Source organism: Siccibacter turicensis LMG 23730 (assembly GCF_000463155.2).
In the GTDB taxonomy this organism is placed as follows: domain Bacteria; phylum Pseudomonadota; class Gammaproteobacteria; order Enterobacterales; family Enterobacteriaceae; genus Siccibacter; species Siccibacter turicensis.
In genome coordinates this window covers 1-57,671 of record NZ_AWFZ01000016.1, presented here as the reverse complement: position 1 = coordinate 57,671, position 57,671 = coordinate 1, and the positions used below count along the sequence as shown (strand labels likewise).

Here is a 57,671-nt window from a genome sequence, read left to right as displayed (position 1 = left end):
CTACCGTTATCTATGTGGCCACAGACGGGCACCTTGCAGGCCTGATAGCTATCTCGGATCCCGTGAAAGCAACCACGCCGGATGCGCTTAAAGCTTTGCGTCAGGCGGGGATCCGCATCGTTATGCTCACCGGGGATAACCAGCTTACCGCTGAAGCAGTCGCACGGAAACTGGGAATAGATGAGGTTGAAGCCGGGATTCTGCCGGATGGCAAAAAAGCAGTGATAACCCGACTGAAAGCGTCTGGCCATGTGGTTGCGATGGCCGGAGACGGTGTGAATGATGCCCCGGCGCTGGCAGCGGCTGACGTGGGTATAGCCATGGGAACGGGTACAGATGTGGCAATTGAAAGTGCCGGAGTCACCCTTCTCAAAGGCGACTTGATGATACTGAACAGGGCCCGTCATCTGTCAGAAATCACCATGAAAAATATCCGACAGAATCTGTTTTTTGCATTTATCTACAACGCACTTGGCGTGCCTGTGGCTGCAGGTCTGCTTTATCCTGTGTATGGAATACTGCTGTCGCCAGTTATTGCGGCGGCGGCCATGGCTCTTTCCTCCGTCAGCGTCATTGTGAATGCGTTGCGTCTGAAAAGTGTCAGGCTCGGGAAATAACACTGAGTGAAGGGGCTGTTACGAACAGAAGGAGTCCAGTATGAAAAGTACCACCTATGCGCTTATTGCTGTCGCCGCGATCGCGGCATTTGCCCTCCTGCGCGAACACTGGTCACATGTGGCAGGTTACTGGCCATATCTGTTATTGCTGGTCTGCCCGCTAATGCATCTTTTCCACGGCCACGGAGGGCATGGAGATCATCAACATCAAGGAAGTGAAAACGATAAAAAAAATTAATCCGGCAGACGGGGCCGCGTCGCGGCCCCGTTATCAGTCCAGGTATCGTTCGTAGTCTCTGGCATGCGCAAAGGCATGCTGTTCAAGTTTGTTATCAGCGGGTGCCGCTGCCCGGAACGCCAGTGAGTTAACAGGATTGTTATTGATGACCAGCTCGTAATGCAGATGAGGACCGGATGAACGTCCGCTGTTACCGGATAACGCAATAGCGTCTCCCCGGGTAACCCTGGCCCCTTTAGTAACGAGTATTTTATTGAGGTGGAGATAGCGAGTTTTAACACCGGCTTTTCCCGTTACTTCAACAAAATATCCCATGGTACTGTTGTATTCGGCCCGGGTGATTTTTCCGTCGATGACGCTGACTATTTTCGTTTCATGGGCATGGAATAATCAATGCCATTATGGGGACTCACTTTTCCCGATACCGGGTTAAGTCTTGCAGGATTGAAAGGCGAACTGAGTCTTGCTGTGGCCGGTAACGGATAATCGAGACTGCCTTTCCCGGAAGTATCGGAAAGGTTATAGAACTTTTTATCTGATATACGATACGCCGTGTAATTAAATGAACCGGACGTAAATTTATAGGCCACGACACGTGATTTTCCCGCTTTCTTTTGCAGTACGAGTTTTAATGATTCATTTTTTTCAAATGCCGCAGATTAAACCGGGAAGGCAAGGAGCGCTGAAGAGTAGCGATCTCGTTCGATTCCAGCCCCGAGCGGGTGGCTGAAAGGTAGGCATTTTCTTTTACGACATCGGTAGAATACATTTACTGGAATTCGCCGTTAGCATGAACACTGCGGCGTATGCTAGGGGTTTTCAGGAGGCGTGTCATCTGTCAGTTAATCGGGAGCACCGTTGATGGTCGTCATTTTTGTAACATATCTTGTTTCCCGTTTGCTCCTGAAGCTCTGGGAACTGTATGACCAGCCCGACGGTGATGATTAACGGGACTGAAACAGGTTACGGCAGAGCAATATGGGGCTCATGTCCTGCTACGTAACCCGTCAGTAAAGCCCTGCTGCGCACCTGACGCTAAGCACTAACCCGCCTGCAGTTACCTGGTCGAATACAGCCCGCGAAGCTTTCTTGCCTGCGTCTGATGTGCTTCCGCACCGGCATTATTGACCTGCTCATGCACGAGAGCGGCTTTTTCTCCGGCATTCAGTTCGTTAAAAGAAGAAGACGAGGTCTTTGAATTTGCATCACTGCCGGACAGCATTTTTTTATGTTCCTCAATCATTTTCTGATGCGCATAGGACGCGCTGTTGTTCATAAATGAATGAGCAACAATGGCCCTTTCATGTTCATTCATTTCAGAGAATGAGGGCGTGTTGTTTTTATTAACCCTGTCCGGTAAGTTTTCATGCGTCGAGGAGTTCACATGACTGACGGCTGAGGCATTATTAACAAATCGATGTGCTTCATGGGCAATATCACTGGACTGAGCAAAAGCTGCCCCACAAAATAAAGCTGTAAACGCAGTGGTCGTGATTAATATATTCATGTGTAATTACCTTCTGAGGTACATAAAAGATGTCCTTATGATCATATATAAAAATAATCAACCTGTGGGGAAGATGACGTAAATGTAATACAGCTATGTACATTACACGATTGTAATGAATTTGTTTCTTAAGGTGTGCTAGATTCATTTCATTGTAAGTGGATGAACCAGTAATTTAATTTAAATCGGTTCTCGAATTCTGTCAGTAACCATACTTTAAATAAGGGAATGCGCATGCTGTTGAAAACGTCTCGACGAACTTTCCTGAAGGGGTTAACCCTCTCTGGCGTAGCCGGAAGTCTTGGCGTATGGAGTTTCAATGCGCGTTCCAGTCTGAGCCTGCCAGTTGCCGCATCCCTGCAGGGTACTCAGTTTGACCTGACCATTGGTGAAACGGCCGTCAATATCACGGGCAGTGAGCGTCAGGCCAAAACAATCAATGGAGGCCTGCCGGGGCCCGTTCTTCGCTGGAAAGAAGGTGACACCATTACCCTGAAGGTCAAAAACCGTCTTAATGAACAGACGTCCATTCACTGGCACGGCATTATTCTTCCGGCCAATATGGATGGTGTTCCGGGGCTGAGTTTTATGGGCATAGAGCCTGATGATACCTACGTTTACACCTTTAAGGTTAAGCAGAACGGGACTTACTGGTACCACAGCCATTCCGGTCTGCAGGAACAGGAGGGGGTATACGGTGCCATTATCATCGATGCCAGGGAGCCAGAACCGTTTGCTTACGATCGTGAGCATGTGGTCATGTTGTCTGACTGGACCGATGAAAATCCTCACAGCCTGCTGAAAAAATTAAAAAAACAGTCGGATTACTACAATTTCAATAAACCAACCGTTGGCTCTTTTTTCCGCGACGTGAATACCAGGGGGCTGTCAGCCACCATTGCCGATCGGAAAATGTGGGCTGAAATGAAAATGAATCCGACTGACCTCGCGGATGTCAGTGGCTACACCTACACCTATCTCATGAACGGGCAGGCCCCGCTGAAAAACTGGACCGGACTGTTCCGTCCCGGTGAAAAGATACGCTTACGGTTTATCAACGGCTCGGCAATGACCTATTTCGATATCCGTATCCCCGGGCTGAAAATGACGGTCGTGGCTGCAGATGGCCAGTATGTAAACCCGGTTACCGTTGACGAATTCAGGATTGCCGTTGCCGAAACCTATGATGTCATTGTGGAGCCTCAGGGTGAGGCCTATACCATCTTCGCACAATCCATGGACAGGACCGGTTACGCTCGAGGGACACTGGCCACGAGAGAGGGGTTAAGTGCTGCAGTTCCCCCCCTCGATCCCCGTCCTCTGTTGACCATGGAAGATATGGGTATGGGGGGAATGGGACATGATATGGCAGGAATGGACCACAGCCAGATGGGAGGCATGGATAACAGCGGAGAGATGATGTCTATGGACGGTGCTGACCTTCCGGATAGCGGGACATCCTCCGCGCCCATGGATCACAGCAGCATGGCCGGTATGGATCATTCCCGGATGGCCGGAATGCCGGGTATGCAAAGTCATCCTGCGTCAGAAACGGATAACCCACTGGTTGATATGCAGGCGATGAGCGTCTCTCCGAAATTAAATGATCCGGGTATTGGTCTTCGAAATAACGGAAGAAAGGTTCTCACGTACGCGGATTTGAAAAGCCGCTTTGAGGATCCTGACGGACGTGAACCTGGCCGTACCATAGAACTGCATTTAACCGGCCACATGGAAAAGTTTGCCTGGTCATTTAACGGAATCAAGTTTTCAGATGCCGCACCGGTGCTGCTGAAATACGGTGAGCGGCTCAGGATCACGCTGATCAACGATACCATGATGACTCACCCCATTCACCTGCATGGTATGTGGAGCGATCTGGAAGATGAAAACGGTAATTTCATGGTTCGTAAACACACAATAGATGTTCCCCCTGGTACAAAACGCAGTTACAGAGTGACAGCAGATGCGCTTGGCCGCTGGGCGTATCACTGCCATTTGCTCTATCACATGGAAATGGGAATGTTTCGTGAAGTCCGGGTGGAGGAATGATGCGAATGAAGAGAAATTTGAAGGCCATACCTGTTCTGGTCGCCGGTTTGTTTACCTCACAGCTTTCTATTGCGGCGGGCTCCGTCTCTGCAGATCCCCACGCCGGGCACGACATGTCTGCCATGCAGATGCCAGCAGATGAGAATTTCACTGAGATGACGTCAATGGAGCCCATTGTAACTGAGAGCAGAACGCCAATTCCGCCTGTTACCGATGCCGACCGGAAGGCTGCATTCGGCAATTTACAGGGGCATGCGATTCACGACAGTGCGATTAATTATCTGGTTCTGCTGGATCAACTGGAATGGCAACGGTCGGATAACACCAACAATTTCAGCTGGAGTGTTAACAGCTGGATTGGAGGCGACACAGATCGGATTTGGCTAAAGAGTGAAGGTGAACGAAGCAATGGGGAAACGGAGGCGGCTGAAGCGCAGTTACTCTGGGGACATGCGGTTGGCCCATGGTGGGATTTGGTTGCGGGTGTCAGGCAGGATTTCAGACCTGCTTCTGCCCGGACCTGGGCTGCTGTCGGTTTTCAGGGGCTGGCACTCTATAATTTTGAGTCTGAAATTACGGGTTTTGTCAGTAATGGTGGAAAAGCAGCCCTTCGTCTGGGAGGAGAATACGACGTTTTACTGACTAACCGGCTCATACTCCAGCCATCCTATGAGGTGAATTTCTACAGTCAGGATGATGAATCGCGGGGTCGCGGCAGGGGACTGACTGACACAGAGCTGGGGCTCCGGCTGCGCTATGAAATACGCCGTGAGTTTGCACCCTATATAGGCGTTTCCTGGAATCAACTTTACGGGAAAACATCCGATATGGCGAAAAGAGAAGGTGAGAAAGACCATCAGGTAGTATTCCTGGCGGGAGCCAGAATCTGGTTTTAACGCACTGATATAAAACACTCAACTAAACAGGTAAATAAAATGTCGATTTTAAATAAAGCCATTCTTACAGGTGGCCTCGTTATGGGCGTTGCTTTCTCTGCTATGGCCCATCCGGAATTAAAAAGCTCTGTGCCACAGGCTGATTCAGCCGTAGCGGCCCCGGAAAAGATTCAGCTTAATTTCTCGGAAAATCTGACCGTGAAATTCTCAGGTGCAAAATTAACGATGACGGGTATGAAAGGCATGTCATCACATTCTCCGATGCCGGTCGCGGCAAAAGTGGCGCCAGGCGCTGACCCTAAATCGATGGTCATTATTCCGCGAGAGCCTTTACCCGCTGGCACTTATCGTGTTGACTGGCGCGCGGTTTCTTCAGATACGCACCCTATTACCGGTAATTACACCTTTACAGTGAAGTAATATTATGAATGACCTGATTATGATTGTTATTCGTTTTCTTCTTTATCTGGATTTGATGGTAATATTTGGATTGCCATTTTTTCAGATATATGGAATAAGCAGTGTCAGACATGAAACGTATAACCTGACTAATTTCAGGTCGTTTATAACCTTTGCTGTTGTTGCAGGTATCATTCTTACTGGCATTAATATGCTCCTGGTATCTAATGCCATGAGCGGAGTAACTGATTTCAGAGAATTATCCATCCATGTTATCGAGATGGTGATAGAAGAAACTGATGTGGGTATTAGCTGGATTGTCAGGCTCTGTGCCCTGTTTACCACACTCGGTGCTTTGTTCCTTTACACTAATAAGAGAGTATTGTCCTGCCTGCTGATGACGATGAGTGGGGGCGTGGCGCTGGCTACACTTGCCTGGGGAGGACACGCCGTTATGCATGACGGTCTGCATTACTATCTCCATTTACTGAGCGATCTGACCCATCTCGGCGCTGCAGGTGCCTGGACAGGTGCTCTGGTTGCATTTGCTATCCTGCTGATGCGCAGAAACGAGCATAATGCACAGAGCGTCATTGTGATATCTGACTCCCTGGCAAAATTTGCCACGGCAGGAACGGTGATTGTTGTAGCCCTGATCCTGAGTGCGCTGGTCAACTATCTGTATATTGCTGAGGGTAACTTAACTCCCTTATTCAACAGTTCCTGGGGGAGGATATTGCTTGCCAAGACGGCTCTGTTTGTTCTGATGCTTCTTCTGGCTGCAGCAAACCGGTTTCACCTGGGTCCCCGGCTTGAAGTTATGGTCAGGGAAGGGAATTATGATCGCAGCGTTGCCCTGATGCGAAACAGCATCCTGACAGAATTCGTTGTTGCGATTATCATTCTGGGCGCCGTAGCGTGGCTTGGAATGCTTGCTCCGTCTCAGATCAGCTAGGGGACAGCCAAAGCTCATGCGTGAGATTTTTACTTTCATATCAGCGAGTTGACCATGCAGCGTATTTTAATCGTTGAAGACGAACAAAAAACAGGTCGTTACCTGCAGCAGGGACTGGTTGAGGAAGGCTATCAGGCCGATCTCTTTAATAATGGCCGCGATGGTCTCGGGGCCGCGTCGAAGGGACAGTATGATTTGATAATACTGGACGTGATGCTGCCTTTCCTCGACGGGTGGCAAATCATCAGCGCACTGAGGGAGTCCGGGCACGAAGAACCGGTCCTGTTTTTAACCGCAAAGGACAACGTGCGGGACAAAGTGAAAGGACTGGAGCTTGGCGCAGATGACTACCTGATTAAGCCCTTTGATTTTACGGAGCTGGTTGCACGTGTAAGAACCCTACTGCGCCGGGCACGCTCGCAGGCCGCAACAGTCTGCACCATCGCCGATATGACCGTTGATATGGTGCGCCGGACCGTGATCCGTTCGGGGAAGAAGATCCATCTCACCGGTAAAGAATACGTTCTGCTTGAGTTGCTGCTGCAACGCACCGGAGAAGTGTTACCCAGGAGTCTTATCTCGTCCCTGGTCTGGAACATGAATTTTGACAGTGATACGAATGTGATTGATGTCGCCGTGAGACGTCTGAGAAGTAAAATTGATGATGACTTTGAGCCAAAACTGATCCATACCGTTCGCGGTGCCGGATATGTCCTGGAGATCAGAGAAGAGTGAGGTTCAAAATTTCCCTGACCACACGCCTGAGCCTGATTTTTTCTGCGGTGATGCTTACGGTATGGTGGTTATCAAGTTTTATCCTGATTAGCACCCTGAATGGCTATTTCGATAATCAGGACCGCGATTTTCTGACAGGTAAACTTCAGCTCACCGAAGAGTTTCTTAAAACAGAGACGTTCAGGAACAAAACGGATATTAAGTCATTATCAGAAAAAATAAACGATGCGATGGTGGGGCACAATGGCTTATTCATTTCTATAAAAAACATGGAAAATGAAAAAATTGTTGAACTCTATGCCAAAAATTCTGTTGTTCCAGCGGTCCTGCTTAATAAGTCGGGTGATATTCTCGACTATATGATCCAGACGGAAGAAAATAACACCGTGTACCGCAGTATCTCGCGGCGGGTTGCCGTGACGCCGGAACAGGGTAAAAGCAAACATGTCATCATTACGGTTGCCACGGATACTGGGTATCACACCCTGTTTATGGACAAACTCAGTACCTGGCTGTTCTGGTTCAATATCGGTCTGGTCTTTATTTCTGTTTTTCTGGGCTGGCTGACCACACGTATTGGTCTGAAACCGCTACGGGAAATGACCAGTCTGGCTTCCTCCATGACCGTACACAGCCTGGATCAGCGTCTAAATCCCGATCTGGCTCCGCCGGAAATCTCTGAGACCATGCAGGAGTTCAATAATATGTTTGATCGCCTGGAGGGGGCATTCCGGAAACTGTCAGATTTCTCGTCTGACATCGCGCATGAGCTGCGCACACCAGTCAGTAATCTGATGATGCAGACGCAGTTTGCACTGGCTAAGGAAAGGGATGTTTCGCATTACCGCGAAATTTTATTCGCTAACCTGGAAGAACTGAAAAGGTTGTCACGAATGACCAGTGACATGCTTTTTCTGGCACGTTCAGAGCATGGTCTGCTGCGGCTGGATAAACATGATGTGGATCTGGCAGCCGAACTGAATGAATTACGTGAGTTGTTCGAGCCCCTGGCAGACGAAACAGGAAAGACAATCACGGTTGAAGGAGAGGGCGTTGTTGCCGGAGACAGCGATATGCTCCGACGTGCTTTCAGTAACCTGCTTTCCAATGCAATCAAGTATTCTCCCGATAACACCTGTACAGCGATACACCTTGAGCGTGACAGTGACTGTGTGAACGTGATGATTACGAATACGATGTCCGGCCAGGTTCCCGCTAATCTGGAACGTTTGTTTGACCGGTTCTATCGCGCAGACTCATCAAGGTTCTACAACACGGAAGGCGCGGGGCTGGGATTATCAATTACAAGGTCGATCATTCATGCTCACGGCGGCGAGCTGTCAGCAGAACAGCAGGGGCGGGAAATTGTGTTCAGTGTGCGTCTGTTAATGGATTAATACCGTTATTCAGGAGAAACCCGGAAGGTGACAAAAATGTCATCGTTCAGTCACGCGATAAACAGAGGCGGTTTTTTATAATCAGCCATAAATCAGGACAGCGTGATAATTCAATCGCCCGGTTCCTGGCGTGATGATCAACCAGCCCTGAGATCAAATGCTTTCTCTGTTATAAGCATTGATTGTTCGGGTATGAAAACACCGGAGACCCAACCATGAAAAAGATCCTTGTATCCTTTATTGCCATGATGGCTGTCGCTTCATCTGCCTGGGCTGCAGAGACAATGAACATGCATGACCAGGTAAATAATGCCCAGGCGCCTGCCCATCAGATGCAATCATCCGCTGAAAAAAGTGCAGTTCAGGGGGAGAGCATGAAAATGATGGATATGAGCGGTCACGATCAGGCCGCAATGTCCCATGAAATGATGCAAAACGGCAATTCTGCCGCCCATCAGGACATGGCTGAAATGCATAAAAAAATGATGAAAGCCAAACCTGAGAACACCCAAGAAACTGCTAAGCCATTTTCCGAAATGAGCGAGCATGAGAAAGCCGCTGTTGTGCATGAGAAGGCGAATAATGGCCAGTCTTCCGTTATTCATCAGCAACAGGCGGAAAAGCATCGCAGCCAGATCACCCAGAATTAACCCGCAGCTCCACTTGTCAGACCCTCATTTGACGCCGAAGTCACTGGCTTACGCTCCCGTCCGGGAGCGTTTTTTTTATAAGCGAAATGAATAATAATGAAAGAGTCCATACACAATGTTTTTTTTGGTCATGTCGACCTCACAATTAACTTATATTGTTTGAGAATCCTGTTCCCCGGTCATCTCCAGGGTGCATGTCGCGCCGTATCCTGAGACTGGCTGAGAATACGAATGACCGTAACCATAGAATGTGATGATACAAAATAGATCGTATGCCGGTTCTACCGGCAGTGTGCAGATATCGTCTCCCAGCTCTGCACAATGCGTGCCGATATCATGCATGGCCAGCACATCAAATACTGCAGCTATACGACCGATCTATGCATCCGCCTGAACAACCCCGATCTGTCTGAAGCTGTAGTCCCAGATGGCCTCCAGATCCTCTTCTGCTTTGGGTGTCAGCTCAATCTCTTTCATTTGCCACCCTGGCCCTGACATTCCTCAGGAATGCATTCTTGTTCCATGGTTTCGCTCGCCGCTGCTGATCCCTTCGGCCAGCAGATCGCGCAGTTCCTGAAGTCTGGATTCAGCCTGCTTTTCATGCAGCTCATCACCCACGTCCACCGTCATCGTACGAGCCATAACTCCTCCATATCTTAATGTAAGATTTATTCTTACATCATTAAATCAGCTTACTACGCTGCTTCCATCTCCGGCATTTTTTCAAAACAACCCTGCTGCAGTCTGGAGATCCGACTTTGCCTTTTTTCGGATCTGCAGTGAGATAAAGAAAAATAATCACAAACAACGGTGTACAAAGCATGGTGTTTTACGTAATGTAACGTACACCACCGTACGCAATGGTAATGTGTACGGTAAACCCCTAACAAAGTGAGGCCATAGTGGACATCAAAGATCAGAGACTGGAAATCCGTATTACTCAGCAGGAAGTAAACGAACTGGATGACATCATTGCCTCCGTCGAGACGCCTTATAAACCGACCCGTTCCGATCTGGTGCGCTCATATATCGCTCAGGGCATTGACCGCCATTACGGCCGCAGTGAACAGGAGCGGGTGAAAGAAAGCATATCGCTAGGTCAGAGGCTGGGCCTCTATTTCCAGATTCATCAGACTTACCTGTATGAGAATGCTGGAAACCCACCGAACGTACTGGACAACGGCTCTTATAACCCACGAAGCACCATTACCGAATTAACGTTAGTACGCCAAGTCTACCTGCAGCGTATGCACTGGTTTTTTTCACTGGACCGTGCAGGCCTCACGTCGATTCATCGCAGCCTTCAGTCTCATAACGTGGTTTCTCTTATGGAAGCAGAACCCTGCGAAGAGGTCTGCAGCGATCTGGCCCGCGTGGTAGAGATCAGGGATCTGTTCAGCAAAATCAGCAGAGTGCTTGATAAGGCCCGCGCGGAGAGTCACTACGATGAAGTAAAGAAGCAGCTCGCAATCGTTGATTATCAGCAGAAACGTAAAGGCTTTACGCTACAGTTCAGTGGCTTTCCGGAAAGCCAGCAAAGGTTGACACAGATGGCGGCGCTGCTGCAGTGGATCGATGAGGGCGACGGCTCCAAGCCCATCTGGGAAAAAGACGGCGTCAGCAAACGGGATCTGAATGCCCACTACGATGCCATGCTTGAAGTGTATCAGGACATCACCCGTGACAGGCGCGGGCTCGATTTGAACAGCCTTATCACCATGCTGGAAGATCGCCGTCTGGATTTTCACACGGCCTGACATTAGCGTAGGCAGGAGAAGGAAAAATGATGCGGAAGGAAAGCAACACTGACAGGTGGCTGCGGACAGGATTTGTGCTGTTCCTCATCGTACTGCTGATGCTGATTATTTTTAACGGTACAGCCAAAACAAGCGACGTCAGCAACTGGATCATTGCCTTTGCCAATATCGCGATGGCCGCGGCGGCTGTAGTTGCCTGGCGCGGTGCGCGCAGGTTCCTGTCCGAGTTTTTTGCTCAGGAGGGGTACCGGCTGGCCATAGAATTCGTCAACGAAAACGTTATCCACCTCGGCATCAAAAATGAATTCATCTTGCGCGCCCAGAAAGCCCTGGCGGTCTGCTCTGAGGTCAACGGCAACAGGCACTATGAACATAACGAGAAACGATTTGCATATGCGGTCAGCCAGCTAGAAGCACTGCTGATAAGCCACAAGGACTGGCTTAATAATATGCAATCGCTATCGTTCAGGATGGAGACCTACGGAATATATGCCGCAGAGCATAAAAAAAAGGCCATGACGGAAATGGTGATTGCTCTGGACGATATGATCCGGCTGGGTGAGGGAGCGCTTGCTAATCTGAAAAACGACAGCAACTTGTATAACGAGTATGTCAGCGACAGTGTACAGCGCCTTCAACCCTTCCAGAGCAGCCATTTGTTTGAGACACGGGAACTCTTCATGGAAATTATCCAGAAGTGGAATCTGATGGTGATAGAGAGGGATAAATTCCTGTCAGGGGGGAAACACGCGAAGGAGTTGTTTACCGTACGAGAGGGGTAATGCCGACACTGGCAGCTTAACCGGTAAACATCAGATAAAAAGCCGCTTCAGCGGCTTTTTATCTTTTCCGGCATTGACAGTTAATGCCGAGTAGAAAGCTCGTAGTGGTATAAATTTTGTAAGTTTAAAATTAAGCTGGGGATACAAGTTTGTAGTAAGCTTCAGCAAACGCTCTGATTTTATTAAGACATTTTAGAATGAAGTCAAAAAGAGAGTAAGGGTGCCCATCAATCATAATGATATTATTCTCTTCTATGCTGACATTTGCAAAAATATCGCCATTTTCAGTTATGGTTAAAGCACCATCATTAATAAGAACATCATTTACTTTTTTTCCATAACTTGTCACATTTTTCATTGTTAAATTAGGACCGCCAAACCCATTCAGTTTGATGCCCGGAGTTGAAATATTGTAACTTTTTTTTGTATCTTCTCTGGTTTTAATGGGATTGTTATGTTTGGCTTCGTTGGTTAAATCACACATAATAACCAGCCAGTAATCATTGCACTTATGTGGCTGTAAGTCAGAAATCATGGCATAGACATTCGGTAAGAACTGAATTACACTTGGCATGTTTCTGACAATACTTTCGTTAAAGCTTTGCTCATCCTTACCGTATGGAAAATATATTTTTCTCTTGGGATTTGGTAACGCCTCGTTTATATCATGAGCAATATACTCAAGTGAACTACGAAGATGCTCAAACATGCTTTTAGCATCAGGTCTGGAACATTTATTCTCCGCTTTTGCCTTATTCAGCATCGCTTCTACTGTGGTAAGAAGCTCGTCTACACCGTCTTTTCTCATCTCATCTATCCATTTTTTATTGTTTGTACATATATAAAACATATCAGTAATGAGGGAACAATATAGTGTATTAAGTATCAAAAAGCACACTTTGTATGTATATGAATGAATTTTTATAGTACACAGTATCTCAATTATACGGAGGTAATATGAACACTAAAATCAACATCGTGAATGAAGGTCAGGCTATCAGGCAAACCAACTACTGGAATACTGAGCATGCAGCCGCCGGTCTGGTTTTTTTAAGCTGTAACGCCGGTGCAGCTCGTTTACTGGTGCCGGATGCTGCTAAAGGCATGCTGTCTGAGATGCGTGGCACTAAGTATGTCGTTATCAGTCGGGGATCCTATGAAGGCCGTGACGCTCTCGAACTACTTTTGAAGATGAAAGTGATGCCCCGTTTTGTATACATCTTATGATGGAACAATCAGACAGAATGTTGCCAGAAAACGAGCAGGGTGGAGGCTTCGTGGTAACGATCTGGACAAGAGGCGGACAGAAACACCGGTTTAACGGTAAGTATCGGGTTGTGACAACATTACCCTGCCTTGAACCGTGGTCAGAACAATAAAAAATAGCAGCCCTAAATAAACGGGCTGCGTGTGAATATCACTCATAACCTTTATTCTGGTTGCTTCTTTCCTGCCGCAAGGCAAAGGCCGCGAAACCTGACAAAACAAAACCCGGCACCAGGGCAAGCATGAATCCAAATGCCGCTGCTATATACCAGACCGGATCGGCTGCGTTCCAGATATCCTTGCTATGGTAAAAACCATAAGAAGCCAGTGCTCCGGTTATACATGTCAATGCAGCCACAACCCAAAGCACAGAATCTTTCTGAAGAAAGATAAAAACAAAATAGATGACGTATAGAACTAGACAAAAAATCGACTCAGCAAGCATCAATGATCACCAATTTCTTTGTATGAGCATTCTTTATTGTAGCAAGATGCATTATATGAGCAAAACAAAATTTAAATTTAAATTTAACAGTACTTTTACGAAATAATTTAAAAAACAGTTAAGTGAACAGTTTTTAAGCTAAATTATTTCATATTCATGCCGATAATAAATGTTATTATCGGGAGGGGTCATGAATAGTTTTCACAATTTAACCATTGCACTCAATAATAAAAATAAAATAGAAGCGATGCTGGTAATCCGGGATAAGCCAGAGTCAATTGTGAAGAAGATCCTTGCTAAGGCCGGAATAGGATTCCCGAGCTGTATCGGCCGCATTTTCTGGAAATGGGTGCAGGATTATATATTCACTGTCTGCGTCCCTGCTGAGGTAAGTAATGATGAACCATCTGTATCTGACACCCCGGCTGCGGTTAAGCATGACAGCCATCAGCCCGGCCGGCATCGATATGCTGAAAGTGCTGGCACTGATATCCATGATACTGGACCACGCAAATACTCTGTTTCTGACGAAACCTCTTCCGGAACTCTATGCACTGGGGAGAATGGCGTTTCCGCTGTTTGCGCTGGTATGGGCCATGAACGTGAACCGCAATCCCGATCGGTATCAACAACATGCCAGCCGGCTGTGGATCTGGGCGCTCCTTACCCAGCCGGTCTTCGCGTGGGCTTTTGCCGGACACTACCCCTGGTATGCACTGAACATCCTGTTTGTCTTCGCCGGCGTCACGCAGCTGCTGGCCCTGAGTCAGCGTTACGGAACCGCCGGCCTGTGCGCCGGCATAATACTGCTGATGCTGCTGGTATGGCCGTTAACTCCCGCCAGTTACGGTATCACCGGGCTCATTCTGGTGACCGGCCTGGCGCTCACGCAGCTGCAGCTGCCGGTAAGGATCAGGATTATGGCCATAATGGTAAGTACCGGCGCGCTGGTCTGCCTGAACGGCGCCAGCCATCTTCTGATCCAGCCAGCTACCGCGCTTGTGTTCGCCATTCTGCCAACCTTTATCCTGCCGGTAATGGCGCTTTATTCGGTAAGAACGCTCGTATCAGGCGCACGGTTTATACCACGTCACTTTTTTTATTATGCCTACGCCGGTCATCTTTTCCTTTTTGCCCTTATGACCCGGTTCATCTGAACCCCATACAAAGCCCCCCTCAGCCTGAACGAGAGCGGGGAGGTAAGCCTGCCCGGGAGTGATGCCCGAAGGGCATAAAGGCGACAGCTGCACGTCTGTATAACGCAACCGGTAAGGGTCGCCGTAGCGCGGCTCTGCCGCACTGGTATGAAAGGTTTCACAATTCCACCCCCCTTCCTGCTAAGCCAGACCCGTTTTCAGCGTCGTGTAAGCCGCTGTACGCCGTCGGAGTGGTCCCGACAAGGCGTAGCCGCCGACGGGGCGTATCTCCGCGTTATGCGGGCCGTCAGGGCCGCTTACGGGCGTGTTCCCCTGTACTAAAACGACATCTCCTGAAGCGACACCGTTCCTAGTTACAACATCCATTATAAAGCGGTGGTGTTCCCGGCCTTCGGCCGGGGGCGGCGCGGCTTTTTAGTGGGTAAGGGGGGCATGGAGTTATCCGGGTTTGCCGGGATTACGTGTTATTTCCGGACCAGGGCCCGTTGCGTAGCGACGGGAGCTATCCACATCCTGAGCGGCGCGGCAACGCCGCTGCAAGCGAAGTCCTTTTTAATCCCCGTTATCCACAGAATTCAGGAAGTGAACAGGTATGTATATATACAGAATATTTTGTTTTCCGAAGGAAAGATTATTTTGCGGGTAACGTTGCCTCTGTTGCAGACAACCGCCTTTGCCCGTTTGCGGATTAATGTTGATAACGCAGCAGGGAAGCGATAAATGCGCGGAACTGTCGCTGCCAGCGCGTCATACAGATGTGTTGGTGTGTGATTTTTGACCGGTGGTGGGCTGGAGACGTGAGGAAGCCTCCGCAGTCAAGCGGAGGCTGAAAAAGCAGCGTTAATGCGCTCTGTGAGGGACCGGGGGATCGAGGTACACCAGTTCCATCTGGTAAAGCTGCTTCCAGACGAGCTTTTCGAACTCTGCTGGGGTGTAATCGAGGATGTTATTCTTCAGCGTGCGGAACATGCGCTCTGAGACCTGACGCTTACGTTCATCGAAGGGCAGTTCCTGAAGTTTACGCTTCATCTTCTCTTCAACCGCCCGGGAGCGACGTTTAATAAGCGTCTGGACGCGCATGTTCTCATACCAGCGGCGGCGCAGAGACCTGTCACTGACGTCCTCTCCGGGGGGCAGAATGCCGGCAGCGACGGCCTGCTGACGCATTTCCTGTTGTATCCGGAGTTTGTCCATATCAATGCCGGTCAGCCGCCAGCTCATTTCCGTCAAGATGACATGCTTGGGAAAACGGCAGCCGTTCACCGCATCCCATTCGCTTTCGGGCGCTTCCAGGAAGCCCCACTCAATCAGATCCTTAACCAGGCGCGATATACGGTGCACCGTCATCGCCTTATCCCTGATGACGGTGCCCTCACTGTCGCGGGGGCTGAGTTCATTGGCCATCTGAGACAGGTTAGTGGTCACGATAGACGTGGCCAGATCGACCTTACTGATGAACAGGACGTACAGGGCATCCAGTAAATCCTGACGTACACGGGATAACTGTCTTTTGCGGCCATTAACGGCACGCAGGAAGGTGAATATCGGATCGGCCGATACGCGCCGGCGTAGCACCATTTTACCAGTTGTTTTATCCCGGTACTGAAGGTTGCGCAGCGCACGGCCATGCTCACCGGCAAGCTGTTTATGGTAGACCGGGCGGATATACTCCGGATATGGGCATTTGCAGACCGTGGAGTGGGTACCACGGTGACGTCGATCGACGCGAAGATTCAGACTGTCATTCACGCTGGCCTTGTCTTATGGCGGCCAGGTGTTGTGTTATATGGTGCATGCGTTATAATCCTTCACAGGCGACGCGCCTGCTTTATGACCCCTTGACTTCTGCTGATTCCGCCAAGTTTCTAGACAGATGTCAGGGGGTTTTTGCATTTTGGATACATGCAAATAGCTGTATCTCTTCCTAAGCGTTGTAGGCACGCTCAAACCTCAGACCTTACGTATGCTCGCATGGACAAGTGTAAGGTGATTTAACTACTTCATGTAACATGAACCCCCACCACAAGGCTTCATGTTAATGATACAATCCTGCTTTCTATGTAAACCCCACCACAGGGCTTACAAACAGAACAAATCATACCTAATACATACCAAAATTTCTATATGTATATGGTTATGATTAACTGATGTCTGAAGTTAAACGTTGATGTCAGCATACTTAACTTAAAGATTTTACTGTACGATAAGTAGGCATTGGAGCGATTTTTGGAGAGGCGGCAGACTCACTATGAACGAAGTGTTAAAAATTATTTTTACATTCTTTCTGACAGGCGTAGTGGGCTTGTTGTTATCACATAAATTCCAGAAAAAACAGATGAATAGCCAGTTATATTATAAACGTAGCGAGCTGGATGTTGCCGCCCTGGAAAAAATAATAGAGCTAATTATTCTTTTGTCGAGCGATAGGATTTATAAAACACGCCAGTTGATTATTGCTATACAGCGCAATTCAACTGATGAAAAATTACGTAGCGACTATAGAGCATGTGTTACTGACTGGAATAAAAGATTAAATTATATCTTTATTAGTTTAAATAACAATAATTTATACACCTTAGCCAATCGATTCGAAAATGAGGTGCATGCTAAATTTAGTCAAGCACACAGGATGATTGATTTGAATCTCAATAGCCTAATTAATATTGGCGCTTTTGATTATAGTGAAGCATTACGCTTGGTTGATCAAGCCTACAAAAACACTAATTATATAACTAATAAACTAACTGAAGTTAAAGTGAAAATGATGGAAGGTATTGTATATGCAGATAGCGAGCCACTGTCACTCAAAAATATTGATAAAGCCAGTACATATACTTTATTTTTAGCCATTTTTTACAAATCTCCTCACTTGTTGCGCGTAGATCGCTCGAGTATGAACCGCTAACTCCCATGTAGAGTCTGCATTTTTTGGGCGTGGTTTCAATAACATTGCCGCGATCCTCGCTTTTTCATATGATGATAGTGCCTCCATATCCTTGTTATAAACTTTCTTAACTGTATTCGTGATGCCGATCAAACCAGTACCAAAGAAAGCATTTTCAATGTAACACTTCATTATTTACTCTTTAGTAAATCTTCGATTAACCAAATATGCCAAGAGCATTTCATATAGTTTTCTCTTCAACGTCAACTCCCTATAGTTCGTAATTGTCCTCACCATTTGCATATCAATGGTGCTAGCCCCTCCGTGTTTTTTTCTACGTATCATCTTTAATACTTCTCTCAGAACAGAAATAATGTTTATTCCGTTATGTTTAATGAAGCGTCGATCTTCTAAGGCCATAATAAGATAATCCAACTCCGAAAAAGAATACTCTTCGTCTTGCATATAATTTTCTATGACGAACAAATCTCTGTTAATGCACAAAAGAAGATTACGTAACTTGCTATTTTTCTTTGTATTATATCTTTGAGCCATAATTTATCTGTTTTTATTAGCGGTGATCCTATCGTACAAGCATGAGCTAGCTTATGTCTATTGAAACACGCTCTGTATAGATATTCTTAGATGAGGTGGATTGAATAAATCTCTGCTTATTAAAATGTACCTTTGAAAAAGTAGAGATGAGTTGATAAGCTCCGGCAGGGGTCTGGTACGTCAGATTTCACGTAGCGCAACGCCTGGATGAGCACCGTTTTGCAGGCATGGGGGAGTTTTGAGCAGGATGGGCCGATGACAACTGACAGAGATAACGAACATACCGGCGCTGTGCTTTTACCGGAGATCACACCCGGACATGATGATATTTATGCCATGCGGGCCCTTACCGGTGACAACGTAACGGGAGTTAACCCCGCCCGGGCCTATCTGCTTTCCCTGAACTCGCCCCGCAGCCGGCAGACCATGGCCTCGTTTCTCAACATTGTGGCCCGCATTCTCGGTGCGTCAGATTTATCAGACTGTAGCTGGGGATCGATTCGCCGACATCATGTCATGGCGCTGGTCGATATGCTGCGGGATTCCGGCCTCGCAGTGGCCACGGTGAACACCTATCTTTCGGCCCTGAGGGGAGTAGCTGCCGAAGCATGGATGCTGAAACTGATGAGTGTGGAAGACTATCAGCATATCCGTGCCGTTCGCTCAGTCAGAGGAAACGTTCTACCGCGCGGGAGGGCTCTCAGAAAGGAAGAAATCTCTGCTTTATTTGCCGCATGTGATGCCGACCACACCAGTAAGGGATTACGTGATGCTGCGCTTATAGGGGTAATATTAGGCTGCGGTTTGCGCCGTACAGAAGCAGTCTCGCTCAGTTGGGACGATATTTCCTTTCAGGAAAAAGCGCTGAAAGTGCATGGTAAAGGGAACAAGATGAGAGTCTCGTATGTTCCTGCCGGAGCTTGGGAGCGATTGATGGTTTGGATTGAGCAGATCAGGGGCGAACACGCAGGGCCACTATTTGTTCGTATTCGCCGGCACGACACGCTGACCGAAGACAGGTTAACAGATCAGGCTGTGTACCACATTCTGCAAGTTCGGCAACAAATGGCCGGTATTGTTCGATGTGCTCCTCATGATCTGAGAAGAACATTTGCCACGGCTATGCTCGATAGCGGAGAGGATTTAATAACGGTGAAAGATGCATTGGGACATGCGAGCGTAAGCACCACGCAAAAATATGATCGGCGAGGCGATGCTCGTTTGAAGCTTGCTCGAGATAAAATTTTCATAGTTAATTAATAACATGTATTCGCTTATGCCATATATGAATCCTTAAATGCTTCATTAAAAAATTTTAACTGAAGGGTTTTTAACTAGTTTATTTTTTAGATTTTGATTCATTATTATATAGGTTTTCCAACTTTGCTAATGATTTACAACGTAAAACAAGCGCATTTCACAATCAGGACACCATCCCAATAAAAAAGTAAAAATTGAGTTAAATCAAGAGGTTATACGAATATCATTTACCTTATAAATGGATTGAAAAATTGATAGAAATTGTTAACATAACAAGAATAATCTCATTGTAAGGTGGGCATATGAAGTATCCTGAATTTTTATCTTCTGCAAAAAGACATAATCATACATGCCGGGTGCTAAAAGATAAAATCGATAGCTATCAAGATAATGAAATATCTAATGATGAGTATAAATTTTTAGTGCTAAGTTTATATTACCTTTCTGGCTATATAATCGAATGCTCTTTAAAATTCAAGATTTTCGAACTGATGCAATTTAATGTTGATTCTGAAGTCGATGAAGTTGAATGTAATAAAGTAGGGATTGATTACAAAAAACGAATTAAAACTCATAATTTTAAAAAACTACAAAACTTTTTGGATTCTTTAGTAAGTGACATGAATCACGAAAGTGAAAAAAGTACAATTAACAAACTATTGAACTCTTGGTCTCCGGAGATTAGATACACAGTTTTGGATGTTAATTATGCTGAAATTAAAGAGCTTTACACACATACAAACAATTTTTTAAAGAAAATGTAAGGGATTAACATGCTTAAATCTATTGATTTTATTAAAAGATTCGAAGACGATCTTAAAGAAAATATTTATCAAAAAAATATTATTGATTATTATATAGAGTTAAGGATTAATAATAACATTGAGATATATATTGTTAGCGAAAAAATCCAAAAGTTGGATGACCTTTATTTGAGCAAAACATCTTTAACCGAGTTGGGTAATAAAAATCTCGATTTTACATTCTTATCCGAAAAAAATGCAAATGATCAAGATTACGTTCATCTTTTCGAAAAAGAAAAAACGTCTTTAGGGTTGAGACGATCGCTTAGTGCATTACTTAATATGAAGAAAAAAAATAATAACAAAAGTAATGTTGTTACTTTTTTTAGCTATAAAGGGGGAGTTGGTAGAACTACAAGTCTCGCACTTACGGCCACTTATTTAGCGCGACAAGGTAAGAATGTTTTTGTTATAGATTGTGATTTTGAAGCGCCAGGGTTAATAAACTTTTTTAATAGCGCGCAAACTGATAATTGTAAAGGCGGTATTATAGAGTATTTAAATGATAAGTCATTTGATGAATCATCTAGTTTAAATGATTATATATATAATATCGAGAAAAGTTACGCTGGCAGTGGAACAATTAATTTAATGTCTGCTGGTAATCTAATGCACAATAGTGATGATTTACTTAGCTACCTAGAAGGATTAGCTAAACTGGACCTGCAAGGTGATAGATTAACTCATACATTTGAAAAACTTGTTAATGAAATAAACCATCAGTTTAAACCTGACGTGATTTTAATCGATTCAAGAACAGGATTTAACAACACCTTTGGTGCTCTCGCCCAAATCTCAAAAAATGTAGTCGTTTTAGCCGGTGATGATGCGCAAAATCAACCGGGAATAGAATATGTTACGAAAACTTTAAATGAGATGAATATTAATGCCTGTTTCATTCTTTCAATCATAAGCAGTAACTTTAGTCGCCGCTATAATAATTTTTTAAATCAGATACAAGGGCTTTCTTCTTTCGATGCTGAGGTTTTTTATTTTGATCGACAAAATACATTAGAATATATCGGTACATCTCTTGAAGATAAAGATGATCTTGACGATTTTATTAATGGAGAGAATGGTTCAACCCAGTATCAAAAATTTTTCAAGTATATCAACGAGGTAACATCTGAAAGCTATAAAATCCTTGAAGATGACTTGACGAAAAAAGTAATTGACGTTGAGCAAAGCATGCCTAAGCTAACTATTGAAAGTAGTGGGTTAGAATATGATTTTACACTTACTAAAGTTGTAAGCTCTGCTGCAGTCATAAACTCAGCTGGAAATGATAGCCTTCTCACAATTCAAGATAGAGTATTGGACGATTTAAGAGATAAGCTTCCTGATCTTTATGCTGAAAATATTGAATACTCTGATGAATATATAAAGAAGTTGTTCTATTTTCGTCCATGCATGGAAGATTTGTTCATTCCAGAAAAAAATATTCTTTTAGGTGATAAAGGGACTGGTAAAACAGCGTTTTATAAAGCACTTCAGATCGATAGTTTCTTTAAAATGCTTACCTCAAAAGCGCAAAAAACTCACCTTGATTATAACGTGCTGAATATTACTAATTTCGAAAGTGATAATTTCGAGTTTTTAGGATTTGATAATCACCGTAAAGATGAACTTTTCATTAAACGATTCTGGATGTTTTTTATATGGAATGCAATCTGTTCACGTAGTAGCTATGGGGGTAAATATCCTGAGTTAATGATAAGTTTAGACAATCTTGAAGCCCGTGACAAGATAATAAGCCTTATCACAGATGCTGAACTATACGCGAAGATTGAGGAGGAACTCAACGATATAAATGATAAGCTTAAAAGCGAAGATAAAAGACTCATGGTTACATTCGACCAGCTTGATAATATAGTTCAGCCTTTCATGTGGAACGATGTTATCTCTCCATTAGTAAAAATAGCCATGCGGTTTTCGTATGAAAACATTCACCCTAAATTATTTTTGCGTAGAGATCTCTACGAAAGATTAGGGAATTTAACTAATAAGAACTCATTTACTCCAAGAGTAATAGATTTAGAGTGGAGTCAAAATGAGATATTCTCTTATTTCTTAAAAATTGTTTTTAATTATTCAAAGGACAATTTTTTCGAATTTTTAAATATTTATTTGCCCAGTCCTATACTTGTTCAGCAAATCCACAAAAAACTTAAAACTAAAAATATAGTCCATAATCAACTTCCACTGGATAAGTATCTCATTCAACCTGTCATAAATGCTTTCTTCGGAGATCCTAAGCCCAAGAAAAACGGCAGGCTCAGCACCGCATACGAAGATCTGTTTAGGAATATTCAAAGTGCTGATAAAACTGTAAATCTACGACCATTTATTGATCTTTTGACTAATGCTATCATTGAACAAGACGAGCAAGACGACGAAAAAGGTTATCGTAAAAACTCTATCATCGGATTAGCATATTGTACGAGTAAGCAAGTCCGTAAAAATGCTGTTGTCAAATATCTTCAAGATCTTTGGAACGAAAAAGGTAATGAGTTTGTAAAATGTTTCTGTCAAGATTTATCGAATAATAAAGTCAGTCCATTTTACAAAAAAAATGTGCTAAATGAGAGTACTTTCGATAGGTTGCTCGAAGAGGTGAAAGGCAATCATGGAGATAATGATATAATTCAAAGTGGTACTCTGGCTGAGTTTAAACAAGTTTTGATTGCAAATAAAATAATAACTCCGTATATGGTCGGAAGTAAAACCCGATATGGATTTGCTTATTTATATACGAACTATCTTGGTATTTAATTAAATGTTGTAGATATAAATCATCTTTGATTTATATCTAGGCTCCCAGCAATATTATTGCTGGGAGCTATATCTATCTTTGAGAGTGACAGTAGGTAATTTAACATAAGATACATTTAACGCACCGTAGTTGTTGAGGCTCAATGCTAATGTCTGCGCTACATTGACTTTGTGGGGTTCTTATCATCATTTTTTTTCCGGGGGTAAAGTGAAAGGAACTCATCGAGGAAATGGTCATGAGTGCAGTTCCCCGGACCCCAGCTTAAGATTTAACGCCAGACGTAATCTCCACTCAGCTTGATATGTTCCCTACCCAGGGGGAAAAGATGAGATACCAGTTGCTCTCGATTCGGAATGCCTTTTCGTTTCAATGACTCAATGGCTCTTTCTATAGATGCATGGCTGACGATTCCAACGTAGAATCAACTCTAACTTGATAAAAGCAACAGATTGATCACCCTTAACTGACCTTAACACGTTCACTCGGAGCCTGCCATTCCGGTGCTTTCGTTATTTTTTGTTGCACTTCGAGTGGGAAATAGGCCTTTCAACCACAGCCTGAGAGACACACCATTATGTCATCATCTACCATGGTTCAGGAATACCCGGAACTCAATACTCTTAACCCCCTGCTGAACAGTATTGTTGATAAAACCGTTGATAATGTTGCACGAAAACTAATCGGCGGTTTTCGTAATAAACGAAATTCTCAACCGAATGCCAAGGCCCCGAACCTCAGTACAACAGTGGATGATACGCTTAACGCCACGTCGTCTTCGAGTGTGCTTGCCGTGGCGAATCGGGGTGTTCAGTGGAAGGAAATGATAAGCAAAAGTTTTACTCATGGCATTTCCTCTATTTCCACCATGAAGTTTGATGGCCAGTTCACGATCAAGAATGGTGTGCCGGAAGGCCTGAAAGATGTGCCAAATTCCCCGGGTGTCTATGTGGTTTATGACAGCGCCGGTGAGGTTCGGTATATCGGCGATGCGAAGGATTTACAGAAACGGTGGCATGCCGGGCATCTGAATGAAAATAAAAACGCCGAAAAGAATGGCACAAAATACAAAATGGCTGCGGAGTTTGAAGAGGGCTGCACCGTCAAATTTGTGGTCATGGATTCGGCTGAGACGGCAGCAGCGGTCGAGGCTAACATTTTAAAAAATGAGAAACCCCCGGTAAATAAGAAAGAAGAACTGTGCACAGAACAGGGTACACGTTCTAATATCGAAGCAAAAAAAATGAAAGATGCGGCAAACGAGGTGGGAGGTCTGGCCTTTGGCGCAGGTAAAGAGGCATTGAAAAATGTCGGGTGGGATGTGTTTGAAACGCTCAGTAACACGATGATTAAAGCATTGAAGGATGAAGTTGTTGACCTGTTTATCACCCAGAAAGCGCAGGTGAAAATCCGGCTAAAACGCTTTTTTGATAAAATATGGCAGGTTATCGTTAACCTGATAAAAGCCCCGTTAAATCTGCTTAGAGGTTTATTCGAGTTCGTGTTAAATGCACTGTCTCAGGCAATCGGGAAAATTTATCAGTTAGCAAAAAATATCTATGATCTGGGCATGGCGGCACTCTCGCTGATGAAGGGGAGCAAAACCATGACAAGGGAAGAAACCATCTATAAGGTTTCTGAGGTCATTATCACCAGCGGGACTCTGGTGTTCTGGGATGCGGTAGAACCGGTGATTGAATCCGGTATGGTGGCTCTTTTTGCTCCACTGGCTCCCTTTGCCCCTTATATTTCTGCCTCCCTGTGCGCGATGGGATTTGGGCTGAGCAGCTACCTTTTGGCCGATATCGTCCCTAAAGCCGTCAGCCTGATACTCTCAACGGAACCTGCCTATATCTCAGAAGGACGGGAGGCTTTCCAGCAGTTGATTGCTAACCATGAAACTAGTGTGGGTATGGTGGCTGAACTGCAAAAATATGCAGGTAGCACGGTGAATCTGATGAGTGAAACCCGGGAGCATACGGCAGAACTGAACAATGATGTAATCAGACTGACTCGCTTCTCTCTTGCCGAAGAGATTAAAAAGCTGGGAGCGCATTAATATGACGGTTGTCACGATTGTTGAGAATAACAAAGGCTCCAGCATCGCCAGTTTCAAAAAAAATCTTCACGAAATAGGCAAAAAGCTGAAAGAGGAACAAGAGAGAAGTAAAGGGATACAAAAAGCGGCAGATAACTTTAATAATCGGGGTTTTTTGGCGCGTTGGGGTGGCAGTCTCACCTCGAGAAATGACACTGACTTAGCTACGATGATTGCAAGCCTGGGTGGTAGTCTGAATATCACCCAAGAAGTGATCGAGTGTTTATTACAAATCCAGTCAGAAAAAAATGTCGTGCTGAAAGAGTTTCATCTGGCGTTAATGAATACGATTCGAGACTTGAAACACAACGACACGATGCTGGATCTCAGCAGCCGTGAAAACTCACTGGCTATTCTTGAACATCTGAAATCCCAGGTGGAAGATAAACTGGAACAGGCACAGCGTGTCGAGGAACATGAAAAGGAGATTAACCGGTTACAGTCATTGAGCTGGCAGCAGGAGGAGATGCTTCAACGTTTGCAGGCAAGTCAGGATGAGCACGCAACACAGCTTGCCCTCCTGGAGCAGATTGTCCCAAAATTCGAGCGACAGCAGCAGGAGCAAGGGCAACAGTCAGGGAAGCTGGCTCTGGCCCTTGAAGAGCAGGCGGATCAGTACCAGCAACAGTTGGCCTTACTGATGGACAAGCTGACCTTGCAGGAAAACGTCGCAACAGGCATCGCAGCGCGGGTCAGCGAATTAGAGAAGACGTCTCGGTTAAAACGTGCAGGACTGCGCGATTACTTGCTGTTTGCGACTAGCGCTCTTGCCATCGGACTGGTCGTTATCGAAGTTATGCGTTTTAACGGCGTTATTTAACGGCGAGGTTTACCCATCTATCTCCGCTGGAGATGGGAACACATCAACCCGCACGAGTTCTTCGGTCAGCAGTTCTATGCTGACGATGCTAATGCTGCCGCTCAGGTCAGAGACGGTCGGATGGCCGTCTTTTTCCAGCACGTGCAGCAGGGCCAGCGGCGCGGAAAGTCCGGCGGCGGCCCACGCCGCGAATGCATCAGGACAGAAATGCGCTCAGAACAGGACATATGTAAGCCTTGTCCTGCTTTATTCCCTGCCATTTAATGAACCATTATGTGCCTTGCAACGTCCGCTTCTGGCACAAAGCAGACATTTGAGTTTTGCCCTTCTCCGGAGGTCTGAGCTTAACTTTGACTATGGTAGTAACCGCAAAGTTATAGTAGCAACCTTTCTTTTTGTACCATTTGGACGTAAAATTATGACCAAATGGAGGTATTTATGAAAGTCTACTCCCCTACTCTGGCTTCTAAGCAACAACAACGTCTCTGGCAGTTCGCTGGCCTCAGCAGTGGTGACGGCCTCGGACTTCTAGCTCAGATTGAAGAAGGGCTTGAAGGTGATGTTGCTGAACGAATCACCAGATGGACCAACATTTCTAAAACAGAATTACGTCATATGACCGGTATACCTGGCACAACGTTCAATCGTAGTAGCAAAGCCCGTTTTACTGCTGAACAAAGTGAACGTCTTGTACGTCTGATACGGGTTATGGATCGGGCTGTAGAGATGTTTGAAGGTGACAAGGGTGCCGCGCTGAAATGGCTGAATGAGCCTGTTCGAGGACTTGGATGGGAAAAACCTGCTGATTTACTTTCTTCTGAAGCTGGTGCGTTCGAAGTGCTGAAACTTATAAACCGGCTCGAGCATGGCGTCTTTTCGTGAAGCTGTTTCGCTTAACAAAAACACGCTATGCCTCCGAGGCGTGGACCGGCAGTGGCGCTCGCGATTATGGCGGACGGTGGAATCATGAAGGTACTGCGATGGTATACGCTACTGGTAGCGCATCTCTGGCAGTTCTGGAAGTGCTGGTACATATGCATGAGGCGCCCGGATTAGGTAAATATACCTTACTAACGATTGACGTCCCGGACTCTCTTATTGAAGTATTAGATATTGAAGCCTTGCCACGAAACTGGGATGCACCAATCTCCCCTGATAACGTCCGAACAATAGGTGATATATGGATCAAGGAGGGTAATGCACTCGCGCTCGCGGTTCCCAGCGCTATATTACCTGTTGAACACAACTTCCTTATAAATCCTCATTATCCAGGTCTCAGAAAGGTAGTGAGTAACGCAGTCACAGTGCCCTTTGATTTTGATGGCCGGCTGTTTAAGTCCTGAACACATTCTCCTTTTATGCATATGCTCGCCGCAACCATGAGACCGAGCGACAGCGAGCGAACTGGCGAGGAAGCGTAATAAAGCTGGGGCCACATGCGAGTGCGGCCTCAGGAAAGGTGAAGAGAAGGATACTTTCTGGCGGATAAGTACGACTTTCTGTTACTTAATTGCTGGCTTTATCAATCGCAGACAGGATCTGTTCGGCCGTAGCAAGGCCAGGGAACACCGTAATTTTTTCCGGGGTGGCATTTTTTACCGGCATTACAATCAGACCTGGCGTACCGGTCAGGCCAAGAGCCTGAGCCAGCGCGTTCGTCTTATCCAGAGCAGAAGTCATCACCAGTTGCTTAACAGGGGTGTACCCGGCAGCTGCGCTGGCGGTTTTAATGTCCAGTTCTGTCAGCTCGCCTTCGCTATGTCCGGTGTGGTAGATGCCGCTGTGATATGTCAGGTAAGCCTCCGCGCCTTTTTCTTTCCAGATAGCCACACCGCGCTCGGCTGCTTTTTGTGAGTTTTCCCAGCGCTGCGCAAAAATGGGCCATTCCTTGAACACAAAACGTGTGTCGGGGCTGGCTTTCATCACGTCTTCCATCGCCGGTGCCAGTCGGCTGCAGAAGACACACTGGTAATCAAAGAATTCGATTACTGCCACCTTTGCCTCCTTCGGACCTGTTACCGGCGTGTCAGGGTCATTGAGCAATGCCTCCTGATGTTCCATGACGTTCAGGGCAAACCCCATCTGCTGCCGGGCGGTCTGCTGCGCCTGCAGCTTCTGGCTGACCTGCACCAGTATTTCCGGGTGTTCCAGCAGGTACGCTTCGGCCAGCTCACCAATCCGGGCTTCCTGCTCAGGCGTGAATACCGGCGCCGGTGTCGATGCGAGGGCAATGGAAGAAAACCCAATGTATGTTGTAACTACTGTGGCAATAACTGTTTTAATCAGCATGTTCAGGTTCCTGTGGTTAGCGTTCTTTCTGGATATGTTGTACGGGGGTGGGTTCATCGCGCTCGATGGCGCGCCCGCGTTCGCCGGTGTCCGGCAGGCGGATATTCTCCTGCTGTGTGGAAAGGTCTTGCTGCACCTGTCTAGCGCGTTGTAGCTCACTCTGGTTACGCGTGATCTCCGGGTCATCCGGAAGCCTGATGTTTTCCGGCGTCCGGTCAGCCATGCCACGGGATACCGTCTCAGCCGCGGCGTTAAGTCCCTCTTCGCGGCTTCTGGCTGCATCCGGCAGTGACAGGGCGTCACGAATAATCCGGCTGGCGTCGGTTTGTTCCCTCTCACGCTCCTGCTGCAGCGCCTCCTGAGCTTTTTGTGCCACCGCGTTCTCGGCATCCTTTTGCACGTCTGCCGGCAAGCGGATTTCTGGTACCTCCTGAATAATGCTCTGTGCCCGGCGCTGTTCTGCCAGCTGATCTGTACCCTTAGTAATTTTCATCAGCTGTCCGGAGACATCCTGCTCACTGGTCTGCCACACCACTCCGTCTCTGGGATGGTCACGTGCGACTCTCAGTGCTTCAGCCATGTCTTTCACGACATGTGTATGACCGGTCTGGCTGCGCTGCAGTACAGCTGCACGCGCGCCCTGTGTGGCCACCATACGCACATCCCCCTGCGTCAGCCGGCCTTCATTACTGGCCACGAGAGAAACCAGCGCCAGACCGGCACTTTTACCATTGTTGTCATACAACGGCAGCGCCAGTGATGGCTCCGGAAAACGACGGGTAGCCGGGATGATACGGGCAGTCAGGTTGCTGCTGCCCATGTCCTGATGACGGGACCATGCCCTGCCAATGGCGGTTTTACTCACCGGCTGGCCCATCGCCCAGATTGCCTTCGCCTGTTTACGTTCGGTTTCCGGCTTCAGAGCGTCATGCGCGGTCTTGTCTTCGTACTCCCCGCTTTTAACCCGCTGTATCCATTTTTCCCTGCCATCGGTATAGATTTGCACATGCTCTTTGGCACGCGATGTGGAGATATAAAACGCCCGCTGCGTGGCCAAATTGCGGCGGCCACCATCGGTACCTTCGAGTGAGATGACATAATCACTACTGGCCCCCTGCGCGCCGTAACCGGTCACGGCCCAGGCATAATCGATATGCTGCTCGGCCCGGACTTCATTCGGGTTGATGACCTTTGTGCCGGCAGCGCCCCGCAGCACCATTTCGCCGTTTTCCCTGATGGTATCTACGGTGTACCGCTGATTAGCGGTCTGCCCCTGCTCACGATCAGTGGCAGTGAAACGCAGCTCTGTCCCGGTACGCACCGGTATCTTCGCGCGGGTGAAAAGCTGCACATCGTTCGTCAGCAACTCTCGGGGGGAATACATCCCCAGATCGCCATTCTCATCCCGAACCGTGATGAGTGAGCCGTTCCGGTCAACGGCAATCACATCCTGATACCGCTCACCCCGTTTCACCACCATACCTTTCTGCCAGGGCGCGGTTTTGTTGAACTCGTGACGGGTGCGGCTGATTTTCTCCAGTACCGGCACCGTCACTTCCTCCCGTCCCAGCGAGCCCTCTTTTGCCAGGCTGTGATAAATACCCTGGTTAACCGCCTGCCGGTCCTTGTTAAGCTGGGTGATGATAATGGTCCGGGCGCGCGCCGCCGGTGTCCGGCCCGCCCAGTCCGCCACGATGTCGTTTACCGGATCGCCGGTTTCTGTCAGGCCGGAAGGGGGGACCGGAGCATCACTGATCCGGTCCACTTTGTCTGTCGGCTGGCTTTCAATGCGCCGCAAGGCGGCATCGATACGGTTATCGATAATGTCGTGGACGGCGTCTTTCAGGTTACTGTCCTTCTGTCGCACGATCTGTTTCATGATGGCCACGTCCATCGGGCTGCGCTCCTGCATGAGCTTAAAGGGTGCACCGGCGTCCACTGACTCAAACTGATCGATATCGCCCATCGAGACCGCGCGTCCTCCGCCGGCCTGTATCGCCTGATACGCGGCCGCGGTGTCCTGGTTACCCAGCATTGAGGATTCATCAATCAGGAACACCTGGTTACGGTAATCAGGTTTCTGGCCGGCCGCGACCAGCTGATCATGCTCAACGATGAACGATTTTGCCGTCTGGGCCACCATGCCCACGTCCTTCAGCTCCTTAACCGCCTGGTGTGTCGGCGCCAGCCCGCGCAGTTCCGGCCGGACATCTGCCGGCAGGGTCTCGATTGCCGCCTTAACCGCCCCCACCTGCGTGGTTTTACCCACCCCGGCGTAACCCTGAATACCGGTGAACTGATCCCGGCTGCCGAGTACGAGCATCGCTGACTGTTTCTGTCCTGACGTCAGGCCATTAAGCAGTTTCGGGTCAACCTGCTCCATCAGCGGCTCCTGAGTGTCTTTTCCAGCCTCAATGGTACGCAGAATGGCTTTCTCCATTTCCCAGGTTGCCCGCGAGACCAGCAGCGGCTCGCCGCGGTTGGGAACGGTGATCAGGTCACCGTTTTTCACCATTGCGCTGACTTCGCGCCCGACCGCCACCATATCCGGGTGGAAACCCTGCGCAGCCTCGACAAGCTTCAGCTCGCTGAACACCACCGACCGCTGATCCGCGATGGCGCGGTGCACGGCAAGCGCGGCGTCACTTTTCACGCCCTGCTGCAGTGTGCCAACGGCCTGTGACACGTCCTCCTGACCACTGAGCCGGCGAACCAGCTGTACGGGTGAGCTGAGGTCTGTCATACGCTGAAGGCGGGCTTCAGCCCGGTCCTGTGCTTCGGCGGTAAACACTTCTGCACGCTGCCCGGACTGGGCTAGGGAATTCATGGTGCGGGCGGTAATATCCCGGCTGTTAAGCGCGGCCAGTACCGTGCCGTTGTCATTATCCCGCCCGCCGGGAGCGGCCACATACCCGTGGGTGATATAGAGCGGGCGGTCAGCAGGCAGTACCAGAGGTTTACCGTCGCGTACCACTTCGATACCCCTGTCGCTCACGCCGGTCACCTGCAGGCGATCTTTGGCTTTCAGGCCGGCGGCTTTATCACCGGCAACGGCCAGCAGTTTTTCACCCTCTGCCACGCTGATGTTTTCACTGTTATACAGACGCCAGTCGGCGGTCAGGCTGCTGATTTTCTGGCGAACCACCACGCCATCGCCGTCGATGAGTGACAGCATGCGTGTATCCTCATGTACCCGGTCGATTACGTAATGCCGCGTTTCACGCGCATCGCTGCGGTCCTCCAGAACCTGTCCGCTGCGGTACGAGCCAGGCATACGCCGGGTTTTGCCGTCAAGCCAGACCGGCGAGCGGGCTTCCACCGTGACACCGTCACGCTCAAGCTGTCCTGCGTTCTGCAGCGCATCCCGGATAAGCCCCGTCAGCTGCTTCTGCTCTCGCTGCCCGATGACCACCGCCGTTACCGGCTCACTGCCGGCGCTCAGCTCAGCAAAGCGGTTGGCCAGCGCCTCGTAGCGGTTACGTTTGTCCGGGATGCTCACCACGTCCGTTTCCAGCCCGGGAGACGGCTCGGTGCGACGGCTGCGTGGTACGCCGGCAGACTCCAGCACCGACATGGCGTTCCCGTTGGCCTGGCGACCGGCACTGTCCAGAAAGACCAGCTGTGCGTCTTTCACCCGCGCCTCGCCGAGCAGCACCAGTGTCTCCTTAAGTCCCAGACGTTCCGCCCCTTCGATGATGAGCGTGCTCTGGGGCTTCAGGCTGAATTCCCCGCTCACGACATGCTGGCGACTGATAAGCCGCTCACGCAGGGTCTCGTCTTTCGCAAGCGATGTGGCGCGTTCGGCTGAACTGGCGAGCACGCTTACCTCGCGCCCGTGACCGATGGCGATACCGGCAATCTGTGAAGTCAGCCCCCGGATACCGGCAACACCGCCGGGTGCATTCATCAGCACCAGGCTGTCTTGCTCGACCACTTCAAGCGAGGCAGGGGCGTACAGCTCTGGCCGGGTAAAGCTCACCACGCTGCCCGCCCTGATGTGCTCCTGACTCAGCGCCTGGATGGACAGCTCATCGAGCAGGTGAATACGGGATGTGAACACGCCCTTTTCACTGTCCAGCGGGATAATAAGCCCCTCCTTCAGCGAGGCATCAATGGCCTGCTTCACTTCTTTCATATCCGGAAGCTTGTCACTGAACTCGGTGGTCGTGAGCATCAGCTCTCCCCAGGTGAAGCGGGTTTTGCTGTCACTGAGTTGCGACACGGCCATTTTTACGGCGTCCAGCACTTCCTGACGTAATGCCGGGGCGGGCTTATCCGCAACAGGAGTACGTGGTTCCGGCACCGACCGGGGGGCAGGTTCAGGCTGTTTATCGTGTGACGGAGTAAGGTCGTGCCGGTTGTGATCGCCTGGCATTGCCGGTGACGGCTCAGGTACTTCACGATCGCTGCGGGGCGCTGCCGGCGTGTCAGGTGCACGCTCAGGCCGGGCGGCAACTTCCGGGATGTTCTCGTTTTCCCGCGTGATACCCGGCCCGTTTTTTTCGACTGGCGCTGGCGGCACCGGCTCCGGATAACGCGTTTCACGATCCTCGCGGGGGGAGACGCTTTCCATATACCCTTTAAGGTCGAAGCCCTTTTCCTTCATCTGGGTCTGCCAGCGCTCCATAAGACGCAGACGTGAGGGGTCAACTTTAGCGCGTCGGGTATCTTTGGCGGCCACATCACGGCTGCGCAATGTGGCTTCAGCTCCAATTGCCCCCTGAATTTCCCGACCGCGTGAGGAATACTCTTCGCGGACGTCTTCCGGCACGCCTTTAATTTCCCACATGCCGTGCTTACCGACCGTCTCCACGTCATGGCCCAGCGCTTCCACGCGCTCACGGAGTGCGCCGCGATAAATTTTTCCGAGCGTGACCTGCATTTTCATTACCGTCTCGATAAAGCCGGCGTCGTGGATGTAATCCGTGGCCAGCGCCTTCCATTTACCGTTCAGCTCCGTCATGTTTGCGATCAGCAGGTGTGTGTGCAGCTGCGGGTCAAGGTTACGCGACGTGTCATGGGTATAGGCAGCAGCCACCATTTTGCCTGTCTGGATAATGGAGGTGACCCCGTCTTTTGTGTCGCGCGCGGAGATAAGCTTTTCTACATAGCCGGCCGCAACACGCACAGCGTGGTCGTGCGCTTCCAGCATGTCCTTGTCACCGCCAATCAGCGCCAGAATGGACACGCTTTTGGGTGCAGAAAAGGTCAGGTCGTGTCCCGGACGGTGAACGTGAATCCCGTTCATCTCCTTACCGAGACGGGAGCCGTCCGGCAGACGGCCCTCCAGTACCGCAGTGAGATCGTCCCCGCGGACATTTCCCTCCAGTCCCAGCTCACGGGCACCCTCACCGATCCAAAGGCTCTGTAGGCTGCCCAGAAAATAGTAGTTATCGGCATTGCTGTAGTAGCCTGCGGCTGTGCCGGCCGAGGCTACCGGTGCGACTGACATCATCTTTCAAGTTCTCCGTCGTCGTAGTAGCGTGCGTAATCAGCGTCATATCCCGGATCGTCGTGCTCCCGGTGACGCAGAATGTTTTCTTCTTCCTGAGCCATGCGCCGGCTGGCGCGGTGATGCTCCGGTACGTCGTCATCTGTGCGGTCTGTGCCGGCAGTGGTCAGCTGCAACCCGCCGTCTGCCAGTTCAGCCACGTCCATCTCCAGATTCAGCGACTCCCCGCCATCTGTTGCGGCAGCATCGGTTTCATCACTGCCTTCGGCCTGCACCCTGCGTCGGGACTTTTTGAGCCGGTCGAGTGCATCCAGACTGGCGGTATCGGACGCGGAAAGCCGCGCCGCGCCGGTCAGTGGCCGCGACGGAGAAACAGGCTTTGCAGGTGATGGGGTTTGCTGTGGCCAGACAGATTGTGCCGGCTGGGTTACAGCAGTCGGGGGTTGAGCTTCATGAGCCGGAGCCGGTTTCTCAACGGTTGTCATTAACGGCGCGCTGGATGTGCCTGTAGAGGACCGTGGCTCGTTCGACGTGGCAGGGCGGAGCATCTCTGATGACAGAGTGACGCTGCTTTCTGCCGCAGTAGTATCACGGCGCTCCAGTGACTCATCACCAGTCGGGAAGTTAACCCCGGCAGCGGCACTGGCTCGCTCGTTTTCCAGCACCAGTTTTTCCAGCTCAGGGCTGAGTGCGTCGCGGATATTGCGCTCAATCAGGCCGACATTAGGTTTGGCCTGCTTACGGAATTTCAGCTTCAGCCGCACCACCGGGTATTCGCCCGGCAGGCGCACATAGAAACTCAGGTTCGGCAGCTGCATGATCTGCTCGTAATCCACGACTGGATTATTCACCTTGTCCTTACCAAGTGAGATACCGTCGCGCACCTGGTCCAGACCGTAGCTGTTCTGCTCACGTATCTCCTTGCGGCGCTGATTCCCCAGCTCCTCCTCAACCAGTTTTGCCATCTCAGAACTGGGGGAACGGCCATACATACGGGTGTTCAGCAGGTCAAAGATGCTTTTGGCCAGCTCACGACCGTAGACGTGAACCAGCTGCGCCATGTTCTGTACGCCCAGTACAAAACAGCCGCCAAATTTACGGCCTTCCGCCAGGGTTTCGTTAAACTCCGGGATGCGCTGCAGACTCGGGATTTCATCAAAAATGAACCACACACGGCGGTCGCTGTTTTCCCCCATCGACTGCAGCATGAGCGTGGCCAGTGATACCCACAGGGATATCAGGGGGCGCACGCTTTTTCGGTGACGTGCCTGAGTGGAGATAAACAGCCAGCTGTTGTCATACGCCGGCGTGGTCATCCATTCGCGAATGGTGAACGGGGGCTTCACACCATCATCCAGCCCCTGCAGGTAACGCAGGGCTTTGGCATAGTTGGTCACCACTGAGCGGATCGAGATGGCGGTTTTTTCGATTTTTTCTTCCACCAGGTTGGCGGACGGGGTGTTGGCCAGATACTCGCGCAGGCTTTTCATATCGAGCGACAGCAGCGTTTTCAGGAATTTCTCGATGCTGCGTTCAGGGTCGGCTGACATACGGATTGCCAGGTCTGCAAAGATGGTCCGCGAACTGGAGACCCAGAACGGATCGGAGTCCCCTTCAACCGGTATCAGGCTTGAGGCCATGTTGTCGAAATCGACGGCATCGACGCACTCCCCCCACAGATGCCAGTTAGCACAGCGTTCGTCATGGGGGTTGAGAATGATATCGGTGGCGGGGTTGTAATGGGTTTCGGTAAAGGTGCAGCCCGAGTCGTAAATAATGGCCCTGTCGCCACGTTTGCGAATGTGCTGCAGCAGCCAGCGAATGAGGGTGGATTTACCTACGCCAATGGTGCCGTGGATGAGGAAATTCATCACCTCCGCACGCTGTACCATATGCAGGTCACCCACGCGTAAATCTGACAGCTCGCCGTTTTTGCGCAGCAGCGCATTCACTTCCGCGGGCTTCTCGGTGAGCAGCATGCCGGAAATATACTCATCCTCACTCTCGCGCCTGCCTATCCGGGCGATATAGACAGCGATGGCCAGAAACACGCCGAAACTGAAGATGCTGCTGACCAGTGTGGCCATCTGCAGCTGCGTCAGAAAGCGCTCCCCCATGACTTTCATGTACGGATCGGCATGCATCTGCGCCAGCGTCATTTTCAGTGTGTAGGTGACGTTCCCAGGTGCGTAGTAGTAATGGATGTTGTACTGCTTGCCACCTTTGGGCATCAGATCGATAAAGCTGCTGTTGAAGTCAGAAAACCAGTACCAGGCACCGTTTTCCATAACCTCCTGTGGCACACGCCATACAAAAATAATCGCCGCCAGCGCGAAGAACAGGACGAACACCCAGAAGCCAATCCAGTTGTTTACCTGTAAGAACATGCGCCAGCGGTAGGCGGTCATCTGCCCGCCCTGAGTAAGGTTTTTTCCTGCAAAGCTCATAGATGTTATCCAGCAGTCATCGCACCACTGGTCTAGGTCAGTGGCGGAAAAAAATAAGAGGGAAGCGCTCGCCGCAAACAGGGACACGCAGAGCGAGTCCCTGTGAGGAAGCGAAATATCACTGTATTAACAGTTACCGCGTACTCACCCCACTTGCAGAAATATGCCGGGTTTCAGTACGGGCCGATGAAGTGAAATAGATAGGGCTGCGCAATACAGCCCTGGGGTATTACAGAATGCCGGCTACTGAACGGGCCAGCTGGGCTTCTAGCACCGGTTTGGCCTCTTCAAACTTGAGGTTCACCTTGTTGGCATTTGAAACCACGCGGGTCTGGTACTTCATGCGATTCCCCTGCTCGCTGCTGGTCTGCAGCTTAACGCCGGAGGAGCCCTGTTTCAGCGCGGCCACATTGTCGGTCGTGACACTGGCCTTGCTGCGCTCAGAAATCTGCAGATCGGTCACCATCGTATAGTTAATGTCTTCCACCATTGCGTCAGCGGCTATGCCAATCAGACCGGTGGCCAGACCAACGCCCAGCGTGGCGCCGGCAGAGGTTGAGTTATACGCGGTGATACCTGCGCCGAGCGCCGCGCCGGTAATAGCGCCTTCATAACCGCTGCTGAGGAATCCCTGCGACTGGCGCAGATCCATTTTCTCTGCTTTCAGGACGTTTGCCTGTACCCAGAAATACGCTTCGTCCGGCGAACCAGTCACACGGTATCCTTTTGATGACAGCTCTTTGGCAATTTGCCCCTGCAGACCGGACATATCCTTGTCCGAGGTATTACGCACCTGGATATACACGCTTTTCTCAGATGACGGCTCAAGCCAGATGGTTTCACTCATCTGTGTTTTAACATCAAGGTTTCGTTTTTTAACAGCGGTAGACATAGCGCCACAACCTGAGAGAACGAATACAGACGCAACGATGCCCGCAACAACGATTTTGTTGAGTTTCATAATTTTCCTGTGGGTATAAAAAAGGGTTAATCCAGAGGATTAACCCAACGAGGAGCTACTTTGATAGGTCTATTTACACATTGAATCTTAATTGCTGATAGTCTTACTCATACTAATCAGTAACCACGGTTAGGGTCATAAGAGGTTCCATTATTAGCGGGGTCGTTGAAGCTTGTACCCCAAGTGTTACCTGAAATGTCTAACCCTGACATTCCCCCAGACATAGGTAATCCTGTTGAGGGGTTAACATAGTTAGTTGAGGATGAGTCTAAATTAACACCTGAATGTAATGAAGCGTTATCAAACGTCGGCGATGATGCGATAGACGAACCTGCGTTGAAATCACCGACATACTCATGTATGTGCAATTTACCAGCATCGACCAGAGCAGTAACATGCGTAACTTCATTTACATTTAAAAGCCTGCTCTTGCCATTCTTCACTGCATACATAGCGCCTGTATGATTTTCTTTGTAAATCTTAGCGTTCGCATTTAGATCACTACGCCACAAGAACATAATAAAAAATGAGCAAAGAATTGCGACTAGCAATGAGGCATAGAATAACCCCGAGACATTCCAAAACAAAGCAATGCACCCTATTAGTAGTAACAAGCATGCACCAGCACGCATGCCTGTACCGCGGCAAGAAGTAAGCTTCGGCTCTAGTTTGAATAGAAGATAAAGTAATGGGAATGAAAACATTGTTCCAATGCCATATATGACTCCTAACATCACCCAATCTGTAAAATCATAGTTTGCAGAAAATGCCATTACATCATGATATATTGGCGCGCAAAAATATAATAACAGGATCGGCGCATATAATGACTTTGTTAACATTCCCACTTTCATAACCCACCCCTACCCAGTTTTTTTCCTTAGCTCTGCCAGCTGGTCTTTAAGCTTATCTTTCTCACTACTATCTATAACTGGCATTTGCTGATCAATTTCATGTTCTTTACGCCCTACGGCGAATTTACCATGAGAGTTACTGTTTTCATCTTTAAGAATATCACTGGATGCCTGAACAGTGGATTGTTTTTTGTCGATTTCCCCAGCAGAATTGTTGATATTCTGCGCGTTTTCAGATCTTTGTTCTGCCACGCGTGCAGCGATGTCACTGTTTGCCGGGAATTCCTGTCCAGCCTGCGTTTTTATTGCAGCCTGGTTGTTCCTGAAATCAGATGTCATGGCGCGCTGAAGGTTATCACCATCATAAACAGGCCGGTCATTACCACCCCGAGCACCATTTCCTCTTGGTCCGCTCAGACTCTGAGGAACGATTGCGCTGTTACCCATCAGTGCCGACGTTTGCTCACGCTCAGCTGTTCGCCCTGAAGATTCATCAGCTACTGTGCCCCGATGTGCCACATTCGAGTTAACTGAGGTTGTGCCGGATACCGGACTGGCCTCTGCAACGCTCTGTCCCGCAAACACGTTATGATCATCACCACTGCGCAGCTCGCTCCGGCCCTGCTGGTAGTCACCCATAATTTCAGGTTTCAGGCGCTCATCAACGAATTCCATTGCGGCTTCCCGGGCTGACGGTGCACTGGTGAGAACACTCTGCGCTTTATCGCCGTACTTGTTTGATGCCCAGTCCACAAACTCCTGCGTATAGTTCGTATCAAGGCTGGCACTCTGGTTCTGCGCCATTGTGGCCATACGGCTGTACTCATCACTTTGTGTGGAGCTGGTTGTGTACTGATGATACTGGCTTTTCGCATCGTTAAGTGTGGCGGCGAACTGCTGCACGTCATTGGTGGCAACATTATCAGAGTGACTACCGGCATCTGTAATACGGGTGCTGGAAACCATATCCATGCCACGTCTGAAGTCATTAACAGCCTGACTGTTCTGGTCATGACGATGGTCATTTGTACTAGAGTTAACGTCCTGCACGCCTCGTGAGCTGCCAGTGGTGTGTCGAACGTCCGCGCCTGCGGATAGTTCTCCCCCGACTTTCGCAAACCCGATATTGAATCCGGCACCACCAGTGACTTTTGCTCCGGCACTCAAACTACCCTGGTTACTGATATCCATCAGCTCGTTATAAGCCTGCTGCGTGGAAACATTATTAGCTTTCGCATAGCTCTCTGCGGCCGACATCATCATGCTGGCCCCGCGGGTGGCATTAGTGGCCTGGCTGTTATCACTGCCCTGCGTCAGGTTGTCACTGCTGCCGCTTGAGTGTGAAAGCTGGGACAACTGGGACCATCCGCTTGTCACGCTGTGGTTATAGCCATCAAGGGAGGACTGGGCCTGTACCTGCGACAGCCGCGCCTGCTCCTGGAATCCGCTGCTGGCCAGCTGACTGAGCTTCATGTTCACCGGCAGATTCGACATCGCGCCCGAGCCGTCAATAACGTTCATGCCGCTGGCGGTGACAGTATGGGTGGAGCCGTTGTCAGCCTGCCAGGTCTGCTGCCCCTGACGCTGCGAGAGGTTGGTATCGAGCTTGTTCTGATGAACGTTATCCATCGACATATTGTTAAACGACCAGTTACCGTCGGCGGTAGTGGCGGCCACACCTGCTGAACCAAACGCAGCCGAACTGAACACGCTGCCTGCCACCTGGGAACCAATCGCCGCAGCCCCTTTGGTCAACACTGCGGCAAGTACCGGGATAGAGAGCGACATGTACCCGGCGAGGTTGGCAACATCAGAGTGCTGCAGGGCAACCACATCCTTGTTGGCCAGCACCAGTGGCGTGCCGCCTGTTTTCGTCTGCAGCCAGTAGGTGGAGGCAAAGTTCAGGATGGAGAACATGATCGGCCACATCTGGAAGTAGATAAACCCGCAGATATAAAGCTTCAGCGTATTGAGGCCAAAGATGGAGTGGTTTGCCGCCGCAAGCGTGATAACCAGCGGGAACAGGCACACCATAATGAGCATCAGCAGGGACTGCGCGAAAGGCAGCTGACGCGTTGCCAGCGCACTGCCCGCGGCCCAGCTCAGACGCTGTTTTGTGGCAGAGTTCTCCACTGCCAGATTCACCAGGTTTGCCGTGTCAGAAGAACGTGCCGCAAATCCCCGGATACCCTGCTGAATGGCGCTGTTGGTGATGTTGTTCTTCATGATCTGCGACGCGGTCAGACCACCTGCATAAAAGAACCCGTAACTTTCACCCATCGACTGACTGAGTAGCGCCGTACCATTCATACGCGTGCCGAAAACCTTGCTGGCCAGCCGCTGGAACGATGCCCCACCCAGCTGACTGTCAAGGTTGGCCAGCGTGCGGATCTGCGTGGCCGCCTCACGGCAGGTCAGGAACTGACGGGTATAGGTATCGGTTTTGTAGATACCGCGCAGCGGGCTGGGGTTATCGGTGATAAGCGTGAGCGGATCGGTTGAGTTCATCAGCTCATTTACGGTGTACTTGTGATTGAGCAGGATATCCCCGATAACACAGTTTTCCACGTAGTCGGGCAGCATCTGCGCCAGCTCCGGGTTCTGGGTACGGAAATCACTGCTTTCCGCAACCAGCTGGGAGCCGAACAACATCCCGGTTTTGGTGTAGGTCACCGAGTCTGGCCGGGCCATAACCATGTCGTAGAGGGACGCCATGTTGTAACCGATACTGGTTGTCAGGGATGCGATGCCAGCAAGCCCCACCGGCACGTTATCGACCACCCACACCTGCGCCCGGTCGGTGATATCAATTATCTGTACCGAGCGCTTAGGCACGACCAGCACACTGGTAAACAGCATGAACAGTGCCAGCCACTGGATGAACACCATCGGGTTGCGCCCTTTGACGAATGTGGCCAGCACCCCGAGTATTGAGAACGTGCCGGCCATACGCAGCAGCGTTCCCCAGGTGCTGGTCCCGAATAAGGTGACTACGGCATCGAAAGCCGTTTTCCACATCCCGCCACCATAGATTGTGTAGACCTCAAGCATTACGGGTTACCCCACTGGTAGTTGCTCTGGTAGGAGCCGGATACGATGGTCGAAACCTGCTGTTGCAGGTACTGCATGTTGCGATCGATACCATCGAGGGCGTTCTGGTCTGCTGCAGACTGCAGTTTCATGTCAGCCAGCAGCCCCTGCGCGTGAATGATGTTGTCGCGCAGTTTCGCCGCGGCTTCCTCGGGGAAGTTTTTGCCGGCAAGGGACAGGCTGGCCTGTTTTACCAGCTCCTGCAGGTACTGGATCATCAGGTCCTGGGCGATAAAGTCGGCCACCTGAATCAGGTAGGTCGCGCTCATCCCCATACTCTGGGCGTTGGTCAGGTATTTGAGCACCGGCACCGATGTGGTGTTCACAAAGCCCTTCTCCTGCTCAGTCAGCGCCTTGTCATCAACCAGCTTCGACTGCATGGACAGCATCAGGTTTTTCACCAGTGTCACCAGCGCGTTGCTTTCAGAGATGTTGATGCTGACCACCACCGGCGTCAGGCACACTGTGTCCTCATCACAGCCGTAGACTTTGGCGGTACCACCGCGCATCAGGACTTTCACCAGGTCGCGGTTATCAACCAGCGGGGTGAGAATGGTTACGTCGCCGTCTTTGTTAAAGATGATGGAGCCGACCGTACTCATCACCAGCTCCTTGAGTTGCCGGTTACTGTCGAACAGGCGGTTGCGGGAGAGGGCGTCCCAGATAAGGTTCTTGTTCTTCAGCACCTGATCCTTCTGCTCCTCGCCGGCTTTATCGGTAACCTTGTCCCCCTGCCCGCCGACCGTACAGCCCTGACGCGATGCAGCCCAGTCAGCAAACATGTTGGTTTCGCCGGCAATGTCCTGGCAGATTTTCTGGTTAGATACCTGTGATACCGGCCAAAGCCCGCCGATAATTCCCTGCGCCGCCTGACACGAACTCATGTTCATGGAGTTCACGTCGTTGGCCAGCTTCTGCAGAAAGTCTTTCGCCTGCTTCAGCTCCGGCACCATTGTCTGCAGCGCCAGATCAAATGCATAACCAGCGGCATTACTCATGATCTGCTTAACGAAGCGCTGAATTTCTTCCCCGGAAATCATACTAAACGAGCCGAGATAGGCGTCGATGCCACCGCAGCCGGCGTTCAGGGACGGAAGCTGCATCGAGATAAGCTGCACGCTTTTCACGGGGTTGCGCAGGTATACCGAGCCACCGGTGTAGTACCCGGCCGCCTGTCCCTGCCAGGCCTGTGCCTGGGTAACGTTACCGCTGTACCCCAGGCTGCCAAAGAAGCCGTTCAGGTCGCTGTTCACATCAGCCTGTGCCGGCAGGGCAGCCAGCCCGGTAAGGAATACCGTGCCGGCAACAAGAAGCGATTTAATCATGAGCCACCCCATGTGAGGCTGGCTTCACAAAGGTCTGTCGCACCGCGTAATGCCCGACAGCGGTGAGCATGAACCCACCGCACAGGCAAATCATCATCAGTACCGGCATGTTCTGCAGCATACTGGTCAGGACGTCGCCGGGCTGGCCACTGACGACCCGGGAGGCGAGCTGGCGGTAAAACATGGCAGAGACGAGAAAGGCCAGCGCTGTCATCAGCCATGCGCGTTCGGAACGCGATAACGCATACGTGTTAGTAGTCATGAGGGTTTCCGTAAGGATTACTGCGTGGTGACCTGGGCGTTTGCCGGCATCGGCGGAAGCAGCTGCGGGTCGATCTGGTCCATATCTGCCTGAATCAGGCTGGCGTAGCGGTTTTCCAGCGCCGGGATTTCCATAACACCCTGCGTCAGCGGATAGGCTTTCAGGGTGTTCACGTTAACCATGAACGCTGTCGGGGTGGCAATCGGCAGCCCGTTGCCAAAGAACGTCATAATTTCATCGGCCAGCGGCGCTGCCGGGTCCGTTTTACGCGGGACAAGCGGTGTGGGATAGGCCGCATCCCCGCCGCCATCGAGCGTGTAGGGATACACTTTGATACCGTGCCCGTCTGCCCAGCCCTTGAGTACCGGGTCAAACTTCGCGCTGTACTGACAGTGGGACTGCATGAACAGCACCACGGCGTAATCCTTCATGTCTGCCCGCCGGCCATCCGGCAGGGACATCAGATTTTGCATCACCGGCGGGGTGTCCGGTGCGCCTGCCGGCGCGGCGGAATAAGGAGACGGACTTTTTCCGGCCTCCATCGCGGCCAGTTCTTCACGAACACCGGCGCACGCCATGAGCGGGAAAAGCAGGGTGAGAGAAACGAACGTCTTACACTTCACGGTGCCCCTCCACATCAGTGGCTTTTACGTGGCGCCAGCTGCTCCAGACATCCCGCAAGACAAGCACCACCGCGCACAGCCACATTGCCATCGTGGTATAGCGAAGCATCTGCTCGGTGAAGTGTGGCCAGACGGGGATCATCTCACTGACGCTGAAAATCACCATACCCCAGAAAAAGAGCAGTACCACGGATGATAATGATTTCATGATTTCATACTCCTTGAGAAAGCAAATTTAATACGAGCCAGTATGCTCTGGAGCGGCCCGGAGATGTCAGGTGAAAAGCGCAGAAAGTAGACAAGAAAACTGAATACGCCTAAATACAGCCAGCCCCGGATGATTTCGTGATCAACGTCTGCCGCGAACCTCTCAGCATCCACCTGCACCGGGAGACAGGGTCGTTTTGTTAAAACACTTTCAGGACGATCCTCTGTGAACTGTTCAACGTTGGTGCCGCACACCCAGACCTGGTCTGGCGGTGCACCTCCTGTAAGCTCCCGGGCAGTGGCAATAAACTCGCCGGCGGGCGAGCCGCTTACAAACAGGAAAAGCAAAAGCAGGAACAGCATACGGGCTGGCACGGTGACGAACGCGAAAAGGGCCCCTTTCGCCACGAAAACAACGGAACGATATTTACTCTGTGACGGCATAACATCACCTCAGAAGTTAGGTTTAAATCCAGTTGAGACGTTCAGGAAGCGCTTGGCCAGGTCATCCTGGGTCATAAACCCGTAGGCCAGCGGCTTGAAGCTTTTGCTGCGCGGATCGACCAGGAACAACGCCGGGAAGTGGCTCACGCCCATCGACTTAAGCTGTCCACTGTCCGGGCGACTGTCGGGTAGCGCCTGCGCCACCTGCCCGTCCACCGAGACCGGGATAAGCGAGATGCGGTTGGTTTTCGCAAAATCCGCAACAACACCGGCCATCTGTGCATCGATAGGGTCACTGCCCCGGTAGAAGTAAAACAGACCGTACTGCTGTGACAGCTGGCTGATAGCCTTTTCGCGCTGCTTCTGATCGCGACTCTGTACCAGCGGGGCCGTGCTGTTGTAGTGCGGGAACTCAAGGTTGTAATCCAGCTCCGGGTTACGCAGCTGCGCGACCGCAAAGGACTGACTGAACGCCGAGCCGCGGTCGGTCCAGAACTTCTGCCACTTCAGGAAGGTGGCGGTGTTTTCCGCCGTGGGATAGAGAATGGCGCGGTTAAGCGCCTCTGCGGTGTACTGCTTGAGCACTTTAGCCTGTTCCACTGCCGTCATCTGACTGAAGTCCGGGATGGCCGGCTGTGCCGGTGCAGGTTTTTTCTTCCGGTCCGGCGGCGTGGGTGGCTTTTTCGGTTCGTTGTACCAGGACCACCCGGTAAAGGGTGGTGCCGGTGTCACGATTTCTTCAGCCACGCTCTGCACGCTGACCGCCAGGAGAAGCACAGTCATCAGCCGTTTCATTTTGCCGCCCCGCTCTGCTGGTTCAGCTGCTGCTGCATCTGTTGCTGCTTAACCTGTCCCGCAATACGATCCTTGACCAGTTTCGTCATCGTGGCCGTGTTAGGGATTTTCTGGCTGTTCATCAGGTCTTCGTAGAAGTCAGAGAAGTTGATGCGGTCGAAGTCGATTTTTTGCAACTCATCCACGGTAATGCCACGGCAATTAGGGCTTTTTCCACTACCGAAGTTGACCTTCAGCTGGTCACGACGTCCCTGCTCCTGGATGATACGGGCCAGCTTGCCCTGGAATACGCAGTACACCTGACTCTTCTGCATACATACGCCAAGCACTTCTTTATCGCAGCGCTCACCCACACTGACCGTCACTTTCTTGGCTTTCGCTTTGCCCAGGGCAAGCTCGTCATCGTTGCAGGCAGCAAGGCCGGCATCAGATCCCCAGCCGGAGTCTTTACAGCAGTTTGAGAATCCCGCGAACGCCTTACGGCAGCTCATCTTGTCGCCTGTGAAGGCTTTGACGTTAATCTGGTCTTCCGTGACATCCGCTGCCGCAGATGCCAGCCCGGCGAGTTTGGCCACGGCGGTATCAAACCCACTGTCGCCCGCGCCGGTGGTGTCGCTGCAGTCACCGGTCTTGCAGAAATATTGCCCGCCACACAGCAGACCGCCCGAGTTGTAGACTTTCTGGCATTCCCATGTTTCATCCTGATGTGTGCAGGAGCCGTTGGTCTTCTCGCTGCACACCGAGCCGGTTTTGGTACAGGCGGCGTTACTCATAAGCTTGCTACAGGTGCCGTTAGTGCCAGCGCTCAGTTGATACACATCCTTATACTGCCAGCAGTCGCTGTAGACGCTGTAGGACGTACCGTCTTTCACTACCTGTTTATTACCGGCTCCTGCCGTGCAGGTGGTACTCAGCTTCTTACCATCCGGACTGCCTGACGGGCAGCTGGTAGACCAGGTTACTTTCGGGGTGAACTTTTTGTCTTTAACACGCACTTTCAACGTCATCACAAAGCTGATATTGCCGTTGTTATGACTGTTGGCATTTGCTGCAGGCGAATCCATATAACCAATAGAAAAACGAACTCGCTCCCCTTCTGTCAGGGTGTATTTAGGGTTAAATTCCCAGGTCCCCGAGTTTTCGCTGACACTGCTACCAAAAACGTATATCCGCTGATTAGAATCCCAGTACCGGTGATATACGCTGACGGAGCCTGAAATAATTTCCCCGCCCATGCCACCCGGCACAGTCCAGAAAGCCTGAGTGGAATCATGTTGATATCCGGACCATGTCATACTGGTGGAACTTATTTTCACCTCTTTAATCGAGTCGGTGGACGTGTAAGTACCGTCCGCCTGGCCCGTGCGCACACAGGTCTGGTTAAGCGCCAGATCACGGCTGCAGCTGTATTTCTCAAACACGGATTTCGATACGTTGGTCTGCGTACACTGGCTGTTCGTGCCGTCCACGATCGAGCCGGCATTGCTCTCCGCGTTCTTCCCGATAGTGATAAAAGGGGCATTTGGATCGATAACCGGCAGCGGGTTTTTAATGCCGGAGTCGATGACCGCCTGACCGGCTTCACTGTTCCCGAGTGCGGCCTGCCCCTTATTCGTCAGGCCGCCATCCCCGCCGTCCGGGCCGTTGTAGTAACCGCTCTGCGGCGGGTTAGCGGTATAACCGGGAATGTCTCCGGTCACGGTTCCGGGATTTTTGAGGCTGCCGGTTCCCTGTGCGGCATTTCCCTTACCAAAGCTTGCGCCGGCGTTAAACGCATCATCATTGGTGCCGGCATAAACGAGTGTTGAGAGCAGCAGCGGGACTAAAAAGAGTGCCTTTTTCATTGTGCCGCCTCCAGCAGCCGGCGCGCGGTTGCTGCGCAGTCACCTTTCTCTGCCACCTTCTCCAGCGCCTGCTTCAGCGGCAGGCTCCCGCGGATAACATCGAAGTTTCCCGGACAGGTCACCACCACTGCAGGTACGGCAGTGATGCCGTACTCATTGAAGAGGGTCGGATCAATCTGCACACCGACGTTTTTATCTTCTTTGGCCAGCTCGAACATCGCCGACGCCGTCTGGCGCATGTCGTTGTTTACCAGCCCGCGCAGAGTGGCGGGCACGTTAAAGCGTTTTGCGTCCTGCAGCATGGGTAACAGTCCCTCGCGCGGAATACCGAGGCTGACAAAGTAGATGGCAGGAAACGTTTCCTTTTCGCCGCCCTGACCGCGCTGCTGACGCGCCATATCCTGCTGGAGCCGACTGATCACATCCTGCTGTGCTGCCGGCAGCTGAACTGTCTGGCCACGCATGGCGTCCTTAAATTCCTGCAGCGCGTCCTGCTGCTGCTTCATCCAGTTCATGTCGCGCCCGGATACATCGGCCTGCTCGCTGGCGGCCACCGCCGTCGTGCAGGCAATCAGGCCGCTAAGAAGCAACGCCTGAGATAAGGTGTTTTTCATGATAAGCCTCACAGGAATACACAGTTTCTTTTGCGCCAGAACAGGTAACCGAAGTTTTTCTTCGACTGCGGAGAGTTGTGCCCGGTACCCCACATCTGGGTACTGGCACCGAATGGATGGCAGTTATTCGTTTCCGGATACATATTGACCATCTGGTATCGCCAGCGCTCTTTAGGGATGATCGGGGATGGATACTGGTGACACACGGCGGTGTCCGCACCTACAGAGTTCCAGACCAGTCCCTCGCGGTGCATCTTGAATGCCATGCGCTCACTGACCAGCAGTGAGGACTCCAGCGGAGAAAACTCGCCACTGGTATACCCGGTCAACGGGTAATACGACCCCTGTGAGCCGGCACACCAGAACAGTGGAGACAGCGGCAGACCAGCAGAACTGGCCGCCGCATCAGCAGCACAGGCCGCCTGGGCTATCAGGTTGCCGAACAGGGCCGCTTCCGGGTTGATGAGCATTGAGAGCGTGCTGTCATTCCACAACGGGTCCACCTCCGACAGATAGGCAATATCCATATCACCGGTCTGCAGACAGCCGAGGCTTGTGATGATGTTGAGCCAGAAAATCAGCGGGTACTTGTACCAGTGAACGTGATAGAACGTGCCGGCTGCCGGGCGGTCACTCTGACCAGCCGTGCCGGTTCCGGTCCGGCCCAAGTCGATTTTGAAGCCCCCCATGTTCACCATCACGCCCGGCTCGCGAGTCACATCCACCATCGCCATCGGCTCCCAGAAGCCGATGGCCAGCCCGAGGCGGTAGAGCACGCCCATCGGGCAGATTTGAATCGGCATTGAGGGGTTGTTGGTATCTTTTTGCGGCCCTGACGCCAGCTGAATGTTGCCAAGTGTCATCGGAAAGAGACATTTCCAGCACACGTCTGAGATGGGGTTAACCCAACGGCCATCGCCCGCATCGGCGGCGCGCGCCGGTGAGCTGGTGACCATCATCGGGATCAGCATGGCGCCGAGCAGGATAAGTAGCCTCAGCGTGCGGCGCATGGCAACTCCTTCAGCCAGATGCACACCGGACCGTCCTCCGTGTCATGAATAGAGCCGATAAACCAGCCGTCGCCGGCAGGCATCACCGGTATCCAGCCGCTGATATTGTCCTCGCCACGCTCATACGCGGTTTTCACCGCCCCGATGGCTTCGTTCTCCATCCAGCTCATGGCGTAGTGCAGATTGTGTTCCTTCAGCCAGGCCTCAAACTCACCCGGCCTGCCATATTCCCGGTCTTCGGCGGGCGTGAAATAGTCCGGGTGAGTCCAGTATCCGTTCGCGTCGCGGGCAACCGTCACCCGCCTGAAAATCTCAGGTTGTGTCATGTTTGAGTCCTTATAAGGGAATGCCACGGCCACCGGCAGGCGGGAGGGCGAAGAAGGGGAAAACAGATATCAGTGTTCGGCAGCCGCGCGGATAATCGCCTCGCGCTGGTCCTTTGGAAGGCGGTACAGCGCCTCGATAGCGCCGCGAAGAACAAGGGCACGCGTGTAGAGCGGGTTGTCACTCAGTATCCGGGTCATCTGGGCGACAGCCTCGTCATCGAGGCGCGTGGAGGTAATGTTCTTCTTCTGCGCCCTTTTGCGTTCAGGGTCTTTTTTCACAGGAGGTTGAACCTAAGGTGTTATTGGGAGCCGGTCCGGCTGTCAGGCTGAGGCGGCGCGCAGCAGAGTGAGCACCGAACATCCTGAGAGACGGGGCGGCTGGTCATTCAGCCGTGCCGAGGGCAACCAGCAGCATGGCCAGAAACAGCGTCATGGCAAGCGTAAGGAACAGGCCGGGAGAAACCAGACAAAGAGAGAGGTGGATCAGCTCCATGCTGCTACCTCGCCCAGCATGGCCTGCATGCTGCCCGTTATAAAGCGTATGAATCCGTCATCACGCGCCGCCGGCAGATCGTCACTTTTCCGGCTCAGACCGCGATAAACTGACCATGCAGCCAGAACACAGTCGCCATCCCAGGCGGCCAGTTCAGGGTAGATATCACGCAGCAGCTTTTCCCTGACACGCTGCGTTTGAGGCTCTTTTTGCATAACTCATTCCCCCACACTGCTGACGAGCATCACCGGTCTGCATTTCGGATCGCGTGCTGCGGCCATGTCCATCAGCGTCTGCACCACGTATTCCGGGAATGCTTCGTCGCGCTGCTCAGGCACATCAGCCTTTCGCCCGTTCGTCCGGGTGAAAGCGAGCCAGACGCGAGCCAGAAAACTGGCGCCCCATGACTCCATCTCCGGATACAGGTCTTTGAGCCGGTGCCCGCGGCTGCTCATGCTTTCCTTTCTGAAGCCGCAGCTGCGTGACGACGTGGTGTTCATTTCAGCACTGTTCATTTTTTTGCTCCTGTGGCAGGAATTTCCTCAATTTTCAGGACGCGATCGTCACGACTCACGCGCGCGGGGGTATGTTCGATACCAAACTTCGTGGTCAGCACACCGGCCTGGTCGAAGTAGATACGCTCATCGAGGGCATCACTGGTGTCCTTGATGTTGCCCTTCACCAGAATGACCTTGAAATTCGTCGTCGCGCTCAGCTGCTGCTTCATCCACGTCAGTTCATCGCGGTTATCACCGTCGATAAAATAGAGGGTCTGACTGAACGGCACCTTATCGAATGGATTAACCCGATCGCCCTTGCGGGCGATGATGTTTCCTTTCATATCGGTAATGGTTTCGTTGACGATGAAGGTGGGGTCATAACTGAACGTGCGGTACTTCACGGCAGGGCTGATGCCAGCCACCGGCTGCGGTCGCACCGCGTTACGCTTCACACGCTCGATGGCTTCGCTCTGCAGCCGCCCCAGCTCTCCGCTTTGCTCCATCGATTTCAGACGTCCCTGAATGAAAGCCAGCATGTCCTGTTCTGCCGGCTCAAACAGATTCCCCCAGGTACCGAGGTCTTTCGCGCTGACACTGGCCGACAGCAGAACGGCCGCCAGCGTTGCAAGTTTCAGGGGTGTGTTCACTGGCCCCCCTTCATCTTCTGCGCAATGTCACTGCGGATATCGCCCGTGATATCCGGCTGGGTGCTGACGACCGCCGGAGCTACCAGAATGACCACGTTATGCTCGGCCTGCCATGCCGTCAGGCTGTCCGTCAGCGCGGTATTAAAGCGCTGCATCAGGACTTTCGACTGGTCCTCAGTCAGCTTCTGCTGCAGGGTTTGCTGGATAAACATATCCATCGTCCCTTTCATATCGAAAGACACGATCCGCGGCGTACTGAGGTGAACGGTGATAATGCTGACTGCCACCATCGCCACCACGGCAGCCAGCATGCCCAGGAGCAGTAACCCCCATGACTGAAGGCGGGCGGTCAGGGTGACCCCGTCCCGTACTGTCTGTGTGCTGTAATTATCATCCTGTTTTTTCATGCTGCGCTCACCCATTCTTCCAGCTCCTCCAGCTCGCCCCCGAATTCTTTCTGCGCCAGCAGGTACGCGGCTTCTTCAGCGGTTGCCCCGGCTTTCTGGGCTTCCTGCATAAAGGCAAAATCCTCACCGCGCGAACTGAACATTGCCCGCGTCACCGGATCTACAAACAGCCGGTGGAATGAGCTGTGCTCCCCTGCGGAAATCAACAGGGAGCTGAACCCGGACGCACGTGCCGGCTGGAAGTATTTGATGACTTCCTTTTCCATATCCGAGAACTGATCGGGGTTGTCGGCGAGGTATTGTTTGAAGGCTTTCGCGTCCTGCAGCAGGGTGATTTTGGTGGAGCTGTTGTTCCACGCCGCTTCCGCCTGGGTACTGGCGGTGAAGTCCTTGATACCCTGCGTGATGGTGACGAATGAGCCGCGGTGACGGCGCACGGTACGGTAGCCGGTCTCGATAAACTTTGCGGCATGCGGGTTAGAGCCACCCAGCAGACGCCATGCTTCATCGATAATGCAGACTTTTTTCAGGCTACGCGGGCTGTGGTACATCTTTTCCTGAATCGCCAGGATGAGGGAGAACAGAATCGCGCTCAGCAGCTTCGGTTTACCTTCAAGGCTCAGCAACTCCAGCACCGCAAAGCGCGTCTCGCCGTCGAGCGTCGGCGTATCGGCATTGAAGTACTCCCCGTCCGGGCCGGTGCTACAGTAGGTTTCCAGCAGCATGGCCAGCTCAGCCAGGCGCGCAATAATGGTCGGCTTGTCCTGGAAACTGGCATGCACTTCCTCACTGGTCAGGAAGGCATGCACGTCATCAATACGGGCACGTGCGCCTTTCTGCTCCCAGGCATACATCACCGCTTTCTGCAGAATGGCTTCGCAGACGGCATCGAGTGGCTCAGACGGACTCGCCAGTACCGTCAGCAACCGCACAATCCCTTCTGCCGACATGTTGATGTCCTTCACGTTCGAGAAGGGATTAAAGCGCAACGCTGCTCCGTCGAGATACACCCCACCGGCCTGATGACAGTAGTTCTTGTAGCTGTCGCCCATGTCGATAACCCAGGCGAAGCCGCCGGCGTTCAGCACGTCGCGCAGTATGCCCTGCGTCAGGAACGACTTACCGGCCCCGGAGGTACCGGTCACGGCAATATTGAAGTTGGTGCTGCCGTTCTCCTCACCGAACATGTCAAAAAACGCGACCTGGTTGCGGTAGGTCGGCAGCGGCATACCGCGGTACGAGAGCTGGCGCTCGCCAACCACCGGCATGAGGTTTACCGCGTTCATGCTTTTGCCGCGCAGCGTGGCCCCGGTCATTTTCAGGTCATCCCACATCCCTTCCTGCATCACGAAGGGGAAGCCGGCCAGCCAGTTACGCATCTGCTGGAACTGGATGGTCGTCATCTCCAGCTCGTTTTTACGGAACACGTTGACTGCGGCCAGTTCACAGGAGAGCGACTCCTGGTCGTTATCAGGGGTGAACAGCGTCAGGTTCAGGTAGTAGCGGCACAGCGCGGTTTCGTTGGTGCCCAGTTGCTCACGCAACCGGCTCCACTCTTCAGCCGCGCGTTTCGTCTGCGGGAACAGCTGGGCATAGGCGCTGCTCGCTTTCTTCTGCAGATCGAAGTATTTGCGGTTCGCCTCGCCCTGACTGCTGGTCTGCTCCTCAAGCTCAACCGTGAAAGTCAGCATAAACGGACACGGAATACCGAGGTCCGGGAAGCGCAGGTTCTGCAGATTATCGGCCCCCTGCCACAGTGCGAAGCGGGTCGGGTTTTTGCTGAGCTGCATGTTCACGATACGACATGCCGAGGCAGGTATGCGGGTTGTGCCGGTGCTGCTCTCCGTCACGCTTTCCGGCACTTCCAGACGGATATGAGACGGGCGGACCTTCACATCAATGCCCTGCTCAACCACCTGGCGGTTCAGGTGCTCGTCTTCGTTGTACTCCCGGCTTGCCGGCATCACCTGGTCATGACGGTAATTCATCAGCTCGCGCATCACCGACAGGAACTCATTCACGCCGGCATTACGGCTTTCGATACGGGCAGCATCGAGCGAAACGCGGATGGTGTTGCGCAGCTGGATAAGCTCATCCATCACCTGCTGCGTGAGGCGCTTCACCGGCTTGCCGTAAACAATGAACACGCGGTAGTTGCGCAGGTACAGCGGCAGGTCGCGCTTGTTGGAGAAACCCTTCAGCGCGGACTTCTGCCAGAACGCCTGAGTGATTTTATTCAGGTGCGGGGCCATCTCCCCTTTCCACATATCGGTACTGACACCCTGCTCGATACGCTCGCCCACACACTTACTGGCGGTGAGGATGACCGTCACCGGCGTTTTGCGCGGCAATTTTTTGCGCAGCATGTCATCAAGCGCGGCGATCACCTGCTCATTGGCGCCGGGCAGCGGCGCGGCTTCAAGGATAAATCCGGCGGTACCGGCATTGATAAACAGGTCGCTGGCATCATCGTAGTAACGCCACGGCAGCGCGGCGGTCAGGGACGGATAATCCCAGGTCTGTTCGAGATTTGCTTTTGCTGTTCGCGCCCCGTCCTTTTCACTCCGGCTGCCCAGCAGCCCGAGTACACTGTCGAGAACACTACTCATGGTTTGGTCCTCATGCCTGACTGCATGCGCCCGGCAATGTCACGGATAAGTTCAAGCCGGCGCTCGCGCCCGGCATCATAAAGGTCACTGGCTCGTCCCCGGCTTCCCGACTCATGCGGAAGACCGGCGACGATAAGGGTTAAGTCGGCCAGACCGCTTTCTTCCGGAAAACGGCAGCCTCCCTGCCAGTTGCGGGCCTCCCGTGCCCGACGTGAAAGCTGTACGGCCTTTTTCACTCGCCTCCCTCCTGAATCACGCGGAACCCTTCATCCCAGTGCGATTTGTTCTTCACGAACTCGACCACAGAGGGCTGATGAAAGTTGTCATCGGTATCAACCCAGGGCGCTATCCACAGCCGCTGCGTGGCATCCGGAACGCGCAGGGCATTCACGCGCCCCGTGTCGTTCACCGGTTTAACCGGGGCTGCGACCGTTACCGGACGCGGTGCCGGGTTTGCCGGGCGGCTGGTTAACGCGGAGGTTGTAGCCGGCGGGGTATAGAGCGGTCGCGGGGCAAGGGTGCCGGACGATGCAGAACCGGTTGCTGCCACAGAGACGGGACGGGAAGGATTCACCATCGGCGCTGAGTTACGCAGTGCCGGCAGGGTTTCACCCGCAGGCTTTTTTGAGGTTTTCTCAACGGCCAGTTCATCAAGACTTTTGCCCTGCGCGGCAAGCTTGTTGGCCTCTGCCGTAGTCAGGCACTGGTCCGTGGCGGTTTTGTTGCAGTCGAAATCGCTGTTCATACCGGCGCAGCCGGTCAGAACGCTGCACAGCAGTGCAGCACCCAGTAAAGGTTTCATGGATATCTCCGGGAATAGAGTAAGGTAAGGAAATGAGTCGGGGAATAAATCAGGATTAGTTGATGGCGTCGCCGAGGCGCAGCTCGCTGGCGCGTTTCAGGACTTCATCCGGATCGATGTTACCCAGCTGCGCGGTCGTGGTTGTGCCTGCGCCGGCCGGAATGGGCTGGCTGGCAGCTGTGGCCTGTGCACCGTTATCGCCCCCTTTCTGCGCGGCCTCCTGTGCCTTCGCGTCCTCTGCGTCTTCCAGTGTTTCAAGCCGGAAGCCTTTCTGGAACACGACGGTCACACGGTTACCCGCGCCGATATCGATAACCGGGTGGTACTGCTCTGCGCGTTTAATCCAGTACTGGCTGAGAGTATCTGCGGCCTTGCTGGCACCGCCTCCCAGACCCTGACCGAACACATCGCTGGCACTGACGTCGGCGGTAGCGCCCAGACCGACTGATGGCGTGGCGGCGGACTTAATGCCCTCACCAAAGCCTGACAGCAGGCCTGCTGCCCCGGCATATCCGACAATCTTGCCGTTACGCATGACCGGTGTGCCCTTGATGCCGCCTTTGCCCTGATAGCTGACATGACCTTCAAAATCCATGTCCACGTGCTTGCCACTTTTCAGCACACAGCTGACGCTTCTGGTTCGCACCTCACCGCGTTCACTGGAGATATCCCCCCAGATTTCCCCGACCACAAAGCACCCGTCCATGTCGTACTCATGGTTGTTCGGCATCTGAACCTTCCCCTGCAGACGGATAGTCACGGGGCGGCTGTTCTGCTGACCGGTCACGCTGGCGTTCGCGTCGGCGCCTTCAATCAGGATGGCGTCGGAAAATGAGCCGGAGGGTATCCACGGGAGCTTAGTGGCTTTCTTCTTTTGCAGGCTTTCATAGTTAAACGTGGTGGTGGAAAGCCCGCCGGTAATGCGATGGCCGGAGCCGCCCGGATAGAACCCGGCACCCTGATTCATGTTCACTGCACCGGTGGCGGCCGGCATGGTGGATGAGGGGGTGATGGTGTATTCGGGAGGACGTGCCTGGCCGGCAGCAACCGGACCCGGGAGTGGTGTTCCATCCGTGACAGCAGGTGGTGTCTGCTGTCCGGTGGGTGGGTTGCTGCCTGCCCTGCTCTGTTGCAGCTGCTCGCTCAGGCGCTGAATTTCAGCATCCTTTTTCTGCAGCTGCTGTTCGGTTGTGGTCTTGTTCTGGTTAATCAGTTGCGCGAGCTGCGTCATCTGATTTTCCAGTGCAGACGTTTTAGCCTGCTGTTGCGCCAGTGCTGACTGATTCACCTGCTCCTCAAAAGCTGAGGTAACGACGCCGGTCATGTTCGGCGTGGGCGTGGTGGCAGCAGCTTGTTTGCCCTGGCTGCTTTCATCGCCCCAGATAGCAACAGCACCGGCAGCGGTGCCGGCGACAAGGATGACGCCCAGCAGGATGAGAAACTGATTACGACGAGTCGTGACGTTGATGTTCAGGCTCATGACTGCGGCGCTCCGTCCGAGAAGATGACCCAGACAAACCCTTCACCGCCTGCATACAGCTCGTTTTGTGAAAGCATCACGGCACGCACACCCTTACGCCAGAAGTCTTTTTCCCGAAGGCTTGCAGTGATGTAGCCGGGGTTCGTCATGCGAAAACGCACGATGCGCAGGTGAGAGCCAACAAACTGACGCTCCGGTGTAAGGCGAACGGAGACGCCCGGATTAAAAGCCGGCATGCGACTGACCGGGTATTCCTCGTACTCGTCCGGGACTTCGCCACGCGCCACGGCGCGGGAAAGTGTGACGAGCGTTTTTTCATAACTCTGGCCTTCTTCCCACGCTTTCGCGTCGTCATTTTTACGGGCCGGAGCAGAGAGCGGGGTAAGGCGCAGCGTGCGACCGCTACCGGGCTTTGGCTTCACGTTAAGGCTGATGGCGGCGCCTTTGGCGGTTTGCACAAATACGGTGAAGTCGGTGCCGACGAGGGGGGCCAGAATCACGGCTCCGTCGGGTGTTGTTTGTGGCTGGTCGTAGGCACCTGATGGGCCGCTGATGCTGGTTACCATTTCCCCTTCAACGATAATTTTGTTGGGGTTGGTGTTGCTGAGTGCGACGTTAATGGTGGCATCGTTCTCAAACGGTATGGCGGCAGGGGCGGTGGCGGCCCGAAGGCCGCCTGTGAATAACCCTGTTGCCATTAACACAGCAGCAGCTGCCGGTGAAATGCGACGTTTCATGGGCAGTCCTGTCAGTTAGTGGGGGTGGTGACCGGCACGAGTTCTGAGAAGTCCCGGAGGCGAATAAGGCCGCTCTCATAACTCATTTTTAGCCGGAAGGTTTTACTCTGGTCTTTCAGGGGGGTGGTGATGTTGCCGTTGGTGGTTGAAGTGGACAGTGTGGTGCTGATGTCCACGACCCCGGTATCAATTACGCGGATTTCGCGGATTTGAAGTCGGGAGGTGATGCCGGACTTTTTGATGCGTTCAGCCTCGATGTCCAGCGCCTTTTTAAGCTTGTCGCGGGACTCCGCTGGCACAAAACTCAGAAGGATTTTGTGGGCGTTATCGATGGTTTCCGGACTGACGTTCAGACGCCAGTAAGCAAACGAGGTTGCGAACATTGTCATCCCGGCAGAGTCAGCTGAACTTGCATCAGAGATAAACGGCTGATTAAAAGTCATGGGCGTGGTGATGGTTTTCTGGGTAGTAGCGAAATGCCATGCCAGAGAACCGGATAACACATTTCCCGCGACACTCAGAAAACAGAAGCTGCCAAGTCCGATAAAGGCCCAGGCTAACTGCTTACTGCGGTCGGCCTTAATAGAAAGTTTCACAGGTCACGCCCTCCAGTGCCGGAAACTTGAGTCGGGTATCATCTTGAATGTCATTTTGAAAATAAGGGCGGGGAGGTGCCAGTACAGAAAATTCAGTAACCAGTACGACCCCTGCCCTTTTTTAAGATACCTGACTAACAACCAGAGCACGCCCGAGATAATCCCCAGTGCAGTGGACATATTAAACATCACACCCAGTACGGTAAGGGGTGCGATAATTAACAGTTCATCGAGAGGTAATCCAAAAAAGCGGGCTTGCTGATTGAGTGTTTCCGGGAAGTGATATTTATCGTCTTCCCCGGCCATGATTAACCTGCCAGACCAAATCCGATACGGGTGAAGATAATAACCATCACAAGACCAACAAACACCATTGGGGAGCGTGAGCGGATATAGGCAAATAACGCCATGATAATTTCGGCGTAGTAGAAATATTTTTCGAGTGAAGACCCGTGCCCGAATGTGCTGGTTACGGTGCCGTCCTGTGCTGCAAGTAAATCACCACCTGCTGCAAAAGCGGCGTGACTTGCCATAAGTGAAATTAAAACCAACCCTCCGTTTTTAAGAAGCTTCTTGCGAAGAATATATTCTTTGGTCTGGCGAATTAAAGACGCTACCGCCCATCCCTTAACGACATTAAGGGCACTGCCTTTGATGGACATGCTTGTTTTCTCCGGATGTAAACAAAGTGTGTGTGCGTAAGTGCTTGTTTACGCGGGTGATATTGTCTCATGACCCTAAAAAAAAAAAAACCGTGACAGAGATCACACTTTAGTGATGTTTTTAAGATATATCCGAATATGCGCATGCTTAC

At 51.4% G+C, this 57,671-nt stretch carries 53 protein-coding genes and 5 pseudogenes (1 of these 58 running past the window's edge); 21 read left to right on the top strand and 37 right to left on the bottom strand.

The annotated features are described in order from the left end of the window. Positions 1-617 carry the final stretch of an Ag(+)-translocating P-type ATPase SilP gene (gene silP / locus DW58_RS01760; protein ID WP_129244003.1) on the top strand. Its footprint begins 1,855 nt before the window's first position, so only the last 617 of its 2,472 coding nucleotides appear in the window; its start codon lies beyond the left edge, outside the window; its stop codon occupies positions 615-617. A gap of 40 nt (positions 618-657) precedes the next feature. Further along, entirely contained in the window at positions 658-855 is a 198-nt protein-coding gene (locus DW58_RS01755) for a DUF2933 domain-containing protein (RefSeq protein ID WP_000843497.1), read from the top strand. Between the two features lie 33 nt (positions 856-888). On the opposite strand, the pseudogene DW58_RS21280 reads toward DW58_RS01755, so the two are convergent. Beyond that, positions 889-1,624: pseudogene (locus DW58_RS21280) on the bottom strand (peptidoglycan DD-metalloendopeptidase family protein). 288 nt (positions 1,625-1,912) lie between these two features. Then, positions 1,913-2,362, bottom strand: a complete 450-nt coding sequence (locus DW58_RS01750) for a copper resistance protein (RefSeq protein WP_001023257.1) — start codon at positions 2,360-2,362, stop codon at positions 1,913-1,915. A gap of 234 nt (positions 2,363-2,596) precedes the next feature. Between DW58_RS01750 and pcoA the strand changes: the two genes are divergently transcribed. The 7 genes from pcoA to DW58_RS01715 all read left to right on the top strand — a co-directional run bounded on the left by pcoA (position 2,597) and on the right by DW58_RS01715 (position 9,446). Next, positions 2,597-4,414: a multicopper oxidase PcoA gene (pcoA, locus tag DW58_RS01745; protein ID WP_000925242.1), complete on the top strand. Its 1,818-nt coding sequence runs from the start codon at positions 2,597-2,599 to the stop codon at positions 4,412-4,414. A 5-nt stretch (positions 4,415-4,419) separates the two neighbouring features. Continuing rightward, on the top strand, positions 4,420-5,310 hold the full coding sequence (gene pcoB, locus DW58_RS01740; protein WP_001378118.1) for a copper resistance outer membrane transporter PcoB: 891 nt from the start codon (positions 4,420-4,422) through the stop codon (positions 5,308-5,310). A 39-nt stretch (positions 5,311-5,349) separates the two neighbouring features. Beyond that, entirely contained in the window at positions 5,350-5,730 is a 381-nt protein-coding gene (gene pcoC, locus DW58_RS01735) for a copper resistance system metallochaperone PcoC (RefSeq protein ID WP_000025662.1), read from the top strand. A gap of 55 nt (positions 5,731-5,785) precedes the next feature. Continuing rightward, positions 5,786-6,664 carry a copper resistance inner membrane protein PcoD gene (gene pcoD, locus DW58_RS01730; RefSeq protein ID WP_322785756.1) on the top strand — a complete coding sequence of 293 codons (879 nt, stop codon included), beginning with the start codon at positions 5,786-5,788 and terminating at the stop codon, positions 6,662-6,664. 54 nt (positions 6,665-6,718) lie between these two features. Next, a complete protein-coding gene (pcoR, locus tag DW58_RS01725; RefSeq protein WP_001188930.1) occupies positions 6,719-7,399 on the top strand; it encodes a copper response regulator transcription factor PcoR in 681 nt (226 codons plus the stop codon). Further along, on the top strand, positions 7,396-8,796 hold the full coding sequence (pcoS, locus tag DW58_RS01720; RefSeq protein ID WP_002436614.1) for a copper resistance membrane spanning protein PcoS: 1,401 nt from the start codon (positions 7,396-7,398) through the stop codon (positions 8,794-8,796). Before pcoR ends, pcoS begins: the two co-directional genes overlap by 4 nt. A 215-nt stretch (positions 8,797-9,011) precedes the next feature. After that, positions 9,012-9,446, top strand: coding sequence for a hypothetical protein (locus tag DW58_RS01715; protein WP_004118347.1), 435 nt, complete (start codon positions 9,012-9,014; stop codon positions 9,444-9,446). Positions 9,447-9,625: 179 nt separating this feature from the next. Here the strand turns inward: DW58_RS01715 and DW58_RS21275 are convergent. From DW58_RS21275 to DW58_RS01705, 3 genes and pseudogenes are all read right to left on the bottom strand, one after another. Beyond that, positions 9,626-9,788: pseudogene (locus DW58_RS21275) on the bottom strand (type II toxin-antitoxin system RelE/ParE family toxin). Positions 9,789-9,824: 36 nt separating this feature from the next. After that, positions 9,825-9,944, bottom strand: coding sequence for a type II toxin-antitoxin system RelE/ParE family toxin (locus tag DW58_RS01710; RefSeq protein ID WP_007374422.1), 120 nt, complete (start codon positions 9,942-9,944; stop codon positions 9,825-9,827). Next, positions 9,910-10,088: pseudogene (locus DW58_RS01705) on the bottom strand (type II toxin-antitoxin system ParD family antitoxin). The gene DW58_RS01710 and the pseudogene DW58_RS01705 overlap by 35 nt, the downstream one beginning before the upstream one ends. 260 nt (positions 10,089-10,348) lie before the next feature. On the opposite strand from DW58_RS01705, the gene DW58_RS01700 reads away from it, so the two are divergent. Continuing rightward, the gene (locus DW58_RS01700; protein WP_024548180.1) at positions 10,349-11,203 is read left to right on the top strand and encodes a hypothetical protein; all 855 of its coding nucleotides are present in this window, start codon (positions 10,349-10,351) and stop codon (positions 11,201-11,203) included. Between the two features lie 26 nt (positions 11,204-11,229). Further along, on the top strand, positions 11,230-11,985 hold the full coding sequence (locus DW58_RS01695) for a hypothetical protein (protein ID WP_024548181.1): 756 nt from the start codon (positions 11,230-11,232) through the stop codon (positions 11,983-11,985). Between the two features lie 130 nt (positions 11,986-12,115). On the opposite strand, the gene DW58_RS01690 is transcribed toward DW58_RS01695, so the two are convergent. Then, entirely contained in the window at positions 12,116-12,793 is a 678-nt protein-coding gene (locus DW58_RS01690) for a hypothetical protein (RefSeq protein WP_024548182.1), read from the bottom strand. A gap of 149 nt (positions 12,794-12,942) precedes the next feature. Here DW58_RS01690 and DW58_RS01685 point away from each other — a divergent pair. Next, positions 12,943-13,364 (top strand): annotated as a pseudogene (locus DW58_RS01685) (hypothetical protein). Positions 13,365-13,402: 38 nt separating this feature from the next. Here DW58_RS01685 and DW58_RS01680 read toward each other — a convergent pair. Next, a complete protein-coding gene (locus DW58_RS01680) occupies positions 13,403-13,621 on the bottom strand; it encodes a hypothetical protein (RefSeq protein ID WP_152525605.1) in 219 nt (72 codons plus the stop codon). 470 nt (positions 13,622-14,091) lie between these two features. Here DW58_RS01680 and DW58_RS01675 point away from each other — a divergent pair, with 470 nt between their 5' ends. Continuing rightward, positions 14,092-14,853 (top strand): TraX family protein, encoded by a 762-nt coding sequence (locus DW58_RS01675; RefSeq protein ID WP_322785757.1) that lies wholly within the window; start codon positions 14,092-14,094, stop codon positions 14,851-14,853. An 840-nt stretch (positions 14,854-15,693) separates the two neighbouring features. On the opposite strand, the gene repA is transcribed toward DW58_RS01675, so the two are convergent. Next, positions 15,694-16,602, bottom strand: a complete 909-nt coding sequence (repA, locus tag DW58_RS01665; RefSeq protein ID WP_024548186.1) for a plasmid replication initiator RepA — start codon at positions 16,600-16,602, stop codon at positions 15,694-15,696. Positions 16,603-17,101: 499 nt separating this feature from the next. Between repA and DW58_RS20580 the strand changes: the two genes are divergently transcribed. Next, positions 17,102-17,758: a hypothetical protein gene (locus DW58_RS20580; RefSeq protein ID WP_024548187.1), complete on the top strand. Its 657-nt coding sequence runs from the start codon at positions 17,102-17,104 to the stop codon at positions 17,756-17,758. Here DW58_RS20580 and DW58_RS21560 read toward each other — a convergent pair. Continuing rightward, a pseudogene (locus DW58_RS21560) lies at positions 17,696-18,157 on the bottom strand (transglycosylase domain-containing protein). The gene DW58_RS20580 and the pseudogene DW58_RS21560 overlap by 63 nt on opposite strands. A gap of 471 nt (positions 18,158-18,628) precedes the next feature. Here DW58_RS21560 and DW58_RS01650 point away from each other — a divergent pair. From DW58_RS01650 to DW58_RS01620, 7 genes are all read left to right on the top strand, one after another. Beyond that, positions 18,629-19,552, top strand: a complete 924-nt coding sequence (locus DW58_RS01650; protein ID WP_152525616.1) for a tyrosine-type recombinase/integrase — start codon at positions 18,629-18,631, stop codon at positions 19,550-19,552. Between the two features lie 302 nt (positions 19,553-19,854). Next, the gene (locus DW58_RS01645) at positions 19,855-20,316 is read left to right on the top strand and encodes a hypothetical protein (protein WP_024548190.1); all 462 of its coding nucleotides are present in this window, start codon (positions 19,855-19,857) and stop codon (positions 20,314-20,316) included. Positions 20,317-20,325: 9 nt separating this feature from the next. Further along, positions 20,326-23,127, top strand: coding sequence for a tyrosine-protein kinase family protein (locus DW58_RS01640; protein ID WP_024548191.1), 2,802 nt, complete (start codon positions 20,326-20,328; stop codon positions 23,125-23,127). 575 nt (positions 23,128-23,702) lie between these two features. Continuing rightward, complete coding sequence (locus DW58_RS01635; RefSeq protein ID WP_081706553.1) at positions 23,703-25,184, top strand: GIY-YIG nuclease family protein; 1,482 nt, start codon at positions 23,703-23,705, stop codon at positions 25,182-25,184. A 1-nt stretch (position 25,185) separates the two neighbouring features. After that, positions 25,186-26,043, top strand: coding sequence for a hypothetical protein (locus DW58_RS01630; RefSeq protein WP_024548193.1), 858 nt, complete (start codon positions 25,186-25,188; stop codon positions 26,041-26,043). A 438-nt stretch (positions 26,044-26,481) separates the two neighbouring features. Continuing rightward, positions 26,482-26,925 (top strand): type II RES/Xre toxin-antitoxin system antitoxin, encoded by a 444-nt coding sequence (gene parS / locus DW58_RS01625; RefSeq protein WP_024548194.1) that lies wholly within the window; start codon positions 26,482-26,484, stop codon positions 26,923-26,925. After that, positions 26,922-27,386 carry an RES family NAD+ phosphorylase gene (locus DW58_RS01620; RefSeq protein WP_024548195.1) on the top strand — a complete coding sequence of 155 codons (465 nt, stop codon included), beginning with the start codon at positions 26,922-26,924 and terminating at the stop codon, positions 27,384-27,386. Before parS ends, DW58_RS01620 begins: the two co-directional genes overlap by 4 nt. A gap of 163 nt (positions 27,387-27,549) precedes the next feature. Here DW58_RS01620 and DW58_RS01615 read toward each other — a convergent pair whose 3' ends face one another. From DW58_RS01615 to DW58_RS01480, 28 genes are all read right to left on the bottom strand, one after another. Continuing rightward, positions 27,550-28,332 (bottom strand): DsbA family protein, encoded by a 783-nt coding sequence (locus tag DW58_RS01615; RefSeq protein ID WP_024548196.1) that lies wholly within the window; start codon positions 28,330-28,332, stop codon positions 27,550-27,552. 16 nt (positions 28,333-28,348) lie between these two features. Then, positions 28,349-33,787: a conjugative transfer relaxase/helicase TraI gene (gene traI / locus DW58_RS01610; RefSeq protein ID WP_024548197.1), complete on the bottom strand. Its 5,439-nt coding sequence runs from the start codon at positions 33,785-33,787 to the stop codon at positions 28,349-28,351. Then, a complete protein-coding gene (gene traD, locus DW58_RS01605; protein WP_024548198.1) occupies positions 33,784-36,231 on the bottom strand; it encodes a type IV conjugative transfer system coupling protein TraD in 2,448 nt (815 codons plus the stop codon). Before traD ends, traI begins: the two co-directional genes overlap by 4 nt. A 229-nt stretch (positions 36,232-36,460) precedes the next feature. Then, a complete protein-coding gene (traT, locus tag DW58_RS01600) occupies positions 36,461-37,192 on the bottom strand; it encodes a complement resistance protein TraT (RefSeq protein WP_024548199.1) in 732 nt (243 codons plus the stop codon). Positions 37,193-37,308: 116 nt separating this feature from the next. Continuing rightward, positions 37,309-38,046 carry a hypothetical protein gene (locus DW58_RS20765; protein WP_130100417.1) on the bottom strand — a complete coding sequence of 246 codons (738 nt, stop codon included), beginning with the start codon at positions 38,044-38,046 and terminating at the stop codon, positions 37,309-37,311. Between the two features lie 9 nt (positions 38,047-38,055). Next, positions 38,056-41,097 carry a conjugal transfer mating-pair stabilization protein TraG gene (traG, locus tag DW58_RS01595; RefSeq protein WP_024548200.1) on the bottom strand — a complete coding sequence of 1,014 codons (3,042 nt, stop codon included), beginning with the start codon at positions 41,095-41,097 and terminating at the stop codon, positions 38,056-38,058. Then, a complete protein-coding gene (traH, locus tag DW58_RS01590; RefSeq protein ID WP_024548201.1) occupies positions 41,097-42,461 on the bottom strand; it encodes a conjugal transfer pilus assembly protein TraH in 1,365 nt (454 codons plus the stop codon). The genes traG and traH overlap by 1 nt, the downstream gene beginning before the upstream one ends. Further along, complete coding sequence (locus DW58_RS01585) at positions 42,454-42,723, bottom strand: hypothetical protein (RefSeq protein ID WP_024548202.1); 270 nt, start codon at positions 42,721-42,723, stop codon at positions 42,454-42,456. Before DW58_RS01585 ends, traH begins: the two co-directional genes overlap by 8 nt. A gap of 17 nt (positions 42,724-42,740) precedes the next feature. Continuing rightward, the gene (trbB, locus tag DW58_RS01580; protein ID WP_051195545.1) at positions 42,741-43,361 is read right to left on the bottom strand and encodes an F-type conjugal transfer protein TrbB; all 621 of its coding nucleotides are present in this window, start codon (positions 43,359-43,361) and stop codon (positions 42,741-42,743) included. Continuing rightward, entirely contained in the window at positions 43,336-43,554 is a 219-nt protein-coding gene (locus DW58_RS01575; RefSeq protein ID WP_024548204.1) for a hypothetical protein, read from the bottom strand. Before DW58_RS01575 ends, trbB begins: the two co-directional genes overlap by 26 nt. Beyond that, positions 43,551-43,997 carry a hypothetical protein gene (locus DW58_RS01570; RefSeq protein WP_024548205.1) on the bottom strand — a complete coding sequence of 149 codons (447 nt, stop codon included), beginning with the start codon at positions 43,995-43,997 and terminating at the stop codon, positions 43,551-43,553. Before DW58_RS01570 ends, DW58_RS01575 begins: the two co-directional genes overlap by 4 nt. A 9-nt stretch (positions 43,998-44,006) precedes the next feature. Beyond that, positions 44,007-44,792, bottom strand: coding sequence for a type-F conjugative transfer system pilin assembly protein TraF (gene traF / locus DW58_RS01565; RefSeq protein ID WP_024548206.1), 786 nt, complete (start codon positions 44,790-44,792; stop codon positions 44,007-44,009). Then, complete coding sequence (traN, locus tag DW58_RS01560) at positions 44,789-46,636, bottom strand: type-F conjugative transfer system mating-pair stabilization protein TraN (RefSeq protein ID WP_024548207.1); 1,848 nt, start codon at positions 46,634-46,636, stop codon at positions 44,789-44,791. The genes traF and traN overlap by 4 nt, the downstream gene beginning before the upstream one ends. Beyond that, a complete protein-coding gene (trbC, locus tag DW58_RS01555; RefSeq protein WP_024548208.1) occupies positions 46,633-47,250 on the bottom strand; it encodes a type-F conjugative transfer system pilin assembly protein TrbC in 618 nt (205 codons plus the stop codon). The genes traN and trbC overlap by 4 nt, the downstream gene beginning before the upstream one ends. An 8-nt stretch (positions 47,251-47,258) precedes the next feature. After that, complete coding sequence (gene traU / locus DW58_RS01550; protein ID WP_409371855.1) at positions 47,259-48,221, bottom strand: conjugal transfer pilus assembly protein TraU; 963 nt, start codon at positions 48,219-48,221, stop codon at positions 47,259-47,261. A gap of 23 nt (positions 48,222-48,244) precedes the next feature. Beyond that, positions 48,245-48,586 carry a hypothetical protein gene (locus DW58_RS01545; RefSeq protein ID WP_024548210.1) on the bottom strand — a complete coding sequence of 114 codons (342 nt, stop codon included), beginning with the start codon at positions 48,584-48,586 and terminating at the stop codon, positions 48,245-48,247. 69 nt (positions 48,587-48,655) lie between these two features. Then, entirely contained in the window at positions 48,656-48,865 is a 210-nt protein-coding gene (locus tag DW58_RS01540) for a hypothetical protein (RefSeq protein WP_024548211.1), read from the bottom strand. Between the two features lie 204 nt (positions 48,866-49,069). After that, positions 49,070-49,294, bottom strand: coding sequence for a hypothetical protein (locus DW58_RS01535; protein WP_024548212.1), 225 nt, complete (start codon positions 49,292-49,294; stop codon positions 49,070-49,072). Between the two features lie 3 nt (positions 49,295-49,297). Beyond that, entirely contained in the window at positions 49,298-49,594 is a 297-nt protein-coding gene (locus DW58_RS01530; protein WP_024548213.1) for a hypothetical protein, read from the bottom strand. Further along, positions 49,591-50,226: a type-F conjugative transfer system protein TraW gene (gene traW, locus DW58_RS01525; protein ID WP_024548214.1), complete on the bottom strand. Its 636-nt coding sequence runs from the start codon at positions 50,224-50,226 to the stop codon at positions 49,591-49,593. Before traW ends, DW58_RS01530 begins: the two co-directional genes overlap by 4 nt. Further along, positions 50,223-50,633, bottom strand: coding sequence for a type-F conjugative transfer system protein TrbI (gene trbI, locus DW58_RS01520; protein ID WP_035885468.1), 411 nt, complete (start codon positions 50,631-50,633; stop codon positions 50,223-50,225). The genes traW and trbI overlap by 4 nt, the downstream gene beginning before the upstream one ends. After that, positions 50,630-53,242: a type IV secretion system protein TraC gene (traC, locus tag DW58_RS01515; protein ID WP_024548216.1), complete on the bottom strand. Its 2,613-nt coding sequence runs from the start codon at positions 53,240-53,242 to the stop codon at positions 50,630-50,632. The genes trbI and traC overlap by 4 nt, the downstream gene beginning before the upstream one ends. 232 nt (positions 53,243-53,474) lie before the next feature. Beyond that, the gene (traV, locus tag DW58_RS01505) at positions 53,475-54,044 is read right to left on the bottom strand and encodes a type IV conjugative transfer system lipoprotein TraV (RefSeq protein WP_024548218.1); all 570 of its coding nucleotides are present in this window, start codon (positions 54,042-54,044) and stop codon (positions 53,475-53,477) included. Between the two features lie 55 nt (positions 54,045-54,099). Then, on the bottom strand, positions 54,100-55,524 hold the full coding sequence (gene traB, locus DW58_RS01500; protein ID WP_024548219.1) for an F-type conjugal transfer pilus assembly protein TraB: 1,425 nt from the start codon (positions 55,522-55,524) through the stop codon (positions 54,100-54,102). Further along, a complete protein-coding gene (gene traK / locus DW58_RS01495; RefSeq protein ID WP_024548220.1) occupies positions 55,521-56,261 on the bottom strand; it encodes a type-F conjugative transfer system secretin TraK in 741 nt (246 codons plus the stop codon). Before traK ends, traB begins: the two co-directional genes overlap by 4 nt. An 11-nt stretch (positions 56,262-56,272) precedes the next feature. Beyond that, positions 56,273-56,857, bottom strand: a complete 585-nt coding sequence (locus DW58_RS01490; RefSeq protein WP_024548221.1) for a TraE/TraK family type IV conjugative transfer system protein — start codon at positions 56,855-56,857, stop codon at positions 56,273-56,275. 3 nt (positions 56,858-56,860) lie between these two features. Next, positions 56,861-57,163, bottom strand: a complete 303-nt coding sequence (gene traL / locus DW58_RS01485; RefSeq protein WP_024548222.1) for a type IV conjugative transfer system protein TraL — start codon at positions 57,161-57,163, stop codon at positions 56,861-56,863. A 2-nt stretch (positions 57,164-57,165) separates the two neighbouring features. Beyond that, the gene (locus DW58_RS01480) at positions 57,166-57,519 is read right to left on the bottom strand and encodes a type IV conjugative transfer system pilin TraA (RefSeq protein ID WP_024548223.1); all 354 of its coding nucleotides are present in this window, start codon (positions 57,517-57,519) and stop codon (positions 57,166-57,168) included. Positions 57,520-57,671: the final 152 nt, after the last annotated feature.

Bases quoted from the DNA above. Each gene is read 5' to 3' on its own strand.
- pcoR (WP_001188930.1), top strand. From the start codon at position 6,719: ATGCAGCGTATTTTAATCGTTGAAGACGAACAAAAAACAGGTCGTTAC.
- trbI (WP_035885468.1), bottom strand. From the start codon at position 50,633: ATGAAAAAACAGGATGATAATTACAGCACACAGACAGTACGGGACGGG.
- DW58_RS01710 (WP_007374422.1), bottom strand. From the start codon at position 9,944: ATGTCAGGGCCAGGGTGGCAAATGAAAGAGATTGAGCTGACACCCAAA.
- traF (WP_024548206.1), bottom strand. From the start codon at position 44,792: ATGAAACGGCTGATGACTGTGCTTCTCCTGGCGGTCAGCGTGCAGAGC.
- DW58_RS01585 (WP_024548202.1), bottom strand. From the start codon at position 42,723: ATGACTACTAACACGTATGCGTTATCGCGTTCCGAACGCGCATGGCTG.
- DW58_RS01635 (WP_081706553.1), top strand. From the start codon at position 23,703: ATGTCATCATCTACCATGGTTCAGGAATACCCGGAACTCAATACTCTT.
- DW58_RS01630 (WP_024548193.1), top strand. From the start codon at position 25,186: ATGACGGTTGTCACGATTGTTGAGAATAACAAAGGCTCCAGCATCGCC.
- traK (WP_024548220.1), bottom strand. From the start codon at position 56,261: ATGAAACGTCGCATTTCACCGGCAGCTGCTGCTGTGTTAATGGCAACA.
- traV (WP_024548218.1), bottom strand. From the start codon at position 54,044: ATGAAACCTTTACTGGGTGCTGCACTGCTGTGCAGCGTTCTGACCGGC.
- DW58_RS01535 (WP_024548212.1), bottom strand. From the start codon at position 49,294: ATGCAAAAAGAGCCTCAAACGCAGCGTGTCAGGGAAAAGCTGCTGCGT.
- traC (WP_024548216.1), bottom strand. From the start codon at position 53,242: ATGAGTAGTGTTCTCGACAGTGTACTCGGGCTGCTGGGCAGCCGGAGT.
- trbB (WP_051195545.1), bottom strand. From the start codon at position 43,361: ATGTGGAGGGGCACCGTGAAGTGTAAGACGTTCGTTTCTCTCACCCTG.
- traG (WP_024548200.1), bottom strand. From the start codon at position 41,097: ATGCTTGAGGTCTACACAATCTATGGTGGCGGGATGTGGAAAACGGCT.
- pcoD (WP_322785756.1), top strand. From the start codon at position 5,786: ATGGTAATATTTGGATTGCCATTTTTTCAGATATATGGAATAAGCAGT.
- DW58_RS20765 (WP_130100417.1), bottom strand. From the start codon at position 38,046: ATGAAAGTGGGAATGTTAACAAAGTCATTATATGCGCCGATCCTGTTA.
- pcoC (WP_000025662.1), top strand. From the start codon at position 5,350: ATGTCGATTTTAAATAAAGCCATTCTTACAGGTGGCCTCGTTATGGGC.
- DW58_RS01755 (WP_000843497.1), top strand. From the start codon at position 658: ATGAAAAGTACCACCTATGCGCTTATTGCTGTCGCCGCGATCGCGGCA.
- DW58_RS01645 (WP_024548190.1), top strand. From the start codon at position 19,855: ATGAAGTATCCTGAATTTTTATCTTCTGCAAAAAGACATAATCATACA.
- traD (WP_024548198.1), bottom strand. From the start codon at position 36,231: ATGAGCTTTGCAGGAAAAAACCTTACTCAGGGCGGGCAGATGACCGCC.
- DW58_RS01715 (WP_004118347.1), top strand. From the start codon at position 9,012: ATGAAAAAGATCCTTGTATCCTTTATTGCCATGATGGCTGTCGCTTCA.
- DW58_RS01640 (WP_024548191.1), top strand. From the start codon at position 20,326: ATGCTTAAATCTATTGATTTTATTAAAAGATTCGAAGACGATCTTAAA.
- traT (WP_024548199.1), bottom strand. From the start codon at position 37,192: ATGAAACTCAACAAAATCGTTGTTGCGGGCATCGTTGCGTCTGTATTC.
- trbC (WP_024548208.1), bottom strand. From the start codon at position 47,250: ATGAAAAACACCTTATCTCAGGCGTTGCTTCTTAGCGGCCTGATTGCC.
- traB (WP_024548219.1), bottom strand. From the start codon at position 55,524: ATGAGCCTGAACATCAACGTCACGACTCGTCGTAATCAGTTTCTCATC.
- traI (WP_024548197.1), bottom strand. From the start codon at position 33,787: ATGATGTCAGTCGCACCGGTAGCCTCGGCCGGCACAGCCGCAGGCTAC.
- DW58_RS01480 (WP_024548223.1), bottom strand. From the start codon at position 57,519: ATGTCCATCAAAGGCAGTGCCCTTAATGTCGTTAAGGGATGGGCGGTA.
- traN (WP_024548207.1), bottom strand. From the start codon at position 46,636: ATGAAAAAGGCACTCTTTTTAGTCCCGCTGCTGCTCTCAACACTCGTT.
- DW58_RS01530 (WP_024548213.1), bottom strand. From the start codon at position 49,594: ATGAACAGTGCTGAAATGAACACCACGTCGTCACGCAGCTGCGGCTTC.
- pcoA (WP_000925242.1), top strand. From the start codon at position 2,597: ATGCTGTTGAAAACGTCTCGACGAACTTTCCTGAAGGGGTTAACCCTC.
- parS (WP_024548194.1), top strand. From the start codon at position 26,482: ATGAAAGTCTACTCCCCTACTCTGGCTTCTAAGCAACAACAACGTCTC.
- DW58_RS01545 (WP_024548210.1), bottom strand. From the start codon at position 48,586: ATGACACAACCTGAGATTTTCAGGCGGGTGACGGTTGCCCGCGACGCG.
- traU (WP_409371855.1), bottom strand. From the start codon at position 48,221: ATGCTGATCCCGATGATGGTCACCAGCTCACCGGCGCGCGCCGCCGAT.
- DW58_RS01695 (WP_024548181.1), top strand. From the start codon at position 11,230: ATGATGCGGAAGGAAAGCAACACTGACAGGTGGCTGCGGACAGGATTT.
- DW58_RS01615 (WP_024548196.1), bottom strand. From the start codon at position 28,332: ATGCTGATTAAAACAGTTATTGCCACAGTAGTTACAACATACATTGGG.
- DW58_RS01690 (WP_024548182.1), bottom strand. From the start codon at position 12,793: ATGAGAAAAGACGGTGTAGACGAGCTTCTTACCACAGTAGAAGCGATG.
- DW58_RS01650 (WP_152525616.1), top strand. From the start codon at position 18,629: ATGCGGGCCCTTACCGGTGACAACGTAACGGGAGTTAACCCCGCCCGG.
- DW58_RS01750 (WP_001023257.1), bottom strand. From the start codon at position 2,362: ATGAATATATTAATCACGACCACTGCGTTTACAGCTTTATTTTGTGGG.
- DW58_RS01575 (WP_024548204.1), bottom strand. From the start codon at position 43,554: ATGAAATCATTATCATCCGTGGTACTGCTCTTTTTCTGGGGTATGGTG.
- traH (WP_024548201.1), bottom strand. From the start codon at position 42,461: ATGATTAAATCGCTTCTTGTTGCCGGCACGGTATTCCTTACCGGGCTG.
- traL (WP_024548222.1), bottom strand. From the start codon at position 57,163: ATGGCCGGGGAAGACGATAAATATCACTTCCCGGAAACACTCAATCAG.
- DW58_RS20580 (WP_024548187.1), top strand. From the start codon at position 17,102: ATGAACGAAGTGTTAAAAATTATTTTTACATTCTTTCTGACAGGCGTA.
- DW58_RS01570 (WP_024548205.1), bottom strand. From the start codon at position 43,997: ATGCCGTCACAGAGTAAATATCGTTCCGTTGTTTTCGTGGCGAAAGGG.
- DW58_RS01675 (WP_322785757.1), top strand. From the start codon at position 14,092: ATGATGAACCATCTGTATCTGACACCCCGGCTGCGGTTAAGCATGACA.
- pcoB (WP_001378118.1), top strand. From the start codon at position 4,420: ATGAAGAGAAATTTGAAGGCCATACCTGTTCTGGTCGCCGGTTTGTTT.